The sequence below is a fragment of the Baekduia sp. genome, from assembly GCF_035685985.1.
Lineage (GTDB): Bacteria > Actinomycetota > Thermoleophilia > Solirubrobacterales > Solirubrobacteraceae > Baekduia.
Genome location: NZ_DASRZV010000020.1, coordinates 110817 through 168487, shown reverse-complemented (window position 1 = coordinate 168487; position 57671 = coordinate 110817). Strand labels below are relative to the sequence as shown.

The following is a 57671-nucleotide window of genomic DNA, read 5'->3' as shown; positions in this document are numbered from 1 at the left end:
CGGACCTGACCTGGTTCACGAGCCGTCGTCGCGCGGGACCCGGACCATCAACGCCGCCACGGCGCGCAGGCCCCGATGGCCACACCCCTCAAAAGGGGATTCGGCCTCGCTAGAGCGGATTGCGAGCGACAGGGCACCGCTACCTCCCCGCCTAGCACGGTCCGCGACGGAGTCTATCGCTGCGCGGTCGCGAGGGCGGCGACGAACTTCAGCAGCGACGACGACAGCGACGGGCCGACGTAGACGTTGCCGCCCGGAGCCGTGGTGGCCGGGACGGGCTGAGCGGGACGAGCGGACATAGAACGAAGTATTCCTGACGCGGGCGTCATCTTGTGTCGGTCGGCGCACAGACCACACGTTCGGGTGGGATGAGCGCCCGCCGGCGCGGCGCGCTCAGGCCGCGCGGGTGCGGTGCAGGCGCTCGCGCTCGTGCGGCGCCCACAGGTCCAGCTCGGGGCCCTTGGGGACGATCCCCGTCGGGTTGATCTGCGGATGCGTCAGGTAGTAGTGCCGCTTGATGTGGTCGAAGTCGACCGTGTCGGCGATGCGCGGCTGCTGGTAGAGGTCGCGCAGGTAGCCGGAGAGGTGCTCGTAGTCGGCGATCCGGCGCAGGTTGCACTTGAAGTGGCCGACGTAGACCGCGTCGAAGCGCACGAGCGTCACGAACAGGCGCCAATCGGCCTCGGTGATCTCGTCGCCCAGCAGGTAGCGGTTGGTCGCCAGGCGGTCGTCGAGCCAGTCCAGCGTCGCGAACAGCTCGTCGAAGGCCTCCTCGTAGGCCTCCTGGCTGGTCGCGAAGCCGGCGCGGTAGACGCCGTTGTTGACCGAGTGGTAGACGCGGTCGTTGACCTCGTCGATGGCGACGCGCAGGTCCTCCGGGTAGAGGTCGGGGCCGACCTCCGACCACGCGTTGAGCATCCGGACGATCTCGGCCGACTCGTTGTTGACGATCCGGTTGGCCTCGACGTCGAACAGCACCGGGACCGTCACGCGGTCCGCGAAGTCCGGATCGGTCAGCTCGTAGGCCTGCTTGAGGTAGGCGAAGCCGTTGACGGGATCGGGCCGGTCGGGGTCGAAGCGCCAGCCGCGCTCGTCGCGGATCGGGTCGACGACCGTCATCGGCAGCAGGTCCTCCAGGCCCTTGAGCTGGCGGACGATCACCGTCCGCGACGCCCACGGGCAGGCCAGCGACACGTACAGGTGGTAGCGGCCCGCCGGCGGACGCTCCATGACGGACTCACGGAACCGGCTCTCCTGGCGGACGAACCGCCCCTCGCCGTCGCTCTCCTTGCTGAACTGCGCCTTCGACATGGCGTGCACGTTAGGACACGATCCGCCCGCCGGCACGGCGCCGGCGGCACGCTGACGCGAAACGTCCACGCGCGCGGATGCCGCCTACGCGGCCTCCAGCACGAGCGTGTCCGCGGGATCCCAGACGACGTCGACCCGGCCGCCGCGCGCGATCGGCGCGCCGCCGTCCCCGAGCGTGGTCGCGATCAGCCGGATCCCCGCGCCGGCGTCCAGCAGGACGTTGGTGGTCGCGCCCAGGTACACGACGTCGACCACGTCGGCGCCCAGGCGCGCGGCGCCGTCGCCGTCCTCGCCGCCCGGGACCACGACCCGCAGCCGCTCCGGCCGCACCGACGCGAGCACATGCGCGCCGTCGGCGAACGCCCCGCCGCGGCCGCCCGGCAGCGGGACCGACAGCCGCCCGGCCACGCGCAGGTCGGCCCCGGAGACCTCGGCGGGCATCAGGTTCGACGTGCCGATGAAGCCCGCCACGAACGCGTTGGCCGGGTGCCGGTAGATCTCGGCCGACGTGCCGAGCTGCCGCAGCCGCCCGTCGCTCATCACGCCGATCCGGTCCGACATGCTGAGCGCCTCCTCCTGGTCGTGCGTGACGAACACGAACGTGATGCCCAGCTCCCGCTGGATGGCCTTCAACTCGATCTGCATCTCGCGCCGCAGCTTGAGGTCCAGCGCGCCCAAGGGCTCGTCCAGCAGCAGCAGCGCGGGCCGGTTGACCAGCGCGCGGGCCAGCGCGACGCGCTGCTGCTGGCCGCCCGAGAGCTGCGACGGCCGGCTCTCGGCCCGCGGCGCGAGCTGCACCAGCTCGAGCATCTCCCCCACCCGCCGCCGGATCTCGGCCCGGCCGACCTTCGAGCGCTTCAACCCGAAGGCGATGTTGTCGGCCACGCTCAGGTGCTCGAACAACGCGTAGGACTGGAACACGGTGTTGACGTTGCGCCGGTAGGGCGGCACGGACGTCACGTCCCGGCCGTCGAGCAGGATCGTGCCCGCGTCGGGGACCTCGAAGCCCGCGAGCATCCGCAGCGTCGTCGTCTTGCCGCAGCCCGACGGCCCCAACAACGACAGGAACTCGCCGCGACCGATCTCCAGGTCCAGGCCGTCGACCGCCACGGCGTCGCCGTAGCGCTTGGTCACGCCGCGCAGGACGGCGGGCGGCGTCGTGTCGTCGCTCATCGGTCGCTCCTGGCCTCGCGCGCGCCGAACCACGGCGGCACGCGGAACTGCGCGTCGGCGTACGGCCGCGGCGCGAGGATCCGCTGGCGGCCGTCCTGGATCTGGAAGACGAGCTGCGCCTGGCCGAGCGTCGGGTCGGGCGTCTCGTCGGGATAGGCCAGCGCGCACTGGCGCTCGTGGCCGAGGAAGTAGGAGCCGTTGACGCCGCGGTGCACGATCCGGCGCAGCTCGCGCGCGACGTCGTCGAACGCGCGCGGGTTGCCGACGCGCGCCCACGCCTGCGTCAGCAGGTGGACCTGGTCATAGGACAGCCCCGCGACCGACCGGCCCGGCGGCGACCCGTAGGTGTCGGCGTACTGCGTGGCGAACGCGCGGCCGAAGCGATCGTCGTAGGAGCCGCTGACCGTCGCCCACAGCATGCCCTCGGCGGCGTCGCCGACCAAGGGCAGGTACTCGGCGGCCGAGGGCGCGTAGACGCCGTAGATGAGGGTGTCGGTCGGCTCGGCCAGGAACTCCAGCTGGAAGCGCGCGGCCTCCAGCGGCACGAAGTGCAACAACAGCACGGCGGCGGGCTCGGTGGCGCGGATCTGGGCCAGCGCGCTGGCCCAGTCGACCTCGTAGGTCGGGACCGTGACGATCGCGTCGACCGTCCACCCCGAGCGCTCGGCCGCGTCCAGCGTCTCCGGCGACGACGCGCGCCCGCCCTGGATCGCGGTCTCGATCAGCACGACGCGCCGGTTGCGCGGCGTCCAGCCGCGCCGCTCCAGCTCGTCCAGCGTGCGCACGAACCCGCTGCCGTAGTGGATCTCGGTCGGGACCGCCTGGAAGACGTTGCCGAAGCGGTCGGGCTCGTGGGAGACCATCTGCGCCACGACCTCCGAGGTCATCGTGTTGAGGACCGGGCAGCCGTAGGCGCCGATGCGCTCGTAGGTCGCGGTCCCCTCCTCGAAGTCGTAGCCCGCCGTGATCGCGTCGACCTCCAGGTCGATCAGCCGCTGCAGCGCCGCGGTGGGGCCGCCGGCCTCGGTGATCTCGACGTCGACGACGACCTGCTCGATCGGCCGCCCGGCGATGCCGCCGCGCGCGTTGATCTCGGCGATCGCCATCCGCGAGGCGTTGGTCATCTCCAGCCCCTCGCCGCGCGACGGGCCGCCGAGCGGGAACGCCGAGCCGATCAGGTACGGGCGCGGCCGCGAGCGCGGCAGCGGCGGCGGCTTGCGATGGCGGCTGGGCACGTCGAAGCCGCGGCGGACGTGCTGGTCCAGCGCGCCGACGACGAGGCCGTCGACGCTGCGCCCGCCGCCGGGCACCGGCAGCCGGAGGATCCCGTGCTGGATGGCGATCGACGCCACGCCGGCGCGGGTGGCCTGGCCGAGCTTCTCCAGGATGTGCTCGACGTGCTTGGAGACCGTGCGCGGGCTGGTGCGCAGGTGCGCGCCGACCTCGGGGTTGTTGAGGCCGCCGGCGACGAGCGTCAGCACGTCCAGCTCGCGCAGCGTCAGGCCGTAGGGCGCCTCGATGGCCACCAACTCGACCAGCGCGGTCGCCGGCTGGTCGACCGGGCGCGGCAGCCGTTGGACGTGGACGGCGTACCAGGCGGTCGGCGTCGCCTCCTCGTCGGCCCACACGAACCGCGCGCTGCCGAGCTCCAGCGCCAGCAGCGCCCGCGCGTACTCGACGAGCGCGGGGTAGGCGTCCAGCAGCCGGCGGCCGCGGCCGTCGTTGACCTCGCGGATCCGGCCGGCCTCGTCGACCTGGGCGCTGGGCAGCACGACCTCGCCGGGGACGATCGACATCGGCTCGTACTGTGGGGTCACGGCTCGACCAGGCTATCGGCGCAGCGTGCGGCGATCTCGGCACAGGGCGCGATCGTCACGTCGTCGTGCGAGCGCAGGAACGCCACGAAGGCGTCGAGCATCGCCAGGCGGCCGGGCCGCCCGATGAACTGCGGGTGCATGGTCAAGATGTAGGTCCCGCCCAGGCGGCGCATCCCGTGGAACTCCTCCTCCCAGATCGCGCGGACCTCGGCCGCGGGCGCGATCCGCTTGACGAACGACTCGTCGCTGAACCAGAAGTGCGGCGCGTCGTCCAGCAGCCACTGCACGGGCAGCTCCACGAGGCCGGAGCCCGCGTGCCGGTAGGGCTTGATGTCGTCCATCAGGTTGGACGAGTAGGCGATGCCATGGCGTTGGAGCAGCTCCAGGGTCGCCGGGCTGAAGTCCCAGGACGGCGAGCGATAGCCGGAGATCGTCGCGCCGAGGCCCTCCAGGACCGCGCGCGAGCGGACCAGCTCGGCCTCCTCCTCGGCGGCGGTCAGGTCGGCCGGCGAGGTGTGGGTGTAGCCGTGCAGGCCGACCTCGTGGCCGCCGGCGAGGATCTCGCGCACCCGCTCGGGATAGCGCTCGGCGACCTTGCCGGGGACGAAGAACGTGGCGCGCGCCTCGTGGCGGGCCAGCAGGTCGAGCAGCAGCGGGACCGCGACGCGGGCGTCGTAGGTGCCCTGCGAGAGGACGCCGGGACGGTGGGCGTTGGCCGGGTTGGAGGAGATCCAGACCTCCTCCGCGTCGAAGTCGAAGGTGAGCGCGACGTCCATCTAGATCCTCACCCCCCGGCGCTTGGAGACGGCCCGGCCGACGGCCCACGAGCCCCCGAGCACGAGCGTGACGATGGCGAGCATGAGAACGCCGATGGCGTTGACCTCCGGTGTGACGCCGACGCGCAGCATCGAGTAGATCCGCACCGGCAGCGGCTGGGTGCCGATCCCGGTGGCGAAGAAGGACGTGATGAAGTTGTCGAAGGACAACACGAACGAGAGCAGCGCCCCGGCGGCGATGGCCGGCGCGACGAGCGGCAGGATCACCAGCCGGATCGCCTGCAGCGGCGTGGCGCCCAGGTCCAGCGCCGCCTCCTCCAGCTGCCCGTCGAGGTTGGCCAGGCGGCTGCGGACGAGCACCGCGACGAACGCGAGCGTCAGCGCGACGTGCGCGGCCAGCAGCGTGCCGGTCGACAGCGGGATCGAGAGCTGGGTGAAGAGCAGCAGCAGCGCGACCGCGGTGGCGGTCTCGGGCGCGACGAGCCGCAGCAGGATCGCCGCGTCGGTCGTGCGGGCGGGCACGCGCGAGGCGCGGCGCAGGCCGATCGCCAGCGCGGTGCCCAGCGCGGTCGAGATGACGGCGGTGGCGACCGCGATCTCCAAGCTGTAGGCCAACGACGAGAGCACGTCGCCGTCGTGGGCCAGCGTGCGGTACCAGCGCGTGTCGAGCGCGCCCATGCGCACCAGCGAGCGCTCGCCGTTGAGCGAGAACACCGCCACGACGACGACCGGCAGCAGCAGGAAGGCCATCACCAGCGCGGTGACGAGGCGCAGGACGCGCGGACGCTCCCTCATGCCGCCGCCCCCGCGGTCGCCGCCGCGGCCAGCCCGCGGCGCGCGAGGCCGAACGTGAGCGCGAGCGTCGCCACCAGCAGGACGATCAACACCACCGCGAACGCCGCGCCGACGGTCTGCGCGCCCGCCTCGGTGAACTGCGAGGCGATCAGGTTCCCCGCCATGGTCGTGTTCGGGCCGCCGAGGAACTGCGCGGTGGCGAAGTCGCCGAGGACCGGCAGGAAGACCAGCAGGCAGCCGCCGACGATCCCGGGCCGCGACGCGGGCAGCGTCACGTGCGCGAACACCGCGCGCGGCGTGCCGTAGAGGTCCTTGCCCGCCTCGACGAGGCGGAAGTCGAACGTGCCGAGCGTCGCGTACAGCGGCAGGATCATCAGCGGCAGGTAGCCGTAGACGAGGCCGAGGATCACCGCCCACGAGGTGCCGAGGACGTGGACCTGGCCGAGGCCGACGTCGCCGAGCAGGTTGTTGATGATGCCGCCGTCGCTGAGCAGCGTGCGCCAGGCGTAGATGCGGACGAGGTAGTCCACCAGCCAGGGCGCGACGACGGCGACGATGATGACCGGGCCCAGGCGCCCGGCGAAGCGCACGCAGTAGTAGGCGACCGGGTAGGCGAGCGCGACGCAGATCGCCGTCGTGGCGAGGCTGAACAGGACCGTCCGCCAGACCGCGGGCAGGTTGTAGGACTGGAAGACCTGGCTGTAGTTGTCGGTGGTGAAGCCCAGGACGGGACGGCCGAGGATGTCGACCGTCCCGAACGAGAACACCACCACCAGGGCCAAGGGCACCAGGAACAGCCCCAGGAGCACGAGGGCTCCCGGGGTCAGCAGGGCGTTCCAGATGCGGGTGAAGCGCTCCACGGCGTCCGGCTCAGGCCTTGAAGCGCGACCACTGCTGGTTCCACAGCGACAGCCGCGCGCCGGTCGCCGACTCCTTCCACTTGGCGTTGGCCAGGACGTCGGCGCCGAGGTCGAGGAAGGGGTAGTCCTTGATCAGGTCGCCGTAGGCCTGGTCGCCGCTGGTCGTGCCGTTGGGGTAGCCGGTGTAGGTGACGTTCTTGGAGGAGTTCTCGGGCTTGAGGATCCAGTCCATGAACAGCAGCGCGGTCCCCGGGCTCTTGGCCTTGGCGCCGATCGACAGCGTGTCGCAGCCCATGCAGATGCCCTCCTTCGGGAACTCGAACTTGAGGTTCTCGGGCTGCTTGGAGGCCTGGATGGCGCGGAAGGCCGAGCCGGTCCACGCGTGCGACATCCAGGAGTTGCCGCCGCCGATGTCGCCCTCGATGTCGGCCGAGATCCCGCCGAGGCTCGGCTTGAGCTTGAGCAGCTCGTCGACGGCCTTGGTGACCTGCCCGCCGTCGCCGGAGACGACCGAGTCGCCGTTGCGGATCAGGCTCAGGCCGATCGTCTCGTCGACCTGGCCGATGACGTAGATCTTGCCCTTGGCCTCGGGCGCGTTCCACAGGTCGCTCCACGACCCGGCCGCGCTGGTGACCTTGTCGCTGCGGTAGAGGATGCCCGCCGGGCCGTAGCCGTAGGGGATCGAGTAGCGGTGCTCGGCCCTGTCGTAGGGCGGCGCCTGGAAGTAGCTGACGATCTCGCCGCTGTTCTTGAGCTGGGCGAAGTCGAACGGCTGCACCAGGCCGCCGGCGATCAACCGCTTGTTGTAGGCCGAGTTGGTGGTGATGAGGTCGTAGGGCAGGCCGGTGGCCAGCTTCTGGACCATCAGGTCGTCGGAGTCGAAGAACGTCAGCTTGACCTTGACGCCGTGCTCCTTCTCGAAGGCCTTGACGACCTTGGGGTCGACGTAGCCCTCCCAGGTGAACCAGGTCAGGTCGCCGTCGGCGACCGGCTTGACCTTCGGCGCGGCGCCGGAGGCCGCGCCGGCGGCGCCGCCGCCGGACGAGCCGCAGGCCGCGAGGCCGCCGGCGGCCAGGCCGAGGCCGGCCGCGAAGGTGGTCTTCAGGGCGGTGCGCCGCGTGAACGGGCGCGGGGAGCCACTCATGGCAGGTTCTCCTCAGATAGACAGGAGGCCCGAGTAGTCGAGCGTCCGGTACGGCGTCGTGCAGGGGTTCCCGTCGGCGAGCGAGACCCGGCGCTCGTCGAGGTCCATCAGGATCGAGACCGCCGTGACGTCCCGGTCGGCCTCGTCGAGGTCCGGGTCCGGGTGGCAGCACACGGCGTTGGGGAAGTTGTCGTGGTCGGCGAACGCGGCGCGGACGACGTCCTCGTCGACCGGGCCCTCGTGGGCGCCGACGAGCGTCGTCAGGCGCCGGAGGCGCAGCGGGCTGGACGGCATCAGCGAGCCGCCCGCGTCCAGGCCGGTCACCGCCGCGGCGCGGAAGTGGTTGGTGTGGCCGACGAAGCCGTCGACCGGCGCGAGGTCGTGCAGGCCCTCGGGACCGCCGGGGATCGCCTCGACGTCGACGGCGTGGCCGCCGTCGTGCGGGTCGGCGAGCAGGTAGTTGGCCGAGGAGGAGCGCGGCAGCTCGTCCAGCAGCGCGCGGGCCTCCGCGACGCTCGCGCAGTCCAGCAGCAGGCGCAGCGTCACGTGGTAGGGGACGCCCGGCGCCCCGTCGTCGCCGGGCGTCAAGAGGAAGTTGGTGCACAGGCCGAGGCCGTGGGCGTTCATCCCGGTCTTGGCCAGCAGGCCCGCCTCGACGGCCGTCACGTAGTTGGGGGCGTCGCCGTCCTGCCGGGCCTCGAGCACGACCACCGTGTCGGTCACGTGCACCAGCCAGTCCCAGTTCTGGCCGACGAGCGTGTGGCCGGACGCGGTGCGCGACGGCAGCAGCGCCAGGCCCGAGCAGCCGTCGGTCGCGCGGGCGGCCAGGCCCTCGCGGACCCAGGCGGCGGCCATGACCTCGGTGCGCGCGTTGAGCGTGACGATGTCCTCGGGCTCGACGCCGGCGCCCGCGGCGATCCCGGCCATCTCGTCCAGGCAGCCGGGCGCGTGGGTCGTCAGCGCGGGCAGGTAGCGCTCGGCCGCCGTGCGCGCCCGCGCCCAGCTCCAGCCCGCGTGGGCGGCGAAGGCGCGCTCGTAGCCCTCCAGCGAGCGCTGGACCCGCGCGCGGGCCGCGGCCCCGTAGGCGCGGCCCCGCTCGAAGGCCGAGCCCGAGACCTGGACGTGGTCGTAGGGCACGGCGCCTAGCCCACCTTGTGCGGCTCGGTGATGTAGATCTTGTTGCGCTCCGGATCGTAAAAGGACCGGAAGCGGTACCACGTGCCGCTCGGATGGTGCCAGTCGCGGATCCCGTCGCCGGTCCACTCGACGTGGCCGTCCAGCTCGGCGATCGCCGCGTCGAGGTCCTCGACGGCGAACGAGAACGACTCGAAGCCCGGAGGGCTGTCGTCGCTGTCGTCCCCGTAGAGGCGCGGGTGCTCGCCCTGGCCGGGGAAGAAGTACAACGTGACGTCGCCGGCCTGGACGGCGAACCAGCCCGGCTCGCGCTCGAACAGGTACGGCAGGCCGAGCGTGCCGTGGTAGAAGTCGGCCATCTTCTCGACGTCGACGCAGAACACGTCGATGTTGTCGAAGCGGCCCAGCGTCACGGCCATCGCTAGACGCCCCGCTCCAGCGGCGCCTCGCGCGTGTTGACGCCCGCGATCATCCCGCCGTCGACGACGTAGGTCTGCCCCGTGCAGAACGACGAGCGGTCGGAGGCGAGGAAGAGCGCCATCTCGGCGATCTCCTGCGGCGTGGCGATGCGGCCCAGCGCGTGCCAGCGCTCGACGCGGGCGCGCAGCTCGGCGCCGTCGGCGGCCTCGGCGTAGAAGCTCTCCACCATCGGCGTGGCGACGTAGCCGGGCGCGATCGCGTTGACGCGGATCCCGTCGGGCGCGGCCTCGATCGCGGCGGCGCGCGTGAACGAGAGGATCGCGCCCTTGGCGGCGCAGTGCGCGGCGACGCCGTGCTCGGCCCAGTGGGCGAAGGTGCCGGACATCGTCACGATCGCGCCGCCGCCGAGGCGGCGCATGCGCGGCAGCGCGGCGCGGACCGTCAAGAACGTGCCCTTGACGTCGATGGCCATGATCCTGTCCCAGACCTCGGGCGTGGTGCCCTCGATCGTGGCGCCGAACAACCCGCCGGCCTGCGCGACGACGACGTGCGGGCCGCCGAGGTCCTCCGCGGCGGCGATCAGCGCGTCGACGTCGGCGGCGTCGGTGACGTCGCAGCGGACCCCGGTCGCCCGGCCGCCCGCGGCCTCGATCGCGCCGACCGCCTCGGCGAGCGTCGGCTCGTCGATGTCGCCCAGCACGACCTGCGCGCCCTCGCGAGCCAGCAGCTCCGCGATCGCCCGCCCGTTCCCCTGCGCCGCGCCGGTGACGACGGCGATCTTCCCTTCAAGCTCCACGACGGTCCTTCCCCTTGCGGTCTGATCTCCCGCCGACGCCCACCGTGGGGACGAGCGCCGACGAACGGCATTCTGCGGTCCCACGGCCCGCGAACGCCATACGCCGGTTGACGTACCACCACCGCCACGGCCCACGAACCCGCCGCAAACCGGCCCTCCGCCCCCGACAAGCCCCGAATCCCGCCCTCCAGCTAAACTGACCCAGCTCTGAGGGCGCGTAGCTCAGTGGGAGAGCGCTCGCTTCACACGCGAGAGGTCGCAGGTTCGAAACCCGCCGCGCCCATCCTGGAAGGCCCCGCTCAGCGGGGCCTTCCGCGTTTGGGCGTTGATGCTCGCGGAGGCGAAATCCCGTGCGTTGGCCGAAACGTTGGCCGAAACTCGGGTCATGCGGGCAGGGTACCGCCGCTTGCGTCCGCCGGACGCTTCACAACGGGCCACGTGCTACACCCTGCCAATGTCGTCTGCACACGGCGCTGTGCCAGCCGTTGGCCCTGATCTGGTCACCGCCCGCATGGCCGAGATCGAGACCAGCCTCCAGGATCGATCCGAGCGCATCGTCGCACCGACCGCGCCGCTCCACAGCGACATACTCGAACGCATCGGCACCGGTCTGGAGGGCGCGGAGGCTGCCGCCGCGATGCGCGGCTACCTCGAGCGCCTGGAAGATGCGATGAAGGAGATCGCATCACGGCACAGCCGCATGTACTGGCTTCACCTGACCCGCCGCCTCCCGCCAGAGCCTCTCGGAGATAGCCGACCCTGGACAGTGACCCTCTACCGGCGCGTGCTGACACTCGCTGTGTTGAAGCACGGCCTTCCTGGCTTGGAAGGCGACTTCAACGTGATCGACGCGAGCGACGGGCGCATGGTCGTGCCTCGGAAACTGACGGATCAGGATGTGGTCGACGCTCGCGCCCTCGAGTACCTGGCGTACGAATTCAACCACGCAACATCGGCATTCCGGCGGATCGGCAAGGGCGCGGTACTTCGTGTTATTGACGGTGATCTGCGCGCCATCGCAACTGACGACGTGCAGGCGAAGATGGTGGCGTATGACGCGCGGGTCGCCGCTTCCGGCACGCTGTCGAGCTCGCACGGAGCGGCGGTCGACGTTGACACCTTCCCGGAACCCGGACCGAGCAGCCCTATGCCATTTGCCGCTTGGGGCCTCGTGTCCAATGCGCTGCGCGAGCCGGCGGAGAAGCTCGTGGACTTCGCCCGCGTCCGGTTCGACGGGCCGCCGAATCACATGCCGGCCCCGTTCGTCCTTGACCACTCGCGCGAGGTGCTCGTGCGATTTGAGGACGCGATGCGGGACGCGATCGGCGCAACGCCCGACGCCCTCCTGGCATCGCTGTTTGGGTTGTGCACCCACATGCTCAAGGGCCTGCGGAACGAGCCTCGGCTTGCCCACCAGATGTTCAACGTTGGGTACTACGGCGTCAGCGTCGGCTACCACTACGACGGTGTTTGCAAGAACGTGGCGGACTACGTCATCGCCTGGTGGCAGCGGTTCCTCGACGAAACCATCGATCACCCCTCGGCCTTGACGATCGTCAAGGATGCCTTCGAGGCGCTCACTTACTCAAGCGACGACCTCCGCGACATCGATCTATGGAACCGCTCGCCCTTTCGTCTCATCCTCGCCAGCGACGACCAGCGTGTGTTCGACTTCAGCGCCATCGTCGAGATGACCGCTGGGCTCTTCGAAGCAGTCGGCTCGATCCCCGGAGATCCAGATAGCGTCAAGGGCAGCGGCTTCGAGCAGGAGATCAGCCGACGAGCCATTGCCGCCGGACTCACTCCGTGGAAGACGGGGCGCGTTAAGCTCGCTGACGGAACCGAGCGCGAGGTCGACGCGTCGTTCGTCGCCGGAACCACACTTTGGCTCGTGGAATGCAAGGCCATAGCGCAAACCCCGCGGATCGAGGCAGGGGACTACGCAGCTCTCAAGAGCCGGTGGGAGCGCCTCGAGAAGCATGTACGACAAGCGCAGACGCTGGCGGCGTTCGTCGCCACGAATCGCAAGGGCACCAACTTCGAAGTACCAGCGGTGGTCGAGAACGTCGAGTACTGCGTCTGCACCCCCGCACCCGAATGGATTCCTTCAGACGAGCCGGATCTTTGGCTGACACCGGAGATACCGCGGATCTGCACTCCCGATGAGTTGTTGATCATCTTGCAACGAAGCCGTGGCGCTTAAGCTTCGCCGGTGTCGAACGTCGTCGCGATCTACGCCGGAGCTGTTGGTACCGGGAGCCTCGGTTGGCAGATCTATAGAGAACGTCGTCGCCTACGGATCGACGTCGGGGTCGAGTTCGAGCACAGCGCCGAGCCGGTGCGGGCGCCGATGGTCTCCTGGGGGGAGGACCCCAAACGAGACCCCATCGAGTCGCAGCTCACGCTGATCGTTGTCAATCGTGGCGAGACGATCGAGTGGGTCCGCAGCGTCTGGATCGAAGACGCCGCCGAGACTGCGGGCTACGACTTCGAGGACCGAATGGGTGGCGACAAGGAGCTGAAGCCGCGTGCCCGCGTCTTGGCTCGCGTAGCCATCGACGACCTGCCGTTTGATCCGTCCGGAGGCTTCTACGGCAATGTGCGACTTGCGTCGGGTCAGCTCGTCCGATCTCAGCTCCAGCATCTCGATGAGGTCATCCTCGAGCACGTCGCGGATTGGAATCGCACCACCGAAACCTGATCCTCCTGCCGTGAGCCCGCGAGCCGCAGCAGGCGACCGGCCACGCTGAGATACTCGCGCGCTTGCGCTACTCAGTCGAGCTTGACCGCAGTCACATCGCGTCTCTCAGCGGCTCAACGTTGGCCGGGATCACCGAGCTTGTGTGGAACGCGATCGACGCAGATGCGCAGAAGATCGTGATCGAGATCCTGCGCAACGAAGCCGACGGCGTCGTTGGCTACGCCGTCCAAGACGACGGGCACGGCATCACGCCGGAGTTCGCGCGCGAGTACTTCTTGAAGCTGGGAGGTTCCTGGAAGCACCTCGCGGCGAGATCGCCCGGCGACCGTCCTTTGCACGGCAAGCTCGGGCAGGGACGATTCAGCGCCTTCGATCAGGGCGGTTTTGCGAAGTGGACGTCCGTGGCGAACGTCGACGGCGAGAACTTCGAGACCGTCATCGAGGTGTCGGCAGATGACATCGACGTATGCGACATCTCGGAGCCGTCACCCACCACGCGGCCGACCGGGACGCGGGTGGAGCTACAAGGTCTGGGCCAGCCGGTCCGCGGACTCGACGGTGTGGCCCCGCGACACCAGCTCATGACGAAGCTAGCGCTCCCGATCGAGGCATACGGCTTGACGATTGTGTTCGACGGCGAGCGTCTGGACCCGTCCGAGATCCAGAACTACAGAGCCGACTACACGCTGGAAGCCGTCGGCGATCAGGCGGTGTCGATGACGGTCATCGAGTGGTCTGTCAGCGCCCGACGCAGCTTGTTCCTGTGTAACGGCGCGGGCATCGCCTTGCACGAGATGGATCCCGGATTCCGGGTCTCGGACTTCCGGTACTCCGCGTACCTTAAGTGGGACGGCTTCGTTGCCCAACTCAATGAGCTCGACGTCATCGAGATGGGCCACGGCACTGCCAAGGTGGTCCTTGACGCGAGCCGTGAACGGCTGCTCCAGCATTTCGAAGATCGTCGGGGTGAACGGCGGCGCCATCTCGTGACCAAGTGGCGGGACGAAGGCGTTTACCCGTTCGCGGGCGAGCCGGCGACCGCCGTCGAGGAGGCAACGCGCGACACCTTCGATCTCGTGGCGCTCCAGGCGTCCGACATCATCAACTCGGGTCGTGGCCAGGCAAAGAAGTTGTCTCTACGTCTCCTGCGCGAGGCGCTTGAGCGCAGCCCTGGCGCCCTGCATCACGTCCTGCGCGATGTCTTGAACCTGGACGATGAGAAGGTTTCCGAGCTATCCGCCCTGCTCGAGAAGACGCCGCTCGCCAGCGTCATCGCGGCCTCCACAGCGATCGCCGACCGCTTGGAGTTCCTTCAAGGCCTGGCCGCGATGACGACCAGCCCCGATTGGAAGAAGCTCATCCTCGAGCGGTCCCAACTCCACAAGGTTCTAGAGAAGGAGACCTGGGTGTTCGGCGAGGAGTACGCGCTCGCTGCTAGCGACAAAGGCCTGACCGATGTACTGGCCCGGCATGTCCAACTTCTCGGTCGTGACGCTCCCGCGGACAACTCTGCGGTCGTCGATGCCGAGGGCCATCGTCGGATCGTCGACTTGATGTTCAACGCTCGTATCCCACAGGGCGAGAACCAACGACACCACCTGGTGGTCGAGTTGAAGCGTCCGAAGGTGGAAGTCGGACCGACCGAGCTCGAGCAGACAAAGAACTACGCACTCGCAGTTGCCAAGGACGACCGCTTCAACACGTCCAGCACGCGCTGGGAGTTCTGGGTGGTATCGAGCGGCGTTAAGGGAACCGCCGACGAGGACCGTCGACAGAAGAACAAACCGTTCGGGCTCGCCGTCGAATATGAGTCCCACCAGATCCAGATCTGGATCAAGACCTGGGCAGACATCTTGCAGGAAGCCGAACACCGCTTGAAGTTCGTGCAGGCAAAGCTGGGCTACTCCCCAGGTGATCAGGAGGCACTCGACTACCTCCGTCACAAGCACGCAGAACACCTCCCGGAGGTGATGCTCGACGTTGGCACGGACGGCGGCTCCGGGACGGACGCCGAAGTGGACCGGCCAGACGGCCCCGAGTCTTAGCCGTTCGGCCCGGCCACGGGGTGATGCCACTGTTCTGCCCCGTTCCGGACTGACTCTTCGCGGCCGAGGCCAACACGCCGGTGAAGACGTGGCCGCGGCGCGCGACCTCTGGGAGCAGGACGGCACGCGCGTGTTCGGCTGCGCGCTCGCGGCGCGCGCCGCGGTTGAGATGGAGACGCTCGCCGGGATCGACAGCACCACGAACGCGGGGCTCCTCCGCGACATCGATCAAGGCAATGGCCTTATCAGCGGATCGGTGCTGGTCGTCGACGAGGCCGGGATGGTCGGCTCGCGCACCATCGACCGCCTCGCACAACACGCCGCAGCCACCGATTCCAAGCTGGTGCTCGTCGGCGACGACCGCCAGCTCCCTGAGATCGACGCCGGGGGAGCGTTCCGGCGACTCGCGGACGAGCTGGGAGCGATCGAGCTGCACCAAGTCCACCGACAAGCCCAGCCGTGGGATCGAGAGGCCCTCCACGAACTCCGCCATGGCAAAGTCGCGGCATGGGCCGCGGCCTACCGCGATCACGGGCGTCTCGTCTCCCGGCCCACAGCCGAGCAGCTACGCACCACGCTCGTCGACGACTGGTGGGAGACGGCACGCCGACCCGACGCAGGCGATGCGGTCATGATCACCCACCGCCGCACCGACGTCGCCGACCTCAACGCGCTCGCGCGACCGCATGCACCGCGACTGCCGCCTCGGTGACGAGGAGGTCCGGACCGACCGGCGCGCCTTCGCCGTCGGCGAGCCTGCGAGCTTCGACCTCGACGAAGCGCGCGTCGCCGTGCTCGGTCCAGACGAGCGGACGCGCCGCGTCCTCGGGGCCCGGCCCGCGTCCCTTCATCCCGTGAGGCGTGGACACGTGAGGCCGTGGCACTCATCGGTCGCGACGCGCCGACGCTGGACTCGTCTCTACCACTGCCGCGCATTCATGACGTCGGGATCGCGCTCTGAGACTTCAGCACCTCCCTTCGGGGTCGTCCGGAAGGTCAGACGACGGCGTCTCGACGCCGAGCCGGTCGCGGAACTCGACCAGCTCGCGGATCGTCGCGAGGATGCGCTCGTTGCGAGCGACCGCGTCCACGGACTGTGGCGCCACGGTCTCGCTCTGCTTCCACGCGATCGCTGAGGAGATCAGCGCGAGGACGACCTGCGCCGTCACCCGCTCGTAGGTGAAGGCGTCAACGAGGTGGACGGCCTCGATGACCTCGTCGCGCTGGTCGGGCGGGAACGCCAGATCGCACGCCTCGCGCAGCTTGCGCTCCGCGGTCTGGCGCAAGATCTCGCGCAGGTAGTCAGGGACGACGACAGCGCCGCCCCGGGACGGGATAGCGTCCGGGCTGCTCATGGAGTTACGGCTCCTTGGGCCATGCCCCCGGGCCGCGCCAACGGTCGCGGGGGCGCTTTTTCAGTTCGGCGGAGAGATGGCTCTCCTCAAGGCCCTAGGGTGCGGCGCCCCGAAACTCGCCCCCACCCAGCGGCAGGATGTCCGCATGGCGACTCAGCGCCAGCTCGCGCTCTCACGACTCCATCGCGTCAGCGCCCCGGTCTCGTCGACCAAGAGCGGATCCACGAACGCGATCACGCCGGCGAGCAGCTCCGTCCAGAGTTCCGGCGGCGGCGCGAGGTAGGACATGCGTTGCACCATCGCCGCGTAGGACTGCTGGCGATCCGGCATGTGCGCCAGCGCCTCGGCCAGCGGCAGGACCGCCTGCCCACGATGTCCCGCGACGTCGCGGATGTGCCCCAACAACTCGGCGGCCTCGAAGTCGAAGCGCCGGCTGCACACCCACAGGTCGGCGAAGTCCCGGTCGCGGGTGCTCGTCTCGCGACGCTGCATGGCGGTGACGATCTTCTCCGCCAAGTTCAACTCCAGCGGGTACGCCCGCAGCTGCACGTCCGGCTGGTCGATGACCGACTCCAGCGCGATCGTCGTCGACCTCCCCGGGTCGCCGAAGGAGATGTCCAGCGCGAACGGGATCCGCGCTCTGCCCAGGCCGGCGACGAGCTTGCAGCGCACGCCCTGGTACTCGTCGCCCTCCCGCATGACCTCGGTCCTGATGCTGGTCGGATCGATCACGATCCCGTCGTCCGGGTCCGGAACCAGCGAGCAGATCCCGGCGATGACGTCGCGCACGTGCTCAGCATCGTTGGCGACACCATGGGTCGAGAGGTCCGCGTCCTGGGTCATGCGACGCACGCCGCTGGCGGCCATCAGCATCCCGCCCTTGAGCACCATCCGCTCCGCGTAATCCGACGCTGCCAGCCGCCGCAGGAACGACTCGACCGCGTAGACGACGAGCAACGGCTGCGTGTTGCCACCGTGCGCAGCGCGGGCTCGCGCCTGCAAGCTCCTGAACACCTCGACGCCATGGTCGCTCAACTGAGCAACGCCTCCAGCGCGGGCGTCAGCTGCGCGGCGCCTCCGACCTCCCGCGCGATCTCGGCCAGCCGCGCTGGCTGCGCGTCGGCGCGGTCCAGGTACCGGCGCAGCGCGTGCAGGGCCACGTCACGCCCGACCCAACGCGACATCCGCATCGCATCGACGATCGATCGCTCAGCGGAGTAGATCCAGAACAACTCATCGGCGTCGGTGCGATGCTGCTCGCGCCCGACATCGAACGTTCGCGCATCAAAGACATGAACTTGGATGGCCGGCTGATCGATCGAAGGCCGATACGCGCCGCGCGGAACGGCGACGTGGATCCGCTCAGGGACCTCGTCGGTCAGATCCCAGAACGCCAGCGCCGAGTTCAGGCAGATCGCCCCACGCGGCACCCGCGCCGACACCACCGCCAACCCGGAGGACATCCCCATCCCAGCGCCGGGGAGCTGCACGACCCCGCGCCCGACCGCGGTCAGCTCACCGGCCTCCCGCATCCGATGCAGCGTGCTGCGACTCACCCCCGCGGCCACGGCCTCGGAGATGCGAAACGGCCGCTCCCCGAACCGCTCCCGCAAGATGTCGACCTGTCTCACGATGGAACAAATGCTACGCATGGAACGCATCCATGTGCAGCTTTTGTTTCACGTTGGCCGGTCACGCACCGCCGGCGATGAGCGCATCGAACGCCGCATGCTGCGCCTCGCGCGGCCGGCGCTTCATCACACGAGCGTAGATCTGCAACGTCGTGCTCTCATCGGCGTGCCCGACCTGGGCCATCACGTAGGGCAGCGGGTGCCCCGACTCCAGCAGCAGCGAGATGTATGTGCAACGCAGGGCGTGCGGTGTGATGCCCGCCGCGAGCGCCGCCCTGCCCGCTGCGAGGCGAAGCTCGTCCGCCCGAACGCGGCCGTCGGGAACACCGGGGCATCCACTCCGAAATCGCCCAACACCGTGCGGTAGCTGCGCAGCTCGTCGACCACCCACGGTGAAAGCTCGACCTCACGCACGCCGGTCGACGTCTTGGCGTCTTGGCGTCCTGCCCGGCGCTTGTCGAGATTGACGTCGCGCCACGTCAACCCGCACATCTCCGAGACCCGCAGGCCCGAGCCGACAAGGACCGCGATCATCGTCCGGCGCAGCAGCACCACCGGCCGGCCTCGGGTGGCGCGCTGGTAGAAGTACCACGCCGAGCCGCGAGGGATGTTGTAGTCGTTCTCGATGTCGATGTAGGTGAGCCCTCGCTCGTCGCGCAGGTGCTTGACCCACAGCGCACGCTCGCTCGAGCGCACGCGGTCATGATCGAGCTGCTCGGCCGCCTGAAGGAGCGACTGCACCTCGTCGGCTTCCAGGAACGGCCGCCGAGGCCGAACCGCCTTCAGCCGCCGACGACGACCGCGGGCGGGGTTCGCACTGAGGATCTCGTGGTCGACCGCGACATCGAGCATCGTGGCCAGCAGCCCGAGCGTCTTGTTGATGGACTCGTTGCCGAGCGGACGGACACGGGTACGCCGTCGCGAACTCGTGGAACGTCTGCGCCTCCGGTCGCGGCTTGTCCCCGGCCTTCACCGGTGGCGTCCAGACGCCGGCACGGATGCGGGCGAGCACGTCCTCGCGCTCCCGGTTCGCTCGCGCGCGCGTCCAGCCGTCCTCCTGGGTCCCGAGCCGCACACGGTGCCGCTCGCCGCCGGCCGTCACGCGCAAGGAGTAGGTGATCAGCCCGTCGTGGCGCTCGTACTCCACCACCGCGCCTCTAGGCGGACGTGCCATGCCGCACCTCCCCGAGTCGCGGCCGCACCGGCAGCAGCCCCGCCGACCGTGCCGCCCGCTTCTTCCTGGCCTTCCGCTGCTTCACATCAGGTTGTAGCTCTTGGAGGTCGAAGCTCGCCCCCTCGGCCAGCGCCCGCACGCGCGCGGCAACCGTCCGCGCCTCGAAGCGGATCGGCGCGCGCGACCCCGACCCAAGACGGAACGTCCCAAGGCTCGCGGCGTGGTCGTACGCCCACCCGGCCTCGACGTGCAGCACCGCCGCCACCTGGGCGACGGTGAGCAGCCGCGGCGTCTCGCCGACGCCGGCCGCAGCCAGGAGCAGTTGCTCCAGTGGTTCGATCGGGATGTCGGCGTCGAGGCGCACGGGCCTACAACCCCAGTCGACCGACCGACCCGAACACCCTCGCCCTCGTCGCCCGAGGGTTTCGGCCAAAGCGCGATTCTCTGGCCGAAACCCACCCCAGAAGGCCGCAAAATGCTGAATCAGCGCTCCTCGCGAGCGCGATCTCAGCGGCGAATTTGCCTGCAAACGAGGCACTACGCCGTCCGTCCAATGTCGGATTCACACGCGAGAGGTCGCAGGTTCGAAACCCGCCGCGCCCGGGCGCCGAGGGGCGTCCCGCACCGCGGATGGGGACTCTTCCCCATTGTCCTGGACCTGCCGCTACGGGAGTGTTCGTCGAATGCCTCACGCCGATGTTCCCGGGGACTCGCGGTTCAAGACCTCGTTGATGCACCTGCTCCTGACCTGGACGCCGCTGCGCTTCCGCGTCGTCCACGAGCGGGCGCTGGGCGTCGCGCACTCCCTGCGGCGGGCGGATCGGCGACGGCGGGAGCGCCGGGGCGACTGGTCGCGGTCCACGCCGGCGCTGTTCGGGATGGACGTGCGGCTGGGCACGCTGCTGGGTCGGGACGGGACGTTCGTGGAGGCCGGCGGCAACGACGGCTTCACGCAGTCCAACACCTACTACCTGGAGCGCGCGCTGGGCTGGACCGGCGTGCTCGTGGAGCCGGTGCCGAGCCTCGCGCGGCTGGCGGAGGCCAACCGGCCCGACTCGCGCGTGGTCTGCGCCGCGCTGACCGACCCGGCGGGCAGCGGCCAGACGCTGCGCATGCACTTCGCGGGCCTGATGTCGATCATCTCGGGCGCGCGCGGAGACGAGCGCTCCGACCAGGAGTGGACCGACAAGTACTTCGAGGGCAACCCGGGCGGGCGGTACGCGTTCGACGTCCCCGGGATCACGCTGTCGGAGGTGCTCGACGCGGCCGGGGTCGGCGAGATCGACCTCCTCTCGCTCGACCTCGAGGGCTACGAGCCCTCCGCGCTCGCCGGCCTGGACTGGGACCGCCACGCGCCGCGCTGGCTGCTCGTCGAGGCCCACGACGACCAGGCGCGCGAGACGATCACCGCCATCCTCGGCGACCGCTACGTCCTGGCCGGGCGCTTCTCGGAGATGGACGACCTGTACCACCGGGCCGACGTCGTCGCCCCGGCCCTCGACGCGGTCACCGAGCGCACGGACGCCGCCGCCGATGACGACGCCGCCGGCGGCGCGGAGGCCGCGCGCTTCCAGCGCGCCGGCGCCGCCGAGCCCCCGCGCTGAGCGCTCACCACGGGTCGACGAAGCGCCCCGACCACGCGGTCTCCCCGGCCGCGCGCAGCGTCGCGGCGACGATCCCGCGCGTCTCGGCCGGGTCGATCACGTCGTCCAGCTCGAAGAACGTCGCCGCGTTGATCGCCGCCGCGTTGGCCTGCGCGGCGGCGGTCAGCTCGCGCACGCGCGCCTCGCGCTCGGCGTCGTCGGCGATCGCCTCCAGGTCGCGGCGCATCGACAGGCGCACCGCGCCCTCCAGGCCCATCGGCCCGAGGTGCGCGCTCGGCCACGCGACGGTCAGCAGCGGCTCGTGCAGCGAGCCGCCGACCATCGCCTGCGCGCCCAGCCCGTAGCCGCGCCGCAGCACGACCGCCAGCAGCGGCACGCGCAGCGCCGCGCCCGCGACCAGCAGCCGCGACGTGTGGCGCACCAGCGCGGTCCGCTCGTGCTTGGGCCCGACCATGAAGCCGGGCGTGTCGACCAGCGAGACGATCGGGATCCCGTAGGCGTCGCACAGCTGCAGGAAGCGCGCGGCCTTGTCGGAGGAGTCGGCCATGATCGCGCCCGCGTAGTACTTGGTGTTGTTGGCGATGATGCCGACCGGGCGGCCCTCGATGCGGCCCAAGGCGGTGACCATCTCGGGCGCGAACCTCGGCCGCAGGACCACGACGCTCCCGGAGTCGCACAGCCCCTCGATCACCGGAACCACGTTGTAGGCCCGGCGCCCGCTCTCGGGGAGCATCTCGATCAACTTGGATTGGTCGGGCGCGCTCCACCCGTCGACGAACGGCCGCGTGAAGAACCCCAACAACTTCTTGGCGACCGCCACCGCCTCGGCCTCGTCCTCCACCACGACGTCGACCACGCCGTTGGGCTCCTGCACGTCCATCGGCCCGACGTCGTCGGGCGCGACCTCGCCCAGCCCGCCGCCCGCGATCATCGCCGGCCCGCCCATGCCCAGCGACGCGCCGCGCGTGGCGACGATCAGGTCCGAGCACCCGGCGATCACCGCGTTGCCCGCGAAGCAGCGGCCGTGCACGATCGCGATCCGCGGCACCTTCCCGCTCAGCTTCGCCCACAGCGCGAACGCGCGCGTGTGCAGCCACGAGACCGCCGGGAAGTCCGTGTCGCCCGGCCGCCCGCCGCCGCCCTCGGCGAAGAAGACCACCGGCAGGCCCATCCGCTCGATCAGCTCGAACAGCCGGTCCTTCTTGTCGTGGCCGGTCATCCCCTGCGTCCCGGCCAGGACCGTGTAGTCATAGGCCATGACCGCCACCGGCACGTCGTCCACGCGCGCCGTGCCCGCCAGCAGGCCGTCGGCGGGCGTGCGCTCGTACAGCTCCCGCAGCGGCCGCCGCGCGCGCTGGGCGGCGATCGCGAAGCGCCCGTACTCGACCCACGAGCCCGGGTCGACCAGGTCCTCCACGTTCTCGCGCGCGGTGCGCCCGCCGGCCTCGTGGCGCCGCGCGACCGCCTCGGGCCGCGCCGCGTCCTCGGTCAGCGCGCGCCGCGCGAGCAGCTCCGCCAGGTCGTCGGCCGGGGTCGGGGCGTCGCTCATGCCCCGCACCCTGCCAAAGAACGCTCCAACTATGCTCGCGGCCATGGCCGACTACGGGCACGAGCCGCAGTTCGGGATCTTCGTCACGCCCGACGCCGCCCAGGCCGACGCCGTCCTCGCGCTCGCGCGGCTGGCCGACGCGGTCGGCCTGGACCTCGTCACCTTCCAGGACCACCCCTACCAGGCGAAGTTCCTGGACACGTGGACGCTGCTGTCGGTCGTCGCGGCGCAGACGACGCACGTCCGCGTCGCGCCCAACGTCCTCAACCTGCCCTTGCGCCCACCTGCCGTCCTGGCGCGCGCGGTCGCGTCGCTGGACCGCCTCAGCGGCGGGCGCGTCGACCTCGGGCTCGGCGCGGGCGCGTTCTGGGACGGCGTCGCGGCCATGGGCGGCCCGCGCCGGACGCCGGGCGAGGCGGTCGACGCGCTGAGCGAGGCGATCGAGATCCTGCGCGCGCTCTGGGACACGTCCCAGCGCAGCGTCCGCCAGGTCGGCGAGCACTACGCGATCGTCGGCGCCCACCCCGGCCCGGCGCCCGCCCACGACGTCGAGATCTGGGTCGGCGCCTACAAGCCGCGGATGCTGCGCCTGACCGGCACCCAGGCCGACGGCTGGCTGCCGTCGATGGGCTACATCGAGTTGGAGGACATCCCGGAGGCCAACGCGCGCATCGACGACGCGGCGGCCGCCGCGGGCCGCCCGCCGAGCGCGATCCGCCGCATGCTCAACCTGCTCGCCGGCGGCCTGGAGCCTGAGCGGCTGGCCGAGCTGAACCTGCGCGACGGGATCAGCACCTTCATCCTGGCCGCGTCCTCCGACGACGACGTGCGCCGCTTCGCCGAGGAGACCGCGCCCGCCGTGCGCGAGCTGGTGCTGGCCGGCGAGAGCCGTCCGCTCGCGGGCGCCGGCGCGGGCGCCGCCCGGCCGGTGGTCGTCGAGTCCACGCCGCTGGCCGCCGACCCCACGCCGCCGCCCGCGCGGCGCCTCTCGGCCGAGCAGGCGTGGGACGAGGCCACGCGCCCGACCGCGCGCGGCGCCGACGCCGGCGAGACGGGCGCGCGCCGCTACACGCCCGACCAGCAGGCCGCGGGCCGCCACCTGATCGACGTCCACGACCACCTGCGCGCCGAGCTGGACCGCCTGCGCGAGATCATCGAGCAGGTCGCCCGCGGCGAGACCGACGCGACGACCGCCCGGCAGCACATCACGCGGATGACGATCCGCCAGAACAACTGGACGCTGGGCACGTTCTGCGAGACCTACTGCCGCGTCGTCACCCAGCACCACACGCTCGAGGACCGCTCGGTCTTCCCGCACCTGCGCCGCAGCGACCCCGCGCTCCAGCCCGTGCTCGACCGCCTCGAGGCCGAGCACGTCACGATCGCCGACCTGCTGGAGCGCGTCGACCAGGCGCTCGTGTCGCTCGTCGCGCCCGGCGGCGACGGCATCGCGAACGTCAACGCCACCGTCGACCTGCTCACCGACGCCCTGCTGTCGCACTTCTCCTACGAGGAGCGCGAGCTGATCGAGCCGCTCGCGCGGCACGGCTTCTACTAGGGCTGGGCCGCGGCCCCGCCCGCCAGCTCGGCCCGCTCGCCGATCGCCAGCCAGCGGAAGCGGTCGCGCACGCCCGCCGGCGCCGCCGCCAGCTCCGCCTCGATCGCCGCCCGGCCCTCGCGGAAGTGCTTCCAGCCCTCGTAGTGGATCGGGATCGCCTGGCGCGGCTCGATCAAGGACACCAGCTCGACCGCCTCGGCCGCCGTCATCGTGTAGCGCAGCGGCCCGCTGATCGGGAAGCGCACGCCGCCGAGGTGCAGGATCGCGGTGTCGACGTCCAGCCTGCGGGCGACCTCGCGGACGCCGTCGTAGAGCACGGTGTCGCCCGAGATCCACAGCACGCCGCCCTCCTGGCCCTCCCACCGCAGCGCGAAGCCGATCACGTCGCCGACGATCGGGCGGCTGCCGGGCGGTCCGTGGCGGCACGGCGTGGCGGTGATCTCCAGCTTCGGCGCGCCGTCCTTCTCCAGGACCGTGGTCTGCCAGTCGGTCAGGCCGCGCGCTCCGGACAGGCCGTCGCCCGCGAGCCGCCGCGCGCCGGACGCGGTCGTGACGACCGTCCCCAGCGTCGGCAGCAGCGCGCGCCCGGCCGGATCGAGGTTGTCCCCGTGGTGGTCGTGGCTGAGCAGCACGCCGTCGATCGCGCCGAGCTCCTCGCGCGTGAGCGCCGGGCCGGCGAGCTTCTTGGAGGCCGTCCCCCACCCGAACCGGTAGTTGGCGCCCGGAGGGTCGAACGTCGGGTCGGTCAGCAGCCGCCATCCGGCGACCTCGATCAGGAGCGTCGGACCTCCGACATGCGTGAGCGCGATCGCGTTGGTGGCCGCCGCCTCGCCGGTCATGATGCGGACCCTACGCATCGCGGACATCCGTCCGCAAACCGTTGATACCAGCACGTTGCTGCCGTCTATCCGATCGATGCCCGTAGCCCTGCCGAAGTCGTCGCCCGCGTTCCTGGTGGGTCTGCTCGCGGTGCTCGTCGCCGCGCCGTCCGCCTACGCGGCCGGCAGCGCCGCGCGCTCCAAGGACGCGTGGAGCCACGTGAGCCCCGGCGGCGCGCGGCGCACGCCCGCCCAGCCGCTGGTCGCGCCGCGCCGCTACGCGGCGTTCACGCTCGACCAGAGCGCGCTGGCCGGCGTCCTGAAGGCCGCGCCCGCCGAGCGCCGTCGGGCCGCCGCGCCCGCCTCCGGCGCGGGCCTGACGATCTCGGTGCCGACGCCCGACGGCGGCTTCGAGCGCTTCGACGTCGTCGACTCGCCGGTGATGGCCCCGGGCCTGGCCGCCGCGCACCCCGACATCAAGACCTACAGCGGCCGCGGCGTCGACGACCCGTCGGCGACCGTCCGGCTCGACGTCACCCCGATCGGCTTCCACGCGTCGGTCCGCGACGACGACGGCTCCTGGTACGTCGATCCGCGCTACCGCGACCGCAGCGAGTACGTGGCCTACGACCGCGACGCGATCGCCGAGGACCCGGCCACGACGTTCGCGGCCCCCGGCGACGACGAGCTGGGCCGCCCGCCGACGGTGACCGCCCGCCCCGACGCCGCCCGCGCCAACGGCGCCGCCGTGACCCTGCGCACCTACCGCCTCGCGCTCGTCTCGGACCCGACCTACGCGGCCGCCGTCGGCGCGGCCAACGTCACCGCCGCCAAGGTCGCGCTGATGAACCGGGTCGACCAGATCTACGAGCGCGACCTCGCGATCCGCATGGTGCTGATCGACGGCAACGACGCGCTGAACCTCGACACCGCCGCCAAGGCCACCGGCACCGGCGGGCCGTGCGGCTCGGGCGCCTGCTTCACCAGCGCGCAGCTGGGCTCCTGCCAGGACACGACGCTGACGCGCAACACGCTCGTCGCCGCGCGGATCGCCGGCGCCGGCAGCTACGACATCGCCCACCTCGTCCTCGGCACCAACGGCGGCGGCCTGGCCAACCTCGGCGTCGTCGGCGGGCCGGGCAAGGGCCGCGGCTGCACCGGCATCCCGACCCCGACCGGCGACGCGTTCGCCGTCGACTACGTCGCCCACGAGATGGGCCACCAGTTCGGCGCCGACCACACGTTCAACGGCAACGCCGCCACCTCCGGCACCGAGGCCAACTGCGGGCCGTCGAACCGGTCGGCCACGCAGGCCGTGCGCGTCGAGCCCGGCGGCGGCAGCTCGATCATGGCCTACGCCGGCATCTGCGGGCAGGACGACCTGCAGGCCCACAGCGACCCGTACTTCTCGCAGGCCAGCGTCACGCAGATCGGCGCGTACGTCGCGCAGGCGGAGACCAACGCCAGCTCGACCCAGCAGGCCGTGCTGAGCGGGACCCCGTCGAGCTTCACGTTGAAGTACAACGGCCAGACGTCGACCACGATCACGTCCTACACCTCCACCGCGATCAGGAACGCCATCCAGGCCATCGCCGGGTGGCCGGCCGGCGGCACGGTGAGCGTCTCGGGCGTCAACTCCGGGGGCTTCACGGTGACCTTCGGCGGGACGCTGGCCAACAAGGCGGTCGGCGCGCTGGCCTTCGGCAGCATCGCCGGCGCCACCGGGTTCATCGGCGAGTTCACCAGCGGTGGCGCCACGCGCGTCGGCGGGACCGCGGAGGTCACCGGCAACCACGCGCCGAACGTCAGCACGCCCGCCGCCTTCACGATCCCCAAGCGCACGCCGTTCCTGCTGGACGCGACCGGCAGCGACAGCGACGGCGACCCGCTGACCTACCTGTGGGAGCAGAACGACCCGGGCGGCGCCACCGGCACCCCGCTGGTCAGCAACGCCAAGGCCAACGGCCCGCTGTTCCGCGTCTTCGGCACCGCGGCCCGCTACGGCGAGACCGCCGCCCACCAGTCGCCGTCGCCGGGCGAGAACGCCGCGACCTCGCAGACGTGGCGCTCGTTCCCCGACCCGCTGCAGGTCGCGGCCGACAACACCGACGCGGCGACCGGCTCGTGCCCGGCCGCGCCGGGCAGCGGCGCCGTCCCGGCCGCGACCGTCGACTGCTACTCGGAGTTCCTGCCGACCTCCGCGTGGGTCGGCGTCAACAACGACCGCACGCTGCACTTCCGCGTCACCGCGCGCGACAACGACCCGACCGCGGGCGGCGTCGGCAGCGCCGACACGGCGCTGACCGTCGCGCCGGCGGCGGGCCCGTTCCGCGTGACCTCGCAGGCGAGCCCGGCGAGCGCGACGACCGGCGGGACGGTCGACGTGACCTGGGACGTCGCGGGCACGGGCGCCGGCACCGCGGTCAACGCCGCGCAGGTCGAGATCCAGCTGTCGACCGACGGTGGCGCCACGTTCCCCTACACCTTGGATCCCGGCACGGCCAACGACGGCTCCGCGACCGTCACCCTGCCGCGCGTGACCACGACGCAGGGTCGGATCCGCGTCATGGCCGTCGGCAACGTCTTCTACGACGTGTCGAAGGCGAACCTCACGATCACGACGACCGACCCCGTGCTCCTGCAGGCCCCGGCGTCGGCCGACCTCGGCAGCGCCGGCGTCGGCGGCCAGGGCGCCGACACCGTCGTGACGTTCACCAACGCGGGCACCGGCACCGCGCATCCCACGGCCCCGGTGATCTCCGGGACCGACGCGTCCGCCGTCGTCCTGTCCGCCGACACGTGCTCGGGCGCCGCGCTGGCCTCCGGCGCGACGTGCGCGGTGACGCTGCATCTGCATCCGACCCGTCCGGGCGCTCAGTCCGCGACGCTGAGCCTGTCCACCGCCGAGGACCCGTCCTCGACCACGGTCGCGCTGACCGGCAACGGCCAGACCGCGCCGTCACTCGTCGGGCCCGCGTCCGCGAGCCTCGGCACCGCGACCGTCGGCAGCCCGGGCGCCGACACCGTGGTGACGTTCACCAACTCGGGCTCGGGCTCGGCGACGGTCGGCGCCGCGACGCTGAGCGGCCCCGACGCCGCCGCGGTCGCCAGGACCGCCGACAGCTGCTCGTCGCGCCCGCTGGCGGTCGGCGCCTCCTGCGCGATCACGCTGCGCCTGACGCCCACCCACGACGGCGACCAGGCCGCCACGCTGACGCTCACCAGCGACGACCCGGCGGGCCCGCGGACGGTCGCGCTGACCGGCACGGGCACGCCCGCCCCCGCCGTCGTCGTCACGCCGCCGCCCGGCGACACCATCAACAACGACAACGGGCCCGTCGGACGTCCCGCGCCGGTGATCTCCGCGCCCGCGCCGGGCGTCACCGCGCCGGTCCCCACGCCGACCCCGGTGTCCCCCGCCACGATCGCCGAGCGGCTGGCCGCGACGCTGCTGGGCGTCGACGAGCCCTACAAGCTGGGCAAGGCCGGCGACCTGTCGCTCTTCGCCACGACCAAGTCCACCAAGCTGGGCAAGCCGCGCGCGTCGAAGGTCATCGCCGCCGCGGCCTGCGCCGGTGGGACGTGCGCGGGCACGGCCACCGCCAAGCTCACGCTGACGCCGAAGGCCAAGGGCAAGAAGAAGGTCGTCAAGACCATCGTCCTGGCCAAGGCCCTCAAGCTCGGCGACGGGCAGGCGGCCCGGCTGACGCTCAAGCTGTCGGCCAAGGACCGCAAGGCGATCAAGGCCGCGGGCAAGGCCACCGTGACGCTCACGGTGACCAACGCCACCAAGAAGATCAGCCGGACCTACACGCTGACGGTCGGGTAGGCCACCCGGCCCGCGCACGCGTCTCGCCGCCGCCGGCCCACGCCGTGAAGGCGAGCACGCGCGTCGGCGTGACCGCGAGGACGAGGTGGCGCGGCAGCAACCTGGAGCGGCGCGGGCGCACGACGTCGATCGGCGCGTGGCCGGTGAGCATCCCGAGCGTCGTGGGCGGCTTGCCCTGGCGCAGGTGGCCGGCAGGCGACCGGGGCGTCGGTTGCCCGCCGCGCTACGTCGGCGACGCCACGCCGCCGGTGCCGTCGCTGCGCGCGCCCGTGGACGGCGTGGTGGTGGCGGCGCCGCCGCAGTCGGCCTTGACCGCGTCGGCGATCAGCTTGCCGCGGTACTCGAAGCCCGCCTGGTCGGGGTGCAGGCCGTCGGGCAGCGTCACCGCCTGGCGGCGCACCGCGCTCAGCCAGTCGACGAGGTGCAGCCGGCGGTAGCGCTGGGCCTCGGCGACCAGGACCGCGTTGAGCGCCGCGTACGGGCCCTTGCGCGCCGGGCGGTAGATGTTGGTCCACACGACGCAGCGGTTGCCGATCGCCTTCAGCGTGCGGTTGATCCGGTCCTGGAAGCGGGCCGGGCTCGACCCGTCGTTGGTGCCCAGCGAGACCACGACCGTCGACGGCCGCACGATCTTCAGCGCGGCGCGCAGCGCGACCATGCCCCGCGGCGTCGTCCGGCCGGACTTGGCGTCCCAGGCGACGTCGGTGCCGAGCTGCTCGGCCAGGTAGGGCCGCAGGCCGACGGCCAGCGAGTCGCCGATCACCAGCACGTCCGAGGACGGGTTGACCGCCACCAGCCCGGCCGACGCGCCCGCGGGCAGGACCGTCGGCGTCAGCAGCGCGGCGGCCAGCAGCGTCGGGAGCAGGCGGCGAGGACGGGGCACAGGCTCGGTGTCGGCAGGAAGAGCGAGGCTCAGGAGAGGCGCTGCACGGCCTCGTCCAGGTACGGCCCCAAGGTGCTGGAGAAGACGGTCGTCAGGTGGTCGACGTCCTTGAAGGCCAAGGCGCCGCCCACGACTGGATAGCACGAGGAGCGGTCGCACAGCGTCTCGGTGAGGTCGATCGTGCGCACCTGGCGCCCCGGCACGCCCGCCTGCGCGGCGGCCACGGCCGGATCGCGCTCCAGCGACGTCGCGCGCGGGACCGCGCACGCCTTCGCCGGGTCGTCGCCGGCGTCCATCGCGCCCTGCACGCAGTCGAGCGTCGCGCCGCGCATCTTCGGCGTGTCGCGCAGGACGACGATCTGCTGGACGGTCGCGGGCAGCGCCTCCCAGGCGCGCGCGTAGCCGCGGACCTGCGCGCCGAACGCGTCGGCGCCCCGGTGGCCGACGACGTCGCCGCCGGTGTGGCCGGCGACGAACACGCGATGGATCTCCGGATGGCGCTCGAACCAGCGGATCGTGTCGCGGTTCCACTGCACGCACTGCGTGCGCTGCGGCTCGGGCAGCGCGGCGGTCGCCTGGCTGAACGGGCAGCCCGTGTGCGTCACCGACAGCCCGTGCCAGTCGCGCCGCGCGGCGACGTCGTCGAAGGCGGCGCGCCAGTGCGAGGCGTGCGAGTCGCCGACCAGCGCCACGGTCTCGCGCGCGTCGTCGGCGGCCTGGCCGAACGCGCACGCGCGCACGCGGCCGACGACCTCGACGACCTCGCAGGACGCGTTGCGCGCCTCGGAGGCCTCGACCGGCGTCGGCACGACCTGGCGGGCCAGCTCCGGGTTGTCGCACGGCGTGCCGCCGGGCGGGCGCGCGGCGGCGCCGAAGCACGGCGGGTGCTCGGAGACCAGCTCCTTGGTCTGCCGCTTGTCCTGGTCGAGCTCGTGGTGCAGCTGGATCGCGCCCGCGGCCGGGACGAGCAGGACGAGCGCGGTCGCCATCCCCGCCAGCGCGAGCGTCCGGCGGGGGCGCCGCGCCAGGCCGCGCGCGCCGCGCACGGGGTCCTCGACGTAGCGCTTGGACAGCCACGCCAGGCCCGCGGTCAGCTCGAGCACGATGCCGGCCAGCAGCCCGCGACCGATCCCGTCGAAGGCGTAGGGGATCAGCACCAGCAGCGGCCAGTGCCAGAGGTAGAGCGAGTAGGACAGGTCGCCGGTGGACTGGATCGGGCGCCAGGCGAAGAGCTTGGTCGGCGCGAGGCGGTGCACCGGCGTGCCCGCGCGGATCACGGCCAGCGTGCCGAGGACCGGCAGCAGCGCGGCGACGCCGGGAAACGGCGTGCCGGGCCCGAAGGCGAAGCCGGCGACGAGGATCGCGGCCAGGCCGCCCCAGGAGATCAGCACGCGGGCCAGGGCGGGCATGCGGCCGATCGACGCGCCGAGGCCCAGCGCGGCCAGGCCGCCGAGGCCGAACTCCCAGGCGCGCGTCGGCGTGACGAAGTACGCGGGCCGCGGGTCGGCGGCGGTGTGCACGATCGCGTAGAAGAGGCTCGCGGCGGTCACCACGCCCATCGCGATGGCCAGCACGCCGACGCGGGTGCGCGGCGGGCGCCCGCGCGTGGCCGCCAGCGCGCCCGCCAGCAGCAGCGGCCAGACGAGGTAGAACTGCTCCTCGACCGACAGCGACCAGTAGTGCTGGACCGGCGAGACGCCGTCGCTCTGGGCGAAGTAGTCGACCGCGGTGTGCGCGAGGCGCCAGTTCTCGACGTAGGTCGCCGATGTCGCGATCTCGGTCAGGAACGGGCCCCAGCGGTGCGACGGGACGACGAGCAGCGTCGCGATCGCCGTCACGCCCAGCGTGACCAGCGCCGCGGGCAGGATCCGCCGCGCGCGGCGCGCCCAGAAGCCGGTCAGCGAGATGCCGCCGCTGCCGACGACCTCCTCGACCAGCAGCGACGTGATCAGGAAGCCCGAGACCGCGAAGAAGACGTCGACGCCGACGTAGCCGCCGGGGACGAGGTCCGGCCACAGGTGGGCCGCGATGACCAGCGACACCGCCAGCGCGCGCAGGGCCTGGATCTCCGGCCGCCAGCGCGGACGCGACGGCGCGGCCCGGTCCGCCAGTCCGGCGGGCATCCAGGGCAGGGCGTCGCGAACGGGCGTGGAGGCCCGCTCGACCGTCGGCTGGGTCGGGCTGTCCAAGGTCTTCCGGGTCTCCACGGATCGAATCTGTGGCTACCCAAGTGTGGCGGGCCTAGACGGCTGATGCGGAATCGACCGTGGTCGTGATCGGGCGCACGGCGGATGCTGGGCGTCGCACGATCTCGCAGCCGATCCTGGTTGGATCGGCAAGGGATCGGGTGGCGATCCAGCGCCGGCGGGCGCCCGATCACGGCCGCGGGAATTCCGCATCAGCCGTCTTTCACGCGGGCGCCGCGTGCCGCACCTCGCGCACCCGCTCGCGCCAGAGCGCGTCGTCGAGCGCCGAGAGCCAGGTGGCCAGCGACTCCTCGACCTCGTCGCCGGTGCCGTGGTCCATCACGACGACGTGCGCCTCCAGCGTGCGGGTGAACGCGGCGGCGTCGGCCCCGGTCGCCGCGCGGTCTCGCTCGCGCAGCTCGCGGAGGTACCGATCGATCTCGGTCGGCTCACGCAGGATCATGGCCCGGCAAGCTAGACCGCGGGCCGGACGGGCGCCGTCTCGACGGCCACCGGGTCCAGCGCGAGCACGTCGATCGGCTGCTTGAGGCCCGACATGGGCTGCTTGCCGAGCGCGACCGGCGTCATCGCGTCGGGCACGTGCTCGACGGTCTCCGCTGTCAGCAGGAGCTGGCCGGGCGAGGCCTTCGCGCAGAGGCGCGCCGCGACGTTGACGGCGAAGCCGATGTAGTCGTCGCCCTCGAACATGATGACCTTGCCGGTGCAGATGCCGCCGCGCAGCGCCAGGGCGCCGTCGGCCTGCAGGACGTCGCGCACGGTCGCCGCGCAGGCGATCACGGCGGTGGCGTCCACCCCGCTGAGCATCGCGCCGTCGCCCAGCCACTTGGTCACGCGCACGCCGCTGTTCTCGGCCTCGGCCCGCAGGACCGCCCGCAGGTGGCCCAGCACGGCGACGGCCTCCTGGTCGCCGTGCTCGTCGGTGAACGACGTGAAGCCGCAGAGGTCGAGGAAGCAGAACGTGCGCGTCACACGCATGGCTTCGACTCTACAACTATGACTTGCCCGCGGCCTTCGCCGCCCGCATCGCGACCTTGTTGGGGAGGTCCGTGATCGTGCCGTCGGCGATCTCGGCGGCCAGCATCACGGTCTCGCTGAGCGTCGGGTGGGCGTGGATCGTCAGCCCGACGTCGGCGACGTCGGCGCCCATCTCCAGCGCCAGGCCGGCCTCGGCGATCAGGTCGCCCGCGTGCGGCCCGACGATCCCGGCGCCGAGCACCCGCCCGGTCTTGGGGTCGCGCAGGAGCTTGGTCGAGCCGTCGGCGCCGCCGATCGCCAGCGCGCGCCCCGAGGCGCTCCACGGGAACACCGACTTCTCGTACGCGACGCCCGAGTCCTTGGCCTCGGTCTCGGTCAGGCCGACCCACGCGACCTCCGGGTCGGTGTAGGCGACCGACGGGATGCCGCGCGGCTCGAACGCCGCGTCGTGCCCGGCGATGACCTCGGCCGCGACGTGGCCCTCGGCCGTCGCCTTGTGGGCGAGCATCGGGCCGCCGGCGACGTCGCCGATGGCGTAGATGTGCGGGATGTTGGTCCGCTGCTGGGCGTCGACGGAGACGAAGCCGCGCTCGTCGACGTGCACGCCCGCGGCGTCCAGCCCGAGGCCGGCGCCGTTGGGCACGCGGCCGACCGCGACGAGCACGCGGTCGAAGACGGCGTCCGCGACGTCGCCCGAGAACGTGACGTGAAGACCATCGTCTTGCGCCTCGATCTTGTCCACCTTGGTGCTCAGATGGATCGCGGCGTAGCGCTGCTCGATGCGCTTGTGCAGGGGCTTGACCAGGTCGCGGTCGGCGCCGGGGATCAACCCCTCCGCCAACTCGACGACCGTGACCTCGCTGCCCAGCGCGTCGTAGACGGTGGCCATCTCCAGGCCGATGATCCCGCCGCCGACGACCAGCAGCCGGGCCGGGACGTCGGCGAGCGCCAGCGCGCCGGTGGAGTCCATCACGCGCGGGTCGTCGTGCGGGACGCCGGGCAGCTGGACGCTGCGCGAGCCGGCCGCGACGATCGCGTGGTCGAAGGAGACCGTGGTCGTCTCGCCGTCGCGCTCGACCGCGAGCAGGTTCGGGCCGGTGAACCGGGCCTCGCCGTGGACGACGTTCACCTTGCGGCCCTTGGCCATCTGCGCGACGCCGCCGTTGAGCTTGGAGACCACGCCGTCCTTCCAGGCGCGCAGGTCGTCCAGGTCGACCTCGGGCTGGTTGAAGGCGATGCCGTGCGCGCCGAACGTCTCGGCCTCGGCGATCACCTTGGCCGCGTGCAGCAGCGCCTTGGACGGGATGCAGCCGACGTTGAGGCAGACGCCGCCGAGCTTGTCGTGGCGCTCGACCATCACGACGTCGAGACCGAGGTCGGCGGCCCGGAACGCGGCCGCGTAGCCGCCGGGGCCGGAGCCGAGGACCAGCACCTGCGCGTGGACGTCGCCGCGCTCGACGGCGACCTCCTCCTCGACGCCCGGCGTCTCGGTCGCCTCGGGCGCCGGCTCGGCCGGGGCCTCGACCGCGACGCCCTCGCGGTCGCCGACCGCCAGCACGACCAGCGCGTCGCCCTCGGAGACCGTGTCGCCGACGCTGACCTTCAGCTCGGCCACCGTGCCCGCCTCGGGCGCCGGGATCTCCATCGAGGCCTTGTCGGACTCCAGGACGACCAGCGGGTCCTCCGCGGACACCTCGTCGCCGACCGCCACCAGGATCTCGGCGACGGGCACGTCGGTGAAGTCCCCGATGTCGGGGACGAGCACATCAAGGGAGCCGCTCAAAGGAGAACCCTCCGCAGGTCGTTGAGGACGCCGGTCAGGTGGGCGACGAAGCGCGCCGCGGCGGCGCCGTCGATCACCCGGTGGTCGTAGGACAAGGACAACGGCAGCATCAGCCGCGGGGCGAACTCGCTGCCGTTCCACACGGGCTTGGTCGCGCTGCGCACGACGCCGAGGATCGCGACCTCGGGCGCGTTGACGATCGGCGTGAACGACGTGCCGCCGATGCCGCCCAGCGAGCTGATCGTGAACGTCGCGCCGGCCATGTCGGCGGGCATGAGCTTGCCCGCGCGGGCCTTGCCCGACAGGTCGGTCAGCTCGGCGGCGACCTCCAGCAGCCCCTTGCGGTCGGCGTCCTTGATGACCGGGACCACGAGGCCGTTGGGCGTGTCGGCCGCAAAGCCGATGTTGTAGTACTTCTTGCGGATCAGCGCGTCGACGCCGTCGCCCTCCAAGGACGAGTTGAAGTCCGGGAAGGCCTTCAGGCTGGAGACGACCGCCTTCACCAGCAGCGCGACCATCGTCACCTTGACGTCGGCCTGCTCGGCGTTGAGCCGCTTGCGGAACGCCTCCAGGTCGGTGATGTCCGCCTCGTCGTCGTGCGTGACGTGCGGGATCCGGACCCAGTTGCGCGCGAGGTTGGCCGCCGAGATCCGGCGGATCTTCGACAGCTCGACGCGCTCGACCTCGCCGTACTTGGCGAAGTCGACCGTGGGCCAGGGCAGGAGGCCGAGGTCGCCGCCGCCGCCCGTGGCACCGGCTCCGGCACCCGCCGCGGGCGCCGCCGCGCCGCCGCCGTTGGCCGCCGCCTCGACGTCCTCGGGCAGGATCCGGCCCTTGCGACCGGTGCCGGCGATGCCGCCCAGCGGCACGCCCAGCTCGCGCGCCAGCCGGCGGACCGACGGCGACGCGTACACCGGCTCCAGGCCGTTGGACGCCGCCGCGGCCTCGGGCGCCTTGGGCGCCGGGGGCTGCTTGTCGGCGGGCTTGGGCCGGGCGCTGGCCTCGGCCGACACCGCGGTGCGCACGGCGCTGGGCGCGCCGGCCTCGGCGGTCGCGGCCGCCTCCGCGGACTCGGCCATCTTCACCACGACCGTCCCCTGCGAGGCGAGGTCTCCGACCTTCAGCAGGACCTCGGCGATCACGCCGCCGAACGGCGCCGGAACGTCCATGGAGGCCTTGTCGGTCTCCAGCGTGATCAGCGGGTCGTCCTGGGCGACCTCGTCGCCCGCGCCGACATGGACCTCAACGACGGGAACGTCGGTGAAGTCCCCGATGTCGGGAACGGCCACATCCTTCAGATCCGCCACGGTGCCTCGCTCTCGGGGTCGATGCCGTACTGCTCGATGGCCTGCTTCACGTCCTCGTCGCGGCCCAGCGCGTGCAGCGCGGCCACGACCACATGGTGCCGGTCGACCTCGAAGAACGCACGCAGCGCCTTGCGGTAGTCGCTGCGGCCGAAGCCGTCGGTGCCGAGCACGGTGTAGTCCTTGTCCTTGGGCAGGAAGGCCCGGATGCCGTCGGGCAGCGCGCGGATGTAGTCGGTCGCGGCGACCACGGGGCCGGGGCGCGAGCCCAGCGCCTCCTGGACGTAGGAGACGCGCGGCGCGAAGCCGTCCCCGCCCACCCGCAGGCGGTTGTGGCGCTCGACCTCCATGCCGTCCTTGCGCAGCTCGCTGAACGACGTGACCGACCAGACGTCGGACGTCACGCCGAAGTCCTCGGCGAGCAGGTCCGCGCCCGCCAGGACCTCGCGCAGGATCGTGCCCGAGCCCAGCAGCTGCACGTCGGCCGTGCCGCCCTGCGCCTCCCGGATCACGTGCACCCCGCGCAGGATGCCCTCCTGGGCGCCCTCCGGCATCGCCGGCTGCGCGTAGTTCTCGTTCATGATCGTCAGGTAGTAGAAGACGTCCTCCTGCTCGGCGAGCATCCGCCGGAGGCCGTCGTGGACGATCACGGCCAACTCATAGGCGTAGGCCGGGTCGTAGGCCACGCAGTTGGGGATCAGCGACGCCTGGATGTGGCTGTGGCCGTCCTCGTGCTGCAGGCCCTCGCCGTTGAGCGTCGTGCGCCCGGCGGTGCCGCCCAGCAGGAACCCGCGCGCGCGGGAGTCGCCGGCCGCCCACGCGAGGTCCCCGACGCGCTGGAAGCCGAACATCGAGTAGTAGATGTAGAACGGCAGCATCGCCACGCCGTGGTTGGCGTAGGACGTGGCCGCCGCGATCCACGAGGAGAACGCGCCCGGCTCGTTGATGCCCTCCTGGAGGATCTGGCCCTTCTTGTCCTCGCGGTAGGACATCAGCTGGTCGGCGTCCTGCGGCGTGTAGAGCTGGCCGACCTGGCTGAAGATCCCGAGCTGGCGGAACATCCCCTCCATGCCGAACGTGCGCGACTCGTCGGGGACGATCGGCACGACGTGCGGGCCGAGCTGCTTGTCGCGGACCAAGGTGGACAAGATCCGGACGAAGGCCATCGTGGTGGAGATCTCGCGCTCGCCGGTGCCCTCGAGCTGGGCCTTGAAGGCGCTCAGCTCCGGCACGGGCAGCGGCGGCGCCTCGGTGCGCCGCTGGGGCAGCGAGCCGCCCAGCCCCGCGCGCCGCTCCTTCAGGTACTTCATCTCGGGCGAGTCGTCGGGCGGCCGGTGGAAGGAGACGTCGCGGACCTCGTCGTCGGTGAGGTCGAGGCCGAAGCGGTCGCGGAAGGCGAACAGCGCCTTCTCGTTCATCTTCTTGGCCTGGTGGGTGATGTTCTGGCCCTCGCCGGACTCACCCATCCCGTAGCCCTTGATCGTCTTGGCGAGGATCACCGTCGGCTGGCCGGTGTGCGCGACCGCCTGGGCGTAGGCGTTGTAGACCTTCTGCGGGTCGTGGCCGCCGCGGTTCAGCGACCAGATCTCGGCGTCGCTCCAGTCCTCGACCATCCGCGCCAGCGCGGGGTTGGTGCCGAAGAAGTGCTCGCGGACGTAGGCGCCGTCGCGCGACTTGAACACCTGGTACTCGCCGTCGACGGCCTCCTCCATGCGCTGGACGAGGTGGCCTTCGTGGTCGGCGGCCAGCAGCGGATCCCAGCGGCGGCCCCAGATCGTCTTGATGACGTTCCAGCCCGCGCCGCGGAAGTTGGTCTCCAGCTCCTGGATGATCTTGCCGTTGCCGCGGACCGGGCCGTCCAGGCGCTGCAGGTTGCAGTTGATGACGAAGATGAGGTTGTCGAGATGCTCGCGACCGGCCAGCGAGATCGCGCCCATCGACTCGGGCTCGTCCATCTCGCCGTCGCCCATGAAGGCCCACACCTTGCGGTCGGCGGTGTCGGCGACGCCGCGGCCGGCCAGGTACTTCATGAACCGCGCCTGGTAGATCGCCATCAGCGGGCCGAGGCCCATCGACACGGTGGGGAACTGCCAGAAGCCCGGCATCAGCCACGGGTGCGGGTAGGAGGAGAGCCCGCCCTCCGGTCCGGTCTCGGTCCGGAAGCGCTTCATCTGCTCCTCGCTGAAGCGGCCCTCCAGGAACGCCCGCGCGTAGATGCCCGGCGAGGAGTGGCCCTGGATGAAGACCAGATCGCCACCATGCTGGTCGGACGGCGCGTGCCAGAAGTGGTTGAAGCCGACCTCGTAGAGCGTCGCGGCCGACTGGTAGGAGGCGATGTGGCCGCCGAGCTCGCTGGACTCCTTGTTGGCCTGGAGGACGGTGGCGATGGCGTTCCAGCGGATCAGGCTGCGTACTCGATGCTCCAGCTCGGGGTCGCCGGGAACAGCGACCTCCATCTCGGCGGGGATCGTGTTGATGTAGGGGGTGCTCAGGTCCTCGGCGGCGTGCACGCCGCGCAGCCGCGCGTCGGCGAACACCTCCTCCAGGAGCTGACGGGCCCGGTCCGGACCGTCGTTGCGGATGACGGCCTCGAGGGCCTCCACCCATTCCGCGGTCTCGATCGGGTCGATGTCGGGGTGGATTGCCATGAACTAGTCCTCCTGGAAGAACTCGGGGTGAGCCGCGCGAATGGCGGGCAGTTGGGACAGGACCATCCGCAGGTGATGGCGAAGCCGCGCCTCGGCGCCGTCGGCGTCGTGGGCGGCGACCGCCTCGACCACGGCGCGATGCTCGACGAGCATCTGGCCGCGGTAGCCGGCCTCGGGCAGGGAGAGCAGGCGAACCCGGTCGAGCTGCCCGCGCGTGCGCTCGGACAGCCGCCACGCGACCTCCCGGCCGCTCAGGTCGCAGAGCAGGTGATGAAGATCGTCGTCCAGCCGGGCGAACGCCTCGGCGTCGTCGGCGTCGACCGCGCGCTGCTGGGCGTCGAGGTTGGCGGTGAGCGCCACGACGCCCTCGACCGTCGCCTTCTCCGCCGCGATCCGCACCGCGCTGACCTCCAGCGCCTCGCGCACGAAGTACGCGTCGGCGACCGCCGCCTCGTCGATGAACGTGACGAACGTGCCGAGCTGCGGGACGATCGCGACCAACCGCTCGTCGCGCAGACGCGCGAGCGCATCGCGCACCGGCGTCCTCGACACGCCGATCAACTCGGCCAGCTGGTTCTCGCTGAGCCTGCGCCCCGGCTCCAGCTCCGCCCCGACGATCGCATGCCGCAGCGCCGCATACGCCTGATCGCGAGCGGAAGTGCCGTTGCTGCGTTCCCGGATCGGGGGTCGCATCGTGCGTACTAGTATACAAGTACGCAAGGAGCTGGCAACAACCCTCAGGCGACCCCGACGACCCTTGGCGACCCGGCCCCCCGGCGATGCGTGTCGCCTCGTGGTGAACCATGCACCACCATCCGACACGCACCTGTCCCGCCACACGCCTCCGGCCCCTCCGTTAGGTTGAACCTGATGCCAGGTTCACCTCACCGCGAGCCTCCTCGCACCGCGCGTGGCGCTCGCACGCGTGCCGCGCTGGTGGCGGCCGCGCGGACCGTCTTCGAGCGGGATGGGTATCTCAACGCGCGGTTGACGGACATCACGGCCGAGGCGAGCTGCTCGACGGGGTCGTTCTACACGTACTTCGACAACAAGGAGGAGATCTTCGCGGCGGTGCTCGAGGAGGCGCAGGAGGAGATGCTCCATCCGCACGTCCGCGAGGTCACCGGGGACGAGGATCCGGTCGCGGTCATCGAGGCGTCCAACCGCGCCTACCTGGAGGCCTACGAGCGCAACGCCAAGTTGATGCGGCTGCTCGACGAGGTCGCGACGATCGACGACGACGTGCGCGAGCTGCGCCGGCGTCGCGGCGCGCTGTTCGCCGAGCGCAACGCGCGCTCGATCCGCGACCTCCAGGCCCGCGGCCTGGCCGACCCCGCGCTGGACCCCGACCTCACCGCCCGCGCGCTGTCGGGCATGGTCGGCCGGCTGGCCAACAGCGTCTACGTCCTCGGCGACCACGTCGAGCGCGAGGCGCTCGTCCGGACGGCCACGCGCCTGTGGGCCAACGCGCTGCGCCTGGACGTCCCGGACGTCCCACCGGCCGCCGCCGCGCCGAAGCGGCGGCGACGGCCGGCCAAGAAGCCCTAGGCCTCGCGCTCGAAGAACCGCGCGACCGCCTGCGCCACGCAGACGGGCTTGGCGCCGCCCTCGACCTCGATCGTCTGCGCCATCGTCACCTGCGCGCCGCCCGGGACCTCGGCGACGTCGGTGATCGTCACCCGGAGCCGCAGGCGCGCGCCGACCGGCACCGGCGCCGGGAAGCGCACCTTCTCGTAGCCGTAGTTCAGCGCGTGGGCGAAGCCGTCGTAGGCCATCAACTGCTCCATCAGGCCCGGCGCCAGCGACAGCGTCAGCAGGCCGTGGGCGATCGTCGAGCCCAGCGGCGTGTCCTTCGCGCGCTCCGGGTCGACGTGGATCCACTGGTGGTCGCCGGTCGCGTCGGCGAACGCGTCGATCCGCGACTGCGGGACCTCGACCCACTCGGTCGGGCCCAGCTCGGCGCCCGCCAGCGCGCGCAGCTCGGCGACGGTCGTCGGCCGTGCGACGCCGGCGCTCACGCGCCCGCCGCCGTGGTCGTCGCGAAGAACCTCTCGTACGTCATCGGATCAATCTGCTCCTCGGTCACGCCGTTTCGCCGGCCGCCCCGGGATCGGCGTCCCCCGGGACGGAGGCATCGTTCCATCCCGGCAGCGCCGGCGCCACCAGGTGCCGGCCCCCGCCGAGTTGAAACTGGATTCAACTTCAGACAAGATCCCGGGCATGAACTTCGAGCTGACGCGGCGCGCCCAGGACTACGTCGAGCGGGTCCAGGCGTTCATGGACGAGCGCATCTACCCGGCCGAGGCCGTCTACGAGGAGCAGATGCGAGAGTCGGGGAACCCGAACTTCCATCCGCCGATCCTCGAGGAGCTGAAGGACGAGGCGCGCGACCGCGGCCTCTGGAACCTCTTCCACCCGCACGGAGACGAGGCCCACCCGACCCCCGGCCTCCTCAACGCCGAGTACGCGCCGCTGGCCGAGATCATGGGCCGCAGCGCGCACCTCGCGCCCGAGGCCATGAACTGCTCGGCACCCGACACCGGCAACATGGAGGTGTTGACGCTCTTCGGCACCGAGGAGCACAAGGACAAGTGGCTCAAGCCGCTGATGGACGGCGAGATCCGCAGCGCGTTCGCGATGACCGAGCCCGCGGTCGCCTCCAGCGACGCCACCAACATCGAGACGCGGATCGAGCGCGACGGCGACGAGTACGTCATCAACGGCCGCAAGTGGTGGACGTCCAACGCGCTGCACGCCAACTGCAAGGTCTTGATCGTCATGGGCAAGACCAACCCCGACGGGCCCAAGCACCAGCAGCAGTCGATGCTCGTGGTCCCGATCGACGCGCCCGGCGTCACGATCGTCCGCGGCCTGCCGGTCTTCGGCTACCAGGACCGCGAGGGCCACGCCGAGGTCCTCTTCGAGGACGTCCGCGTGCCGGTCACCGCGCTGCTGGCCGGCGAGGGCGAGGGCTTCATGATCTCCCAGGCGCGCCTGGGCCCCGGCCGCATCCACCACTGCATGCGGTCGATCGGCATGGCCGAGCGCGCGCTGGACCTGCTCTGCCAGCGGGCGCTGCAGCGCACGACGTTCGGCAAGCCGGTGGCCGAGAACGCCAACGTCATGGACTGGATCGCCGAGGCGCGGATCGAGCTGGAGATGATCCGGCTGCTGACGATGAAGACCGCGTGGCTGATGGACACGGTCGGCAACCGCCACGCGCGCGTGGAGATCGCGGCGATCAAGGTCGCCGGCCCCAACGTCGCGCTCAAGATCATCGACCGCGCCATCCAGATCCACGGCGGCGGCGGGGTCAGCGACGACTTCCCGCTGGCCTCGATGTGGGCCCACCAGCGCACGCTGCGGCTGGCCGACGGGCCCGACGAGGTCCACAAGCGCACGATCGCCCAGCGCGAGCTGCGCAAGTGGGAGGGCGCGCCCTACGGCGTCACGACGCCGCCGGCGCGCACCGCTGCCGGCCGCCCGTGAAGCCCTCGACCATCGCGTTGGCGTTGGCCTGCTCCATCTTGATGTAGGTGTCGCCCGCGGACCCCGCCGGCCCGAGCGTGTCCCCGTACAGCTCGTGGTCGGCGGTGGCGCCGGTCTCGCGCGCGATCGCCTGGGCCAGCTTGGGGTTGATGGAGGTCTCGGGGAAGATCGCCCTGACGTGCTCGCGACGGATCGTCGCGACGAGCCTGGCGAGGTCGCCCGCCGACGGCTGGGCCTGCGTGGTCTGCGACGGGATCACCGCGCCGACGACGTCGATGCCGTAGCGCGCGGCGAAGTAGCCGAAGGCGTCGTGGTCGGTCACGAGCTTGCGCTCGGCGACCGGGACGCGGGCGAAGCACTTGGCGATCCCGGCGTCCATGGCCTTCACCTCGCTCAGGTACGTCGTGGCGTTGCGGTCGATCTCGGCGGTCTTGCCCGGGTCGGCCTTGGCCAGCGCGTCGCGGATCCGGCCGATCGCGTACTCGATGTTGCGCGGGTCGTGCCACCAGTGCGGGTCGGTGCCCTCGCCGTCCTCGCCGGGACGCGTGATCGGGCGACCCTGCCCGGCGTCGAGCACGGTCGGCGAGCCGCCGGCGTTCTTGACGACCTCGCCGATCCAGTGGTCGAGGCCGTCGCCGCTGGTGACGACGAGCTTGGCGTCGGCCGTGCGCTGGATGTCGCGCGGCCGCGGCTCGTAGTCGTGCGGGTCGGTGTTCGGCTGGAGGATCTGGTGGACGTCGACCGCGCTGCCGCCGATCTCGCGGACGACGTCGCCCAGCTGCGTGGTCGTGGCGACGACCGTGATCGTCCCGGGCTTGGCGGAGGACGACGAGCCGCAGCCGGCGAGCGCGGCGGCGGCCGCGACGACGGTCACCGAGAGGACGAGAAGGCGGCGGGGAGCGAAGGAGGCAGACATAAGATGAGAATGAGTCTTATCACATCCCACCCGCGCGAGAACGCGCGAACGCCGCGGCGGGCAGGCCCACCGCGGCGTTCGCGATCCGCTTCCGAGGGTGCCCGGGGCCTACGCGGGCGCTTCGGCGGCGGCCAGCTTCTTGGCCTGCCGCTCGGGCGTGATCTCGACCACCTCGGTCACCCAGCCGACGCGCTTCATGCCGCGGATGATCAGGTGGGAGATGTCGAACTCGTACCACTTCAGCCCGTGCGCGGCCGAGGTCGGGAAGGCATGGTGGTTGTGATGCCAGGACTCGCCCATCGAGAAGACCGACAGCCACGCGAGGTTGCGGGACTCGTCGTCGACGTCGAAGCGCCGGCGCCCGAAGAAGTGGCAGAGCGAGTTGATGGAGTACGTCACGTGGTGCAGCACGAGCATGCGGATCGCGCCGCCCCACAGCAGGCCGGTCCACGCGTGGTGGATGTCGCCGCCGATCAGCCAGCCGAGGCCGAACGGGAGCGCCAGGCCCGCGATCACCCAGAGCACGAACGTCTTGTCGACCCAGGCGATGATCGGGTCCTTCATCAGGTCCGGCGCGTAGCGCTTGCGGTTGGCGCGCTCGGTGTGGATGAACAGCCAGCCGACGTGCGCGTGCAGCAGGCCGCGCAGGACGCCGTCGTGGGCGTGCGGGCTGTGCGGGTCGCCGGGCTTGTCGGAGAACGCGTGGTGCTTGCGATGGTCGGCGACCCAGCTGATGATCGGGCCCTCGATGGCCATCGAGCCGAGGATCGCGAACGTCGCGCGCACGGCCGGCTTGGCCTTGAAGCTGCGGTGCGTGAAGAGGCGGTGGAAGCCGACGGTGATCCCGAGCCCGAGCGGGATGTACATGATGAAGAACACCGCGATGTCCGACCAGCGCAGCCACGAGCCCCAGACCTGCTGGGCGACGATGATGAGCGCCAGGAAGGGGACGGCGGTGACCGTGCCGGTCAGGAACCGGTCGAGCGCCTCGTTCTCGGTGGCCTGCGTGTCGTCGGCGGTGGGCAGGTCGGCGACGGACGGCGGCCGGGTGGTGGGGTCGTCGCGCTCAGGCGCGAGCATGCCGGTCGGGGTCATGGCGCCCACTCTCTCGCGCGCGCCTGAGAATTTCCCGGGGGCGTTCGGGTGTCCTTACGGGGGTTAACCCCCGCCTTTGTTGCACGGTCAAACGCTCATCCCGCCGTCCAATGGAACGGTCGCGCCGGTCAGGAAGGCGCTCTCGTCGGAGGCCAGGAACAGCACGGCGGCCGCGACCTCCTCCGGCGTGGCGTGGCGGTCGAGCGGGATCATCGCCTCGAACGCGCGCGCCGCCTCGGCCTCGGTGGCCGCGCCGGTCGCGGTCAGCTCGATGCGGTGCTGGAAGGCGTTGGCGACCGGGCCCGGGTGCAGCGTGTTGACGCGGATGCCCCGCGGCGCCATCTCCTTGGCCGCCGTGCGCATGAGCCCGACCAGCGCGTGCTTGGACGTCGCGTAGGCGACGATCCCGGGATCGGCGGTGAGCCCGACGACGCTCGAGTTGATGATCATGCTGCCGCCGTCGCGCATCGCGGCCAGCGCGTGCTTGGCGACGAGGAACGGTCCCCGCACGTTGACGGCCATCACGCGGTCGAAGACGTCCTCGGGGTAGTCGACGACCGGCGCGACCGCGCCGAAGACCCCGGCGTTGGCGAACGCGACGTCGAGGCCGCCGAAGCGCTCGACGGCCCGCGCGACCGCGTCGGCGACCGCGCCGGAGTCGGTGACGTCTGCGGGCAGCGCGAGCGCGCGGTCGGCCCCCAGCTCGGCGGCCAGCGCGTCGAGCGCGTCGGCGTCGAGGTCGGTCAGCGCGACGCGGGCGCCCTCGGCGACGAAGCGGCGCGCGGTGGCCGCGCCGATCGAGCCGGCGGCGCCGGTGATGAAGGCGATCTTGTGATCGAGTCGTCCCATGGGCGAGGGTGGCGGAGAAATTGCCTGACGTTTATCGTGGCGCAGCGTATATGAGACCGCGGATCGCCATCGTGGGCGCCGGCGGCGGCGTGGGGTCGTCGGTCGCGTTCAACCTGCTGCTGGCCGACGCGCCGTACGCCATCACCTTGGTCGACGGCCGCTCGGGCATGGCGACCTCGCACGAGATGGACCTGCAGCAGGTCGTCGCGGCGGGCGCGCACGGGTCGGTGGATATCGTCGAGCTGGGGGCCGTCGCCGAGTCCGACGTCGTCGTCGTGAGCGCGGCGACGCCGCTGACCGTCAACCGGTCGCGCGCGGTCTACCTGCACGACAACGCGGCGATCGTCCGGTCGGTCGTCGACGCGCTGCCGGAGGGCTGGCCGGGCGCGGTCGTGATGGTCACCAACCCGGTCGACGCGCTCGTGACGTGGCTGACGCGCCTGCGCCCGGGGCTGCGGGTCGTGGGCTACACGGCCAACGACGGGCTGCGCCTGCGCACGGCGGTCGGCCGGCTGCTGGGCGTGCCGCCGGCGACCGTGGACGCCTGGGTGCTCGGCGAGCACGGCGACCGCTGCGTGCCGCTGCTCTCGCGCGTGCGCGTCGACGGCGAGCCGGTCGCGCTGACCGCCCAGCAGCGCGCGGCCGCCGGGGACTTCGTGCGCTCGTGGTACGTCCGGCACGTCGCGCTGGACTCCGGCCGGTCCTCGACGTGGACCAGCGGCCACGGCGTCGCGCGGATGGTCGGCGCGCTGCTGGGCGACGGCGAGCTGTTCCCGGCGTCGGTGGTCCTCGCCGGCGAGTACGGCGTGGACGGCGTGGCGCTCGGCGTCCCGGCCGTGCTCGGCGACGGCGGCGTCCGCGCGGTCGAGACGTGGCCGCTGGACGACGACGAGGCGCGCGCGATGGCCGCCGCGGCGCGCGCGGTGCGCGAGGCGGCCGACGCGCTCAGCGCCGCGCGTGGAGCACCTCGGTGAGGTACTCGATGTGCGCGCGCATCGCCCGCTCGGCCGCGGCGCGCTGACGGCGGCGCACGGCGCGCAGGATCGCGCGGTGCTGGTCGAGGATCGCCTCGGCGCTGACGTCGACCGAGATCGTGACGATCAGCGACGGCTGCAGCACCTCCAGGATCCAGCCGGTGAGCCCGCGCAGCAGGACGTTGCCCGCGGCCTCGGCGAGGATCTGATGGAACTCGGTGTCGGCGTGGTTGAACGGGTCGGTGCCGGGCGCGTGGCCCTCGGCGGCGGCGACCGCGGCCTCCAGGCGCCGGACGACGTCGTCGGTGGCGTTGGCGGCCGCGCGGCCGGCCAGCGGGACCTCGAGCGAGAGGCGCGCGTCGAGCAGCTCGTCGAGCGAGATCGTGTCGGCGGCGAGCATCAGCGCGATCGACTCGCTGAGGTTGGCGCTCATCCCCTCCGACGGCGTGCGCGCGACGAAGATGCCGCCGGCGCGGCCGCGGCCGACGCGGATCAGCTGCGAGGCCGACAGCAGCCGCAGGGCCTCGCGCAGCGTCGGGCGTGACACGCCGAACTCGTCGGCCAGCTCCTGCTCGGTCCCGATCCGGTCGCCCGGCTGCAGATGCTGCTCCTCCAGGTAGCGCCGGATCTGCCAGGCGATCTGCTCAGAGGCGCCGGGGGATGGAGGCTGGAAATGGCCTCCGGGTCGTGGGCGAGCGGTGGCCATCTGCGGAGCAGTCTAAGTGCTTTGGCGGCTCGTCGCGAGCGCTGCCCTTAAATCTCCAAACGATTTGCAGTAAGGTCCGCCCTCGTGGACGCCTCGCGTGCAGCGCAGACCATCGGCGGCGGTGACTCCGCGCGCGCCGCGGGGCCCGCCACGGTGCGCGACACGACGTTCGACGTCCTGCGGCGGCTGGGCCTCACGAAGCTGTTCAGCAACCCGGGGTCGACCGAGGTGCCGTTCCTGGCGGGGATGCCGGACGACCTCGAGTTCGTCCTGGGGTTGCACGAGGGCTCGGTCGTCGGGATGGCCGCGGGCTACGCGTTGGGACGTGGCGCGCCGGCGCTCGTGCTGCTGCACTCGACGCCCGGGCTGGGCAACGCGGTGGCCGCGATCGCCACCGCGCGCCAGAACCGGGCGCCGCTGGTGATCGTCGTCGGCCAGCAGGACCGGCGCCATCTGGCGCAGGACCCGTTCCTGGCCGGGCGGTTGGACGGGCTGACCGGTGGCTACGCCGTGTGGCTCGACCAGCCGGCGCGGGCGGCCGACGTCCCGGGCGCGCTCGTGCGCGCGTACTGGGAGGCCCAGACCGCGCGCGGGCCGGCGATCGTGATCGTGCCGATGGACGACTGGAGCGCGCCCGCGCCGGAGCCGTGGGAGGTCCTCGGGCCGGCCCGGCTGCTGCGCAGCGCGGCCGCCGACCCGGTCGTCGTCGAGGAGCTGGCGGACGTGATCGACGCCGCGCGGCGGCCGACGCTCGTGGCGGGCGCCGGCGCCGACGGCGAGGCCGGATGGCGCGCGCTGGTCGCGCTGGCCGAGCGCCTCGGCTGCCCGGTCTGGCAGGAGCCGTTCGGCGGCGCGGCGGGCTTCCCGCAGGACCACCCGCGGTTCGCCGGGCACCTGCCGGCGCGCCGCGCGCGGCTGCGCGAGGTGCTGTCGCCGTTCGACCTGGTGATCGTCGTGGGCACCGGCGCGCTGCGGCAGTACCCCTATGACAACGGGCCGCTGGTCGGCGAGGGGACCGACGTCGTGGTCCTGACGCAGGACCCGGCCGAGGCGCACCGCTCGCCCGCGACGCTCGCCGCGCTCGGCGATCCGGCGGCGCTGTGCGCCGCGCTGGCCCAGGTCGTCGCGCGCCCGGACGGCGGCGTCGACGCGGCGGTCCCGCCAACCTCCCTCGGCGGGGCCGCCACGCCGTCGTCGGCCAACGGCTCCGTCGTGGCGCCCGCGGCGCCCATGGCGCGCCCGGCCGCGCCCGCGCCGCCCGCGGCCGGCGAGCCGCTGCGCGCCGGGCACGTCCTCGCCGCGCTCGCCGAGCGGCTGCCGCGCGACGCGATCCTCGTCGAGGAGACGCCCTCCAGCCGGCCGGAGCTGCACCAGCGCGTCGCGATCGCCCAGCCCGGCGGCTTCGTGTCGGCGATGGGCCTGCTCGGCTTCGCGCTGCCCGCCGCGATCGGCCTGCGCCTGGCCTGCCCCGACCGCGGCGTGATCAGCGTCACCGGCGACGGCGCGACGCTCTACCAGGTCCTCGCGCTCTGGTCGGCCGGCACCTACGCCGCCGGCACGGTCTTCCTGGTGCTCAGCAACGGCGGCTACGCGATCATGGACCGCCTCGCCGAGCGCGCCGGCGCGCCCGGCCCCTGGCCCGCGCTCGACACCATCGACATCACGGGCCTGGCGTCGTCGCTGGGCGTCGAGACGCTGCGGATCACCGACCACGCGCAGCTGCTCACGGCCTTCGACGACCTCCTCCCCACGCTGGCGCGCCGCGCCACGCCGCTGCTCGTCGAGGCCGTCGTGGCGCCCGACGAGCACTTCGACCCGTAGGTCAGCTCGCCGCCACCGTCCCGGTGTTCATCCCCTCCAGCACCGCGTGCTCGGTCAGCGCGTCGCCGGCGAGCTCGGTCGTGGCGCGGCCGTTGTGGATGATGATCACGCGGTCGCAGAGGGTCGCGAGCTCGTCGATGTCGGTGGAGCAGAGCAGGACCGGGACGCCCGCGCTCGCCGTCGAGCGGATGAGCGTGTGCATCTCGGCCTTGGCGCCGACGTCGACGCCGCGGGTCGGGTCGTCGAGCAGGAAGACGCTCGGCGCCGCGTCCAGCCACTTGGCGAAGACGACCTTCTGCTGGTTGCCGCCCGACAGGCCGCCGACGTCCATGTCCACCGACCGCGACCGGATGCGCAGGCGCTCGACGTGCTCGCGCGCGTGGGCGCGCATGTCGCCGGAGCGGATCAGCGGGCCGGAGGCCGCCAGCCCGACGGCGCGGATCTGGGCGATGTTCTCCCAGATCGGCTTGTCCAACATCAACCCGAGCCGGCGGCGGTCGCCGCTGACCAGCGCCACGCCCGCGCGGATCGCCCGACGCAGGCCGTGCGGCACGGGCCGACCGGAGGGCAGCGTCACGGTCCCGGCGCTCGGGCGCGTCAGGCCCGCGACCAACTCCATCACCACGTGATGCCCGGCGCCCGCGACGCCGGCCAGGCCGACGATCTCGCCCGGCGCCACCTCGAGGTCCAGCGGCTCCAGGCGCCCCGCGACCGCCGCGCCGCGCAGCGCCAGCGGCCCGCTCTTGCGGTCGACGGACTCGGCCACGTCGCGCGTCAGCGCCGCCGGCGGCGCGTGCGCCTGGCGCCCGCGCTCGCCGAGCATCGCGTCGACGATCGTCCCCACGGTCAGCTCGCTCATCGGCCGCGCGCTCATGACGACCGCGCCGTCGCGCAGCACGGTGACCTCGTCGCACAGGGCCATCACGTCCTCGAGGATGTGCGACACGAACACGACGGCGACCTGGCGGTCGCGCAGCACGCGCAAGATCCTCAACAAGTTCTCGGTCGAGCCCTGGCCGAGCGCGCTGGTCGGCTCGTCGAGGATCAGCACCCGCGGCTCGGTCAGCAGCGCCTTGGCGATCTCGATCAGCTGGCACTCGGCCAGCGAGAGCTCTTCGACCTGCTGCCGCAGCCCCACGTCGAGCCCGAGCTCGGCCAGCACCGGCCGCGCCCGCGCCTCCATCTCCTGCCGGCGCACGAACGGCCCGCGGGTGGGCTCGCGCATCGGGTAGAGGTTCGCGAGGACGTCGAGGTCCGGGAAGACGTTCAGCTCCTGCGACACCACCGCCACGCCGTGGCGCACGGCCTCGGCCGTGGAGCCGAAGCGCACCTCGCGGCCGTCCAGCACCAGCGACCCCGCGTCCGGCGTCACCGCCCCCGCGATCGCCTTGACCAGCGTCGACTTGCCCGCGCCGTTCTCCCCCAACAACGCATGCACCGCGCCGGCGCGGACCGTGAGGTCCGCGCCGGCGAGCGCCACGACGCCGCCGTAGGTCTTGCGAACGCCGCGCGCCTCGAGCATGTGGTCAGCTGCCCGAGGACGAGGTCAGGTACTTGGACGGGTCCGCCAGCTGCTTGTCGGCGATCGGCTTGAAGAACGCCTCACGGGCCGCCGCCGACTTCTGCCGGGCGATGATCTGGTCGATGTTCGAGCTGTCGACCGTCAGCGCGCCGGTGTTCCACAGGCCCTCCGGCAGCGGCTTGCCGTCCTGCTTCTGGGCCGCCAGCAGCGCGATCGCGATGTAGGCCTTCAGGAAGTGCTCGGGCGAGATCAGCGCCTGCACGTACCCGTCCTTGACGCCCTCCAGCGCGACCGGGTCGAGGTCGCACGCGCCGACCAGCAGCTTCTTGCCGTTCTGCTTCTGGATGCGCGTCAGCGACACCGCCGCCTGCGAGCCCGGGCCGACGTAGGCCACCGCGTTGGGATGCGCCTTCACCTCGGCGCTCCACGTGTTGTAGTTGTCGGTCGGCGACTGCTTGGCGTTGAAGACCATGAACTTGAGGCCGGGGCGCTCCTTGGACAGCAGCTGCTTGAAGCCCTGGTTGCGCTGCTCGAGCACCGGCAGGCCCGGCGTGTCGGTGCCGATCAGCACCTCGCCCTTGGTCCCCTCCGGGATCTTCGGCAGCATCGCCTTGGCGAGGTCCTCGCCGATCTCGACGTTCGAGTTGCCGATCGTGAGCTTGACCGCCTGCTCGGCGCCCTTGGGCGGCGCGGTGTCGACCGCGACCAGCGGCACGCCCTGCTGGTGGGCGGTGATCAGCGGCCGCAGGAACAGGTCGGGCGTCAGCGTCATCATCGCCACGCCGTCCTTGGACGTGCGCGTCGCCGCCTGGAAGAGCTGGACCTCCGCGGGCCCGTCGACGTTGGCCGGCGCGGCCTCCTTGAGGTTGACCCCGGGCCGGTCCTTGGCCGCGGCCTTGGCGCCCATCGCCATCTCCTGGGCGAAGTTCGTCTCGGTCGTCGGGTAGATGAACGCGAGGTCGGCGGTCTTCGGGGCGCCGCCGCCGGTGCTCGTGCCGCCCGCGGCGGTCGCGCTGCCCGACCCGCCGTCGGACGACTTGTCGTTGGACGATCCACAGCCCGCCGCCGTGGCGACGAGCCCGGCGGACAGGGCGACGGCCAGGGTCGCCCTCCATCCGCGAGTCATCAAGGTCATGGTGCTCTCCTGCTCCCAGAGTTCGATGGTCAGAGGTGGTTATCCGTCAAGGGCTTGGCGGCGGTACCGGCGCCGCCCGCGGATGAGGCTGTCGAGGGCCACCGCGGTGAGGATCACCGCGCCGGTGGCGAAGTTGGACCAGTTGACGGGCACGTTGAAGTAGGCCAGCCCGCTGTTGACCGCGCTCAGCAGGATCGCGCCGAGGACCGCGCCGACGACCGTCGCGCTGCCCCCGCGCAGCGGCGTGCCGCCGATCACCGCGGCCGCGATCGCCTGCAGCTCGAAGCCGGTCCCGATGTTCGGGTCGCCCGAGATGAAGAACGCGAGGCCGAGCATGCCCGCCAGGCCGCTCAGCACGCCGACGAGCACGAGCGTCTGCACGCGCGTGCGCGGGATCGAGATGCCGCTGAACGTCGCGGCCTCCGGGTTGGACCCGATCGCCCGGACGCGGTAGCCGTAGGGCGTCAGCCGCAGGACCGCCGTGAGCACGACGACCACCAGGATCAGCACCCAGACCGAGACCGGCAGGCCGAGCTTGTCGCCGCCCAGGAACGTGAAGAACGAGTTGTTGGCCGGCAGGCCGGTGACCTGCTGGCCGTTGCTGAGCGCCTGGGCCAGCCCGCGGAAGATCGACATCGTCGCGAGCGTCGCCACGATCGCCGGGATCGCGATGAACTGCACGGCGGTCGCGTTGACCAACCCCATGCCGCCGGCCAGGACGACGCCCGCCAGCCCGGCCAGCCACGGGTTCCAGCCGTGCTGCATGAGCAGCGCCGAGCAGACGATCGAGAGCCCGAAGATCGACCCCACCGACAGGTCGATCTCGCGCATCGAGATCAGGAACGCCATGCCCGCCGCGATGATCCCGACGTAGACGGCGTTCTGGACGACCTCCTTCAGCTGCGACCAGGTCAGGAAGTCGGGATGCGCGATGCCGATGAAGAGGATCAGCGCGATCGTCGCCACCAGCACGCTGTTGGACTCGACGGCGAGCGCGCGCCTGCCGAAGTCGCGCGCCTGCGCGCCGCGGTCGCCGGCCGGCGCGCCCGAACCCGCGCCCGGCGGTGTGCCGCCGTGCGCGATCGGGGGCTCCTGCCCCGCGGTCTTCTCCTCCATCGTCACTGTCTCCCTCCTCGCCGGACGCCCGCCCGGACATGACCACGCCTCGAACGTAGCCGAGCCGACCCGGAAGTGTCAAATGTTTAGGATGCTTTGGAATGCGAATGTGCGTGCGCATCGCGCACACGCCGACCCGGCAGGAGGAGACCGACATGCCCGAAGCCCCCAAGCGCGAGTTCTGGCGCGACCTGAAGCCGATCGAGCGCGTCTTCCAGCCCGACGCGCCGCCCGAGGTCTACCTGAGCAACGCGCCGATCGACGACGACCGCTACTACGTGCCGTTCAGCGACACCGTCAGCTCCCGGCCGCTGTGGATCTCACCGACGACCAACCGCTGGTGCGACGTCCTGATGGCCAAGGAGGCCGGGCTCGTCAACCGCCACTACCACCCGCACGAGGTCTTCGCCTACACCATCTCCGGCAAGTGGGGCTACCTCGAGCACGACTGGACCGCGACCGCCGGCGACTTCGTCTACGAGGCGCCCGGCGAGGGCCACACGCTCGTCGCCTACGAGCACGAGGAGCCGATGCGGGCGATCTTCATCGTCAAGGGCCCGCTGATCTGGCTCGACGCCGACGGCCAGTCCGAGGACTTCTTCGACGTCCATCACTACATCGCGATGTGCAAGGCGCGCTACGAGGCGGTCGGGCTGGGCGCGGCGGCGGTCGAGGCCCTGTTCCGGTAGGGCGCCCACCAGGCGCGGTCGCCCAGCAGCACGATCGTCGCCGGCACCAGCACCAGGCGCACGAGCGTGGCGTCGACGGCGATCGCCACGCCCGCGCCCAGGCCGATCTCGCGGATGACCGGCACGCCGGTGACCGCGAAGCACGCGAAGACCGCGACCATGACCAGCGCGGCGCCGGTGATCGTCCGGCCCGAGAGCGCGATGCCCTCCAGCACGGCCTCGCGCGTGGTGGCGCCGGCGGCGTGGCGCTCGTGGATGCGGCTCAGCAGGAAGACCTCGTAGTCCATCGACAACCCGAAGACGACCGCGATGACGATCGGGATGACGACGGTGTCGACGTAGCCGGTGCCGCCCGTCCCCCACGTCATCGCCGCGGTCAGCACGCCCATCGAGGCGGCGACGCTGAGCAGGTTGGCGACGATCGCCGAGAGCGCCAGCGGCACGGCGCGGAGCATCACCACCAACAACACGAACGTCGCGGCGAGGATCCAGACCAGGACCTTCCACAGCGACGTCGTGATCGCGTGGTCGAAGTCCATCTGCGCGGCGGTGTCGCCGCCGACCAGCGTCCCGGGCGGCAGCGTGCGCCGCAGCCGCTGCACGACCGGCTTCGCGCGCGCGTCGTCGGCGTCGTACTTGATCTTGACGACCGCGAACTCCCACTTCTCGTCCTTGGTGATCGTGCGCACGCCGGTGCGCACGACGTCAGGATCGGCGCGCAGGATCTCGACCGCCCGCTCCATGTCCTTGGGCTTGATCAGCACGCGCAGCGGCGTGATGTCGCCGGCCTTGCTCACCGTGCGCCCCGCGTCGAACCCGACGCGCGTCTCGTTGTCCTTGGGGAACTGGCGCAGCGCGCCCTCGCCCGTGCGCAGCCCCAGCGCCGGGATCGCCAGCAGGATCAGGATCGACAGCGCGCCCGCCATCGCCACGCCCGGCCGCGAGACGACGCGCTCGCTCCAGCGCCGGAACACGCCCGGGTCCGGGCGGCCCGGGCCGATCCAGCGCCCGCAGATCGCCAGCAGCGCGGGCAGCAGCGTCGCGCACGCGGCCATCGCGACGAGCACGACGATCATCGCGCCGACGGCCATCGAGCGGATCGCGGGCGTCGGCACGAGCAGCAGCCCGCCGAGCGCGACGACGACCGCCAGGCCGCTGAACAGCACGGCCGTCCCGGACGTCGCCATCGCGGTCGCGCGCGCGGCGGCGCGGTCGGCGCCCGCGCGCAGCTCCTCGCGGAAGCGCACGACGACGAACAGCGAGTAGTCGACCGCCACCCCCAGGCCGATCATCGAGGCCATGTTGGGGACGTAGAACGTCATCGTGTAGTGCCGGGCGATGATTCCGATCAGCGCCGCGGTGATGAGCACCGACACGCCGCCGATCAGCAGCGGCAGCAGCGCCGCGACCAGCGACGCGAAGACCGCCAGCAGGATCAGCGCGACGATCGGGAAGCCGACGCGCTCGGCGCCGGCCAGGTCGTCCTTGGTCAGGTCGACCATGCCCGCCCACAGCGCGCCCGCGCCGACGAGGTGCAGCTGAACCGCGCCGTACCTGCGCTCGTCGGCCAGCCCGAGCTTCTTGCGCAGGACCTTGACGACGTCGGGCGCGTGGAACTCGTCGGCGTCCAGCGTGAGCGGCACGACCGCCGGCTTCCCGGGAGCCTCCTGCGCCATGTAGACCGCGGTGTCGCGCAGCGCGGGGTCCAGCTCGACGTGCGGCGTCTCGTGGGCGGCCCGCGCCAGCGCCGCCGACGCCGCCCGGTAGTCGCGCGCCGGCGTGCCCTTCGGGGCCACGAAGACCGCCGCCAGCGACGGCGGGCGGAAGTTGACGTCGACGCCGCGCATGACGTCGGACTCCACGCGCGCGGACTCCGAGCCCGGGACGGCGAAGCCGCCGCCGGTCAGCCGGTCGGACTGCTGGAGCGCGAACGGGATCGCGGCCGCGACCATCGCGGCCCAGATCGCCAGCACCACCCAGCGGTGGCGCGCGACCGCCCCGTGCAACGCGTGCAGCACCGGACGCTCAGCTCCGGCAGGCGACCGTGCCGTCGTACTTCACGATCTGCTGGCTGCTGTAGTGGGTCTCCACGTGGTAGCGCCACTTGTGGTCGCTCGGGCAGTGCGTCGTGGCGATCCAGTCGCCGCGCCCGATCGTCCCGTGGACCTCGTCGACGCGCAGCGGGATGCCGGCGACGATCTGGAGGTTGCGCGGGATCGTCACGTGCGCCCGATAGCCCCACTTCGGGTCGCCGCTCAACTTGGTGATGTCGATCGGCAGCGGCTCCCGGACGCGCGCCGGGTGCTGCAGGACCACGTACACGTAGGCCCGCTTCTGGCCGCCGTTGAGGATCGTGCCCGTCGGGCGCGTCGTCGTCCCGTCGGCGTCGGCCACCGCGTAGCCCTTGCCCATGACCGACTTCGGCGTGCAGATGCTCGGGCCCGAGCGCCGCAGGGCCGCCTCCGAGCACGTCGGCCACTTGCGGCCGTTGTAGACGCCGTCCTTGGGGAACCAGACGTCGACGGACTGCACGAGCGGCGGGTCGACGTCGCGCGGGATGCTGACGTACGCGTCGGCCTTGATCTTGACCCCCTGCGGATGGCGCGGCGTCCCGGCCTTGTTGGGCGTCACCTTCACGTTGGCGGTGATCTTGATCGGGACGGGATCGTCCGCGAGCGCCACGGCGGCCGACGCCGCGACCACGGCCGTGGCGCCCAGCGCCCACAGCCCTCTCCTCCTGGTGGACATGTCCCTGACGCTACGGGTCGGCGCGCATCATTGCAAACACCTACGTATCCAGCGCTCGATTACTCATCAACTACTGAGCATGAGCGCGTCGCACAGGGCCGCGACCGCGCGCCGGGTACGCGGCCAGCCGTCCAGCGCCGGGGGCGCGGGGACCGCGCCGCCGCGCCCGGCCTCGACGCGCTCGGCGAGGTCGGCCAGCAGCGCGTCGAGGCACCGCGCGTCCTCGCGCGACGGCGGCGGGCGCTCGCCGGGGCGCGGCAGCGCCAGCGCCACCAGCGCGAGCTGCTCGATCGCGTGGGTGACCGGCCAGCGCAGGTCGGTGCGCGCCGAGGCGGCCAGCGCGTCGCCGGTCGCGTCGCGCTGCGCGGCGTCCAGCGCGACGACCGCGACGTGCACGTCCCGGCGCCGGGCGCGGCGCTCGCGCTCCGGGAGGCCCTCGCCGCCCAGCGTCGCGCGCACGGCCGCGGCGGCCGCGCGGATCGCCTGCGCCTGCACGTTGGCCAGCCGCACCCGCGAGCGCCGCGGCCACACCAGCAGCCCGACGGCCACGCCGATCGCGCAGCCCAGCGCGGTGTCGACCAGCCGCGCGTCCAGCAGCCCGGAGACCGAGCCGACGCCCGCGATCTCCAACAGCAGCAGCGCCAGCGTCGTGATGCAGACGACCGCCGCGCCGTAGACGACCAACACCAAGGACTCGGTCAGCGCCTGGAAGACGCCGACGAGGATCACGAGCGCCGCGAGGCCGGGGTCGAAGCTCGTGACCGCCGCCGCGAGCACGACGCCGATCGCGGTGCCGACCGCGCGGTGCACCGCCCGCTGGCGCAGCAGCGCGATGTTGGTGCCCTGCAGGACGGCGGCGGCGCTCAGCGGGATCCAACTCGGGTGCTCGGCGCGCAGCAGGTAGCCGGCGGCGCCCGCGACGGCGATCGCCAGGCCGAGGCGCAGCGCGGCGGCCGGCGCGGGCGAGCGCGGATCGGCGAGGTCGGCCAGCGCCGCGCGCCAGCGCGGGACGCGGAGCGCGCCGGCCTCCTCGCGCACCTCCCGATGGTCCAGCCAGCCGGCGCCGCCCGCCGCGCGCAGCGCCGTGTCCAGGCGCGCGGCCGCGGGCACGGGCGGGCGGGCGCGCGGGATCACCGGCGCCGACCACGCGCCCTCGGCCAGCGCGTCGACCGCGCGACCCCACGCGGGATCCAGCGGCGGGCTGCGCTCGACCAGCAGCGCCAGCGCGGCCTCCAACAGCACCTCGGCCGCCTCGGCGCGGCGCGCCAGCTCCTCGCCGCCCGGCGTCCCCGGGCGCGCCGGCGGGACGGCGTCGGCGACCGCCTCCTGCGCGCGCTGGACCGCGAGCACCGCGTGGTGGCGCGCGGCGGGCGCGCGCTCGCGGCCGACGGCGTCCAGCAGCCGCGCGACCGCGGTCAGCGCCGCGGCGACCGCGGTGCGCTCCGGCGCGCGGGCGTCGCGCAGCGTCCCGGCCATCGAGATCAGCCACGCGGTCGCGGCGCCGAGCAGGACGAGGCCCGCGCGCGCAGGCGCCGCGCCGGGGTCGGGCGGCAGCGCGGCGGCGATCAGGAACGTGAAGACCACGAAGTACTCCCGCGGCGGCCCGACGCGCAGGACGAGGCAGCCGGCCGCGCAGAGGGCGGCGAAGACCGCGCCGACGAGCACGGCGAGCCAGTCGTGCGGCGCGACGAGCGTGCCGAGCAGCATCGCGACCGCCAGCGCGAGGCCCATGGCCGCGACGACCCGCGCCCGGCGCCGGTAGGGCGCGTCGAAGGCGTAGAACCCGGCGAACGCGCCCTGCGTGGCGATCACGCCGTCGCGCGGGTGCCCGGCCGCGCACAGGACCGCCAGCGGCAGCAGGATGCACGCGGTCGCCCGCAGCGACCGCGCGCGGAACCCCCACGCGTCGCGGGCCGCGCGTCGGACCGTGTCGCGCAGGGCTCCCAGGGACATCCCCGACGACCGTACCCGCGACGGCCGCGGCCGATCGGACCGCGAGTGGAAACTGTACCGTCCAGACGGTATAGTTATCTCCATGCCCGCCTTCGCCCTCCTCCTTCTCGCCATCCTCACGGAGGTCGTCGGCACCCTCGCTCTGCGGGCGTCCGACGGCCTCAGCAAGCTCGGTCCCTCCGCCCTGGTGGTGGTCGGCTACGGCCTGTCGTTCTGGCTGATGGCCCTGGCCCTCAAGCAGATCCCGGTCGGCCTGACCTACGCGATCTGGTCCGGCCTCGGCACCGCGCTGGTCGCCGTCGGCGGCGTCGTCGCCTTCGGTGAGACCATGAACGTCATGAAGATCGCCAGCCTGATGGTCATCGTCG

Annotated in this window: 51 protein-coding genes, 1 tRNA gene and 1 other RNA gene (2 of these 53 cut by a window edge); 14 read left to right on the top strand and 39 right to left on the bottom strand. The window is 72.2% G+C overall.

Going from position 1 to position 57671, the window contains the following annotated elements; translation table 11 throughout:
• The 12 genes from ffs to VFG42_RS11220 form a co-directional block, all read right to left on the bottom strand.
• An RNA gene (gene ffs / locus VFG42_RS11275) (signal recognition particle sRNA large type) lies at positions 1-160 on the bottom strand (it extends 109 nt beyond the left edge of the window).
• Positions 161-173: 13 nt separating this feature from the next.
• Positions 174-299: a hypothetical protein gene (locus tag VFG42_RS11270; RefSeq protein ID WP_324908366.1), complete on the bottom strand. Its 126-nt coding sequence runs from the start codon at positions 297-299 to the stop codon at positions 174-176.
• Positions 300-393: 94 nt separating this feature from the next.
• On the bottom strand, positions 394-1311 hold the full coding sequence (locus VFG42_RS11265; RefSeq protein WP_324908364.1) for a glutathione S-transferase family protein: 918 nt from the start codon (positions 1309-1311) through the stop codon (positions 394-396).
• Between the two features lie 84 nt (positions 1312-1395).
• A complete protein-coding gene (locus tag VFG42_RS11260; protein ID WP_324908362.1) occupies positions 1396-2484 on the bottom strand; it encodes an ABC transporter ATP-binding protein in 1089 nt (362 codons plus the stop codon).
• A complete protein-coding gene (locus tag VFG42_RS11255; protein WP_324908360.1) occupies positions 2481-4301 on the bottom strand; it encodes an ABC transporter substrate-binding protein in 1821 nt (606 codons plus the stop codon). Before VFG42_RS11255 ends, VFG42_RS11260 begins: the two co-directional genes overlap by 4 nt.
• Entirely contained in the window at positions 4298-5077 is a 780-nt protein-coding gene (locus tag VFG42_RS11250) for a polysaccharide deacetylase (protein ID WP_324908358.1), read from the bottom strand. The genes VFG42_RS11255 and VFG42_RS11250 overlap by 4 nt, the downstream gene beginning before the upstream one ends.
• The gene (locus VFG42_RS11245) at positions 5078-5872 is read right to left on the bottom strand and encodes an ABC transporter permease (protein WP_324908355.1); all 795 of its coding nucleotides are present in this window, start codon (positions 5870-5872) and stop codon (positions 5078-5080) included. It abuts the gene before it with no gap.
• Positions 5869-6732 carry an ABC transporter permease gene (locus VFG42_RS11240; protein ID WP_324908353.1) on the bottom strand — a complete coding sequence of 288 codons (864 nt, stop codon included), beginning with the start codon at positions 6730-6732 and terminating at the stop codon, positions 5869-5871. Before VFG42_RS11240 ends, VFG42_RS11245 begins: the two co-directional genes overlap by 4 nt.
• Before the next feature lie 10 nt (positions 6733-6742).
• A complete protein-coding gene (locus VFG42_RS11235; protein ID WP_324908351.1) occupies positions 6743-7876 on the bottom strand; it encodes a spermidine/putrescine ABC transporter substrate-binding protein in 1134 nt (377 codons plus the stop codon).
• A 12-nt stretch (positions 7877-7888) separates the two neighbouring features.
• On the bottom strand, positions 7889-9013 hold the full coding sequence (locus VFG42_RS11230; protein WP_324908349.1) for a C45 family peptidase: 1125 nt from the start codon (positions 9011-9013) through the stop codon (positions 7889-7891).
• A gap of 5 nt (positions 9014-9018) precedes the next feature.
• Complete coding sequence (locus tag VFG42_RS11225; protein ID WP_324908347.1) at positions 9019-9429, bottom strand: VOC family protein; 411 nt, start codon at positions 9427-9429, stop codon at positions 9019-9021.
• 2 nt (positions 9430-9431) lie between these two features.
• Positions 9432-10226 carry an SDR family NAD(P)-dependent oxidoreductase gene (locus VFG42_RS11220; protein ID WP_324908345.1) on the bottom strand — a complete coding sequence of 265 codons (795 nt, stop codon included), beginning with the start codon at positions 10224-10226 and terminating at the stop codon, positions 9432-9434.
• A 211-nt stretch (positions 10227-10437) separates the two neighbouring features.
• Between VFG42_RS11220 and VFG42_RS11215 the strand changes: the two genes are divergently transcribed.
• The 5 genes from VFG42_RS11215 (at position 10438) to VFG42_RS11195 (ending at position 15684) form a co-directional block, all read left to right on the top strand.
• A tRNA-Val gene (locus VFG42_RS11215) sits at positions 10438-10509 on the top strand.
• Between the two features lie 228 nt (positions 10510-10737).
• Positions 10738-12429 (top strand): hypothetical protein, encoded by a 1692-nt coding sequence (locus VFG42_RS11210; protein WP_324908343.1) that lies wholly within the window; start codon positions 10738-10740, stop codon positions 12427-12429.
• A gap of 9 nt (positions 12430-12438) precedes the next feature.
• Positions 12439-12927, top strand: coding sequence for a hypothetical protein (locus tag VFG42_RS11205; protein ID WP_324908341.1), 489 nt, complete (start codon positions 12439-12441; stop codon positions 12925-12927).
• 62 nt (positions 12928-12989) lie between these two features.
• Complete coding sequence (locus VFG42_RS11200; RefSeq protein ID WP_324908339.1) at positions 12990-14972, top strand: ATP-binding protein; 1983 nt, start codon at positions 12990-12992, stop codon at positions 14970-14972.
• 88 nt (positions 14973-15060) lie between these two features.
• On the top strand, positions 15061-15684 hold the full coding sequence (locus tag VFG42_RS11195) for an AAA family ATPase (protein WP_324908338.1): 624 nt from the start codon (positions 15061-15063) through the stop codon (positions 15682-15684).
• 253 nt (positions 15685-15937) lie between these two features.
• Here the strand turns inward: VFG42_RS11195 and VFG42_RS11190 are convergent, their stop codons facing one another.
• From VFG42_RS11190 to VFG42_RS11165, 6 genes are all read right to left on the bottom strand, one after another.
• Positions 15938-16327 carry a hypothetical protein gene (locus VFG42_RS11190; protein WP_324908336.1) on the bottom strand — a complete coding sequence of 130 codons (390 nt, stop codon included), beginning with the start codon at positions 16325-16327 and terminating at the stop codon, positions 15938-15940.
• Between the two features lie 153 nt (positions 16328-16480).
• A complete protein-coding gene (locus VFG42_RS11185) occupies positions 16481-17362 on the bottom strand; it encodes a nucleotidyl transferase AbiEii/AbiGii toxin family protein (RefSeq protein ID WP_324908334.1) in 882 nt (293 codons plus the stop codon).
• The gene (locus VFG42_RS11180; RefSeq protein ID WP_324908332.1) at positions 17359-17958 is read right to left on the bottom strand and encodes a type IV toxin-antitoxin system AbiEi family antitoxin domain-containing protein; all 600 of its coding nucleotides are present in this window, start codon (positions 17956-17958) and stop codon (positions 17359-17361) included. The genes VFG42_RS11185 and VFG42_RS11180 overlap by 4 nt, the downstream gene beginning before the upstream one ends.
• A gap of 61 nt (positions 17959-18019) precedes the next feature.
• A complete protein-coding gene (locus tag VFG42_RS11175) occupies positions 18020-18184 on the bottom strand; it encodes a hypothetical protein (RefSeq protein ID WP_414642370.1) in 165 nt (54 codons plus the stop codon).
• Positions 18142-18810: a tyrosine-type recombinase/integrase gene (locus VFG42_RS11170; protein WP_324908330.1), complete on the bottom strand. Its 669-nt coding sequence runs from the start codon at positions 18808-18810 to the stop codon at positions 18142-18144. Before VFG42_RS11170 ends, VFG42_RS11175 begins: the two co-directional genes overlap by 43 nt.
• 305 nt (positions 18811-19115) lie before the next feature.
• Positions 19116-19496: a hypothetical protein gene (locus VFG42_RS11165; protein WP_324908328.1), complete on the bottom strand. Its 381-nt coding sequence runs from the start codon at positions 19494-19496 to the stop codon at positions 19116-19118.
• A 319-nt stretch (positions 19497-19815) separates the two neighbouring features.
• Between VFG42_RS11165 and VFG42_RS11160 the strand changes: the two genes are divergently transcribed.
• Positions 19816-20736, top strand: a complete 921-nt coding sequence (locus VFG42_RS11160; protein ID WP_324908326.1) for an FkbM family methyltransferase — start codon at positions 19816-19818, stop codon at positions 20734-20736.
• 4 nt (positions 20737-20740) lie between these two features.
• Here the strand turns inward: VFG42_RS11160 and VFG42_RS11155 are convergent, their stop codons facing one another.
• Positions 20741-22285 carry an acyl-CoA carboxylase subunit beta gene (locus VFG42_RS11155; RefSeq protein ID WP_324908324.1) on the bottom strand — a complete coding sequence of 515 codons (1545 nt, stop codon included), beginning with the start codon at positions 22283-22285 and terminating at the stop codon, positions 20741-20743.
• A gap of 43 nt (positions 22286-22328) precedes the next feature.
• On the opposite strand from VFG42_RS11155, the gene VFG42_RS11150 reads away from it, so the two are divergent.
• Positions 22329-23843: an LLM class flavin-dependent oxidoreductase gene (locus VFG42_RS11150; protein WP_324908322.1), complete on the top strand. Its 1515-nt coding sequence runs from the start codon at positions 22329-22331 to the stop codon at positions 23841-23843.
• Here the strand turns inward: VFG42_RS11150 and VFG42_RS11145 are convergent.
• The gene (locus VFG42_RS11145; RefSeq protein ID WP_324908320.1) at positions 23840-24682 is read right to left on the bottom strand and encodes an MBL fold metallo-hydrolase; all 843 of its coding nucleotides are present in this window, start codon (positions 24680-24682) and stop codon (positions 23840-23842) included. The two genes, VFG42_RS11150 and VFG42_RS11145, sit on opposite strands and share 4 nt — an antisense overlap.
• A 76-nt stretch (positions 24683-24758) precedes the next feature.
• Between VFG42_RS11145 and VFG42_RS11140 the strand changes: the two genes are divergently transcribed.
• Positions 24759-28490: a M12 family metallo-peptidase gene (locus tag VFG42_RS11140; protein ID WP_324908318.1), complete on the top strand. Its 3732-nt coding sequence runs from the start codon at positions 24759-24761 to the stop codon at positions 28488-28490.
• A 223-nt stretch (positions 28491-28713) separates the two neighbouring features.
• On the opposite strand, the gene VFG42_RS11135 is transcribed toward VFG42_RS11140, so the two are convergent.
• From VFG42_RS11135 to VFG42_RS11100, 8 genes are all read right to left on the bottom strand, one after another.
• On the bottom strand, positions 28714-29373 hold the full coding sequence (locus VFG42_RS11135; protein WP_324908317.1) for a GDSL-type esterase/lipase family protein: 660 nt from the start codon (positions 29371-29373) through the stop codon (positions 28714-28716).
• 29 nt (positions 29374-29402) lie between these two features.
• A complete protein-coding gene (locus VFG42_RS11130; RefSeq protein ID WP_324908315.1) occupies positions 29403-31580 on the bottom strand; it encodes an acyltransferase family protein in 2178 nt (725 codons plus the stop codon).
• A 202-nt stretch (positions 31581-31782) separates the two neighbouring features.
• Positions 31783-32022, bottom strand: coding sequence for a hypothetical protein (locus tag VFG42_RS11125; protein WP_324908313.1), 240 nt, complete (start codon positions 32020-32022; stop codon positions 31783-31785).
• A gap of 11 nt (positions 32023-32033) precedes the next feature.
• A complete protein-coding gene (locus VFG42_RS11120; RefSeq protein ID WP_324908311.1) occupies positions 32034-32555 on the bottom strand; it encodes an adenylate/guanylate cyclase domain-containing protein in 522 nt (173 codons plus the stop codon).
• Between the two features lie 16 nt (positions 32556-32571).
• Positions 32572-34338: a dihydrolipoyl dehydrogenase gene (gene lpdA, locus VFG42_RS11115; protein ID WP_324908310.1), complete on the bottom strand. Its 1767-nt coding sequence runs from the start codon at positions 34336-34338 to the stop codon at positions 32572-32574.
• Positions 34335-35645 (bottom strand): dihydrolipoyllysine-residue acetyltransferase, encoded by a 1311-nt coding sequence (gene aceF / locus VFG42_RS11110; RefSeq protein ID WP_324908309.1) that lies wholly within the window; start codon positions 35643-35645, stop codon positions 34335-34337. The genes lpdA and aceF overlap by 4 nt, the downstream gene beginning before the upstream one ends.
• Positions 35633-38290: a pyruvate dehydrogenase (acetyl-transferring), homodimeric type gene (aceE, locus tag VFG42_RS11105; RefSeq protein WP_324908308.1), complete on the bottom strand. Its 2658-nt coding sequence runs from the start codon at positions 38288-38290 to the stop codon at positions 35633-35635. The genes aceF and aceE overlap by 13 nt, the downstream gene beginning before the upstream one ends.
• A 3-nt stretch (positions 38291-38293) precedes the next feature.
• On the bottom strand, positions 38294-38983 hold the full coding sequence (locus VFG42_RS11100; protein ID WP_324908306.1) for a GntR family transcriptional regulator: 690 nt from the start codon (positions 38981-38983) through the stop codon (positions 38294-38296).
• Positions 38984-39160: 177 nt separating this feature from the next.
• Here VFG42_RS11100 and VFG42_RS11095 point away from each other — a divergent pair, with 177 nt between their 5' ends.
• Positions 39161-39838 carry a TetR/AcrR family transcriptional regulator gene (locus VFG42_RS11095; RefSeq protein WP_324908304.1) on the top strand — a complete coding sequence of 226 codons (678 nt, stop codon included), beginning with the start codon at positions 39161-39163 and terminating at the stop codon, positions 39836-39838.
• On the opposite strand, the gene VFG42_RS11090 is transcribed toward VFG42_RS11095, so the two are convergent.
• Positions 39835-40308 (bottom strand): MaoC family dehydratase, encoded by a 474-nt coding sequence (locus VFG42_RS11090; protein ID WP_324908302.1) that lies wholly within the window; start codon positions 40306-40308, stop codon positions 39835-39837. The genes VFG42_RS11095 and VFG42_RS11090 overlap by 4 nt on opposite strands.
• Before the next feature lie 202 nt (positions 40309-40510).
• Here VFG42_RS11090 and VFG42_RS11085 point away from each other — a divergent pair, with 202 nt between their 5' ends.
• Entirely contained in the window at positions 40511-41779 is a 1269-nt protein-coding gene (locus VFG42_RS11085) for an acyl-CoA dehydrogenase family protein (protein WP_324908300.1), read from the top strand.
• Here VFG42_RS11085 and VFG42_RS11080 read toward each other — a convergent pair.
• The 3 genes from VFG42_RS11080 to VFG42_RS11070 form a co-directional block, all read right to left on the bottom strand.
• Positions 41739-42653: a metal ABC transporter substrate-binding protein gene (locus VFG42_RS11080; RefSeq protein WP_324908299.1), complete on the bottom strand. Its 915-nt coding sequence runs from the start codon at positions 42651-42653 to the stop codon at positions 41739-41741. The genes VFG42_RS11085 and VFG42_RS11080 overlap by 41 nt on opposite strands.
• Before the next feature lie 150 nt (positions 42654-42803).
• Complete coding sequence (locus tag VFG42_RS11075) at positions 42804-43790, bottom strand: acyl-CoA desaturase (RefSeq protein ID WP_324908296.1); 987 nt, start codon at positions 43788-43790, stop codon at positions 42804-42806.
• An 87-nt stretch (positions 43791-43877) separates the two neighbouring features.
• The gene (locus tag VFG42_RS11070; RefSeq protein WP_324908294.1) at positions 43878-44639 is read right to left on the bottom strand and encodes an SDR family NAD(P)-dependent oxidoreductase; all 762 of its coding nucleotides are present in this window, start codon (positions 44637-44639) and stop codon (positions 43878-43880) included.
• A gap of 50 nt (positions 44640-44689) precedes the next feature.
• Between VFG42_RS11070 and VFG42_RS11065 the strand changes: the two genes are divergently transcribed.
• Positions 44690-45613 carry a malate dehydrogenase gene (locus VFG42_RS11065; RefSeq protein ID WP_324908292.1) on the top strand — a complete coding sequence of 308 codons (924 nt, stop codon included), beginning with the start codon at positions 44690-44692 and terminating at the stop codon, positions 45611-45613.
• Here VFG42_RS11065 and VFG42_RS11060 read toward each other — a convergent pair.
• Entirely contained in the window at positions 45585-46319 is a 735-nt protein-coding gene (locus tag VFG42_RS11060; protein WP_324908290.1) for a FadR/GntR family transcriptional regulator, read from the bottom strand. The genes VFG42_RS11065 and VFG42_RS11060 overlap by 29 nt on opposite strands.
• An 84-nt stretch (positions 46320-46403) precedes the next feature.
• Between VFG42_RS11060 and VFG42_RS11055 the strand changes: the two genes are divergently transcribed.
• Complete coding sequence (locus VFG42_RS11055; RefSeq protein WP_324908288.1) at positions 46404-48140, top strand: thiamine pyrophosphate-binding protein; 1737 nt, start codon at positions 46404-46406, stop codon at positions 48138-48140.
• 1 nt (position 48141) lies between these two features.
• On the opposite strand, the gene VFG42_RS11050 is transcribed toward VFG42_RS11055, so the two are convergent.
• Genes VFG42_RS11050 through VFG42_RS11040 form a run of 3 tightly spaced genes read right to left on the bottom strand, consistent with a single transcriptional unit; the run spans position 48142 to position 51913 of the window.
• Positions 48142-49662: a sugar ABC transporter ATP-binding protein gene (locus VFG42_RS11050; RefSeq protein WP_324908286.1), complete on the bottom strand. Its 1521-nt coding sequence runs from the start codon at positions 49660-49662 to the stop codon at positions 48142-48144.
• Between the two features lie 4 nt (positions 49663-49666).
• Positions 49667-50797 (bottom strand): sugar ABC transporter substrate-binding protein, encoded by a 1131-nt coding sequence (locus VFG42_RS11045; protein ID WP_324908285.1) that lies wholly within the window; start codon positions 50795-50797, stop codon positions 49667-49669.
• Between the two features lie 39 nt (positions 50798-50836).
• Positions 50837-51913, bottom strand: coding sequence for an ABC transporter permease (locus VFG42_RS11040; RefSeq protein WP_324908283.1), 1077 nt, complete (start codon positions 51911-51913; stop codon positions 50837-50839).
• Between the two features lie 155 nt (positions 51914-52068).
• Here VFG42_RS11040 and VFG42_RS11035 point away from each other — a divergent pair, with 155 nt between their 5' ends.
• Positions 52069-52602, top strand: coding sequence for a 2,4'-dihydroxyacetophenone dioxygenase family protein (locus VFG42_RS11035; RefSeq protein ID WP_324908281.1), 534 nt, complete (start codon positions 52069-52071; stop codon positions 52600-52602).
• On the opposite strand, the gene VFG42_RS11030 is transcribed toward VFG42_RS11035, so the two are convergent.
• The 3 genes from VFG42_RS11030 to VFG42_RS11020 all read right to left on the bottom strand — a co-directional run bounded on the left by VFG42_RS11030 (position 52551) and on the right by VFG42_RS11020 (position 57303).
• On the bottom strand, positions 52551-54620 hold the full coding sequence (locus VFG42_RS11030; RefSeq protein ID WP_324908279.1) for an MMPL family transporter: 2070 nt from the start codon (positions 54618-54620) through the stop codon (positions 52551-52553). The genes VFG42_RS11035 and VFG42_RS11030 overlap by 52 nt on opposite strands.
• 7 nt (positions 54621-54627) lie before the next feature.
• A complete protein-coding gene (locus tag VFG42_RS11025) occupies positions 54628-55350 on the bottom strand; it encodes a hypothetical protein (protein WP_324908277.1) in 723 nt (240 codons plus the stop codon).
• A 66-nt stretch (positions 55351-55416) separates the two neighbouring features.
• Entirely contained in the window at positions 55417-57303 is a 1887-nt protein-coding gene (locus VFG42_RS11020) for an FUSC family protein (protein WP_324908275.1), read from the bottom strand.
• An 82-nt stretch (positions 57304-57385) separates the two neighbouring features.
• On the opposite strand from VFG42_RS11020, the gene VFG42_RS11015 reads away from it, so the two are divergent.
• Positions 57386-57671: the 5' portion of a multidrug efflux SMR transporter gene (locus VFG42_RS11015; RefSeq protein WP_324908273.1), read on the top strand. It continues 41 nt past the right edge of the window; 286 of the gene's 327 nt are visible here — the first part of the coding sequence; its start codon is at positions 57386-57388; its stop codon lies off the right edge, out of view.

Bases quoted from the DNA above. Each gene is read 5' to 3' on its own strand.
- VFG42_RS11045 (WP_324908285.1), bottom strand. From the start codon at position 50,797: ATGACCTTGATGACTCGCGGATGGAGGGCGACCCTGGCCGTCGCCCTG.
- VFG42_RS11210 (WP_324908343.1), top strand. From the start codon at position 10,738: ATGGCCGAGATCGAGACCAGCCTCCAGGATCGATCCGAGCGCATCGTC.
- VFG42_RS11075 (WP_324908296.1), bottom strand. From the start codon at position 43,790: ATGACCCCGACCGGCATGCTCGCGCCTGAGCGCGACGACCCCACCACC.
- VFG42_RS11265 (WP_324908364.1), bottom strand. From the start codon at position 1,311: ATGTCGAAGGCGCAGTTCAGCAAGGAGAGCGACGGCGAGGGGCGGTTC.
- VFG42_RS11235 (WP_324908351.1), bottom strand. From the start codon at position 7,876: ATGAGTGGCTCCCCGCGCCCGTTCACGCGGCGCACCGCCCTGAAGACC.
- VFG42_RS11225 (WP_324908347.1), bottom strand. From the start codon at position 9,429: ATGGCCGTGACGCTGGGCCGCTTCGACAACATCGACGTGTTCTGCGTC.
- VFG42_RS11070 (WP_324908294.1), bottom strand. From the start codon at position 44,639: ATGGGACGACTCGATCACAAGATCGCCTTCATCACCGGCGCCGCCGGC.
- VFG42_RS11160 (WP_324908326.1), top strand. From the start codon at position 19,816: ATGCCTCACGCCGATGTTCCCGGGGACTCGCGGTTCAAGACCTCGTTG.
- VFG42_RS11120 (WP_324908311.1), bottom strand. From the start codon at position 32,555: ATGCGTGTGACGCGCACGTTCTGCTTCCTCGACCTCTGCGGCTTCACG.
- VFG42_RS11170 (WP_324908330.1), bottom strand. From the start codon at position 18,810: ATGCTCGATGTCGCGGTCGACCACGAGATCCTCAGTGCGAACCCCGCC.
- VFG42_RS11155 (WP_324908324.1), bottom strand. From the start codon at position 22,285: ATGAGCGACGCCCCGACCCCGGCCGACGACCTGGCGGAGCTGCTCGCG.
- VFG42_RS11125 (WP_324908313.1), bottom strand. From the start codon at position 32,022: ATGATCCTGCGTGAGCCGACCGAGATCGATCGGTACCTCCGCGAGCTG.
- VFG42_RS11095 (WP_324908304.1), top strand. From the start codon at position 39,161: ATGCCAGGTTCACCTCACCGCGAGCCTCCTCGCACCGCGCGTGGCGCT.
- VFG42_RS11190 (WP_324908336.1), bottom strand. From the start codon at position 16,327: ATGAGCAGCCCGGACGCTATCCCGTCCCGGGGCGGCGCTGTCGTCGTC.
- VFG42_RS11250 (WP_324908358.1), bottom strand. From the start codon at position 5,077: ATGGACGTCGCGCTCACCTTCGACTTCGACGCGGAGGAGGTCTGGATC.
- VFG42_RS11260 (WP_324908362.1), bottom strand. From the start codon at position 2,484: ATGAGCGACGACACGACGCCGCCCGCCGTCCTGCGCGGCGTGACCAAG.
- VFG42_RS11145 (WP_324908320.1), bottom strand. From the start codon at position 24,682: ATGACCGGCGAGGCGGCGGCCACCAACGCGATCGCGCTCACGCATGTC.
- VFG42_RS11060 (WP_324908290.1), bottom strand. From the start codon at position 46,319: ATGGCCACCGCTCGCCCACGACCCGGAGGCCATTTCCAGCCTCCATCC.
- VFG42_RS11065 (WP_324908292.1), top strand. From the start codon at position 44,690: ATGAGACCGCGGATCGCCATCGTGGGCGCCGGCGGCGGCGTGGGGTCG.
- VFG42_RS11035 (WP_324908281.1), top strand. From the start codon at position 52,069: ATGCCCGAAGCCCCCAAGCGCGAGTTCTGGCGCGACCTGAAGCCGATC.
- VFG42_RS11150 (WP_324908322.1), top strand. From the start codon at position 22,329: ATGGCCGACTACGGGCACGAGCCGCAGTTCGGGATCTTCGTCACGCCC.
- VFG42_RS11020 (WP_324908275.1), bottom strand. From the start codon at position 57,303: ATGTCCCTGGGAGCCCTGCGCGACACGGTCCGACGCGCGGCCCGCGAC.
- VFG42_RS11270 (WP_324908366.1), bottom strand. From the start codon at position 299: ATGTCCGCTCGTCCCGCTCAGCCCGTCCCGGCCACCACGGCTCCGGGC.
- VFG42_RS11140 (WP_324908318.1), top strand. From the start codon at position 24,759: ATGCCCGTAGCCCTGCCGAAGTCGTCGCCCGCGTTCCTGGTGGGTCTG.
- VFG42_RS11050 (WP_324908286.1), bottom strand. From the start codon at position 49,662: ATGCTCGAGGCGCGCGGCGTTCGCAAGACCTACGGCGGCGTCGTGGCG.
- VFG42_RS11245 (WP_324908355.1), bottom strand. From the start codon at position 5,872: ATGAGGGAGCGTCCGCGCGTCCTGCGCCTCGTCACCGCGCTGGTGATG.
- VFG42_RS11100 (WP_324908306.1), bottom strand. From the start codon at position 38,983: ATGCGACCCCCGATCCGGGAACGCAGCAACGGCACTTCCGCTCGCGAT.
- VFG42_RS11040 (WP_324908283.1), bottom strand. From the start codon at position 51,913: ATGGAGGAGAAGACCGCGGGGCAGGAGCCCCCGATCGCGCACGGCGGC.
- VFG42_RS11085 (WP_324908300.1), top strand. From the start codon at position 40,511: ATGAACTTCGAGCTGACGCGGCGCGCCCAGGACTACGTCGAGCGGGTC.
- VFG42_RS11025 (WP_324908277.1), bottom strand. From the start codon at position 55,350: ATGTCCACCAGGAGGAGAGGGCTGTGGGCGCTGGGCGCCACGGCCGTG.
- aceE (WP_324908308.1), bottom strand. From the start codon at position 38,290: ATGGCAATCCACCCCGACATCGACCCGATCGAGACCGCGGAATGGGTG.